This window comes from Saccharibacillus qingshengii, from assembly GCF_013185195.1.
Lineage (GTDB): Bacteria > Bacillota > Bacilli > Paenibacillales > Paenibacillaceae > Saccharibacillus > Saccharibacillus qingshengii.
This window is the reverse complement of sequence record NZ_JAAZWC010000006.1, coordinates 173,015-218,563: the sequence shown is the minus strand read 5'-3', so window position 1 is coordinate 218,563 and position 45,549 is coordinate 173,015. Positions and strand designations below refer to the sequence as shown.

The window sequence follows — 45,549 nt, the reverse complement described above, 5'->3', positions numbered from 1 at the left end:
TTTACCTACACTTGAAGGTAGTTTCTCTGAATATTCTCCACTCATGCTTTTCTCCTTTCTTGTATTTCAGATAACGTCTTATTCCCGAACTTCGCCAATCCTTCCCCTTCCGCGGATTCCTGAACTTCACATAACCCGCACGATTTGGCGTATTCCCGAACTCCCCATCTTTCTCCCGATCAAGACTCCCATCGATCCAAAGGGCTTTGAATACGGCCGATATCGCGCTTGCTCACATGGGTGTAACGTTCGGTCGTTCGCACGCTCTGATGGCCGAGCAGCTCCTGGATATACCGCAGATCGATTCCGTTCTCCAGCAGGTGGGTCGCAAAAGAATGCCGCAGCGAATGAATGCTCACCTGCTTGGCGATGCCCGCCTGGGCCAATGCTTTTTCGAATACCTTCTGAGCGGAGCGCTCGGTCAGGTGCCTGCCTTCCCGCTGCCCGGGAAACAACCATTCTTCCGGATGTTCTTCCTGCACGTAGCGTTCCAAGGCAGCGACTGCCGCTTCGGAGAGCAGCGTTTGACGGTCTTTGCGCCCTTTTCCCTGTCTCACCTTCACGACATTCCGCTCTCGATCGCAGTCTTGCGGTCGCAGGCGTACGACTTCGCTCACCCGCAGACCGGAGGTATACGTCAGATACAGCATGGCTCGGTGCTTGGGATTGTCCAAGCTTTTCAGCAGCCGGGCGACTTCCCCAAGAGACAGGATATCCGGCAGTTTGTTTTCTTTTTTGGGACGAATATAACTGTTGGCTGCCGACCGTTTGAGCACATGGCGAAAATAAAACTTGAGCGCACTGATCGCCTGATTGACATAAGCGTGCGAGAGACCTTTATCCAGCAGCGCCAGCGCATACTTCTGCACAGCCGCGTCATTGATCTCCGTTTCCGATTCAGCCATGCCGGCGAAGAAGCGCCGGGTTTGTGAAACGTAGGCTTTGATCGTCCGGCTGCTGTATCCTCTCGCTCTAAGCGCATCCCGCAGTTCGGCGCAGCGCTTCGTATTCCACCAAATCGATTCTCCGGGGTCCAGTACCTTCTGCTCCTGCTCATCATGCTGCATAGCTTTGACGGCTAGCTCGGGATCTTCCCGTGTGAGAGATTCGTCGCAGTTGAACCGACTATCCGGGTAGGCTTCAAACAGCTTCCCGATAGCCGAGAGCGTATAAGGAATCGTCCAGACTTTCTCTTCCGGCTGCCATTTTCTCCCCGGAACCGATCGGATCCCTGTCAGCTCGTCCGGCCCGTACCGCTGCAGCTTCACCCCGAGTACCCGTTCATCCCGATACAACAGCTCAATCTTCATTCAGCTTGCCCCCTCAGTTTATCATTCGCTGGAAAATTTGGAAATGTGAATTTATGCATCAAAAAAGGACCTCAAGAGGGTATCCATCTTAAGGTCCCGATGCTTTCGGAACGTGTAGCATTCTGAATCCTGTCACTCTTTTACCGCCAAGGCTTTCGGGTTTCACCCCGCACGGCGAACCTGCCGCGCTTCTTCCGGCGTCGCATAAGCGCGTCCCGCCTGGATCTCTTTTTTTAAATACGATTCGAATACAAAAGTCCCGATCGGCAGCACGGACGCGACAAGCGCCCAGAACAACTTGGTCATGCCCCATTTGAGCGCGATGAACGCGTGGAACGATGCCAGAATGTAGAGCACGAACAGCGCGCCGTGCGCCGCTCCCACGATCGTCACGGCCATATCGACGCCTGCGGCGTACTTCAGCGGCATCGCCACGAGAAGCAGCAGCAGAAACGAGACCCCTTCCATATACCCGATCACTTTGAATCTTCCGAGCACGGTCTTCAGCATGTCAGCCTCCTTCGAATGGTGAAGGCGTTTGCGTAAACGGCGGTAAAGCTTCACCGATACGCTTGCGCAAACGTCCTAAAAGGTTGGTTCCTTCTCCATTCTAACGGATGTTCCGCCTACTTCTCAAATTTGAAACGATCCATATGTCGAGGTAGAAATATGGCGTTTATGACTCGGCGTCGTTCACCCGTCCGTATTCACAAGCAGCACGCCTGCGGCGAGAGTCCATACGATTCCTGTTCCGGCTGCCGCAACTATGGCGATTTGCAGCTTTTTACTGTTCATGTTGGGTACCGCCTCCCGCCTGATTACGAATAGGTCTGCTGAATAAACGCGCTTTGTCCTTGTTACGTTCGGCGGTCCGGCCTTTTTTTACCGATCGTTTAATCCTTTGCCCTCCATAATCCGCGGCGCGTGCTTGTCGATTCTCGCTTCCCGGGTCTTGGACTGCTTGGGTTCGGCAAAATGCAGCAGATACGCGCGTTGGCGGCCCGGGGTTAGCGCTTCGAACGCCGTCTTCAGCTCGGGAGTGCCGTCGAAGCGAACTTGAAGTTCCAGGGAAATCGCGTACTCTTCGCTTGGCTTCCGCTCGACCTTGAGGCCGGCCCGCTCGATCTCGATCGCTTCGCGAATATACGCCCGAATCCGCTCTTCCTGCTGCTCGATCTCTTCCAGATTACGAAAACGCAGCTGGCGGCCCGCCTGCACTTTCTGCGTCTGCTGGATCAGCATGAGCTCGTTATCCTGCAGCAGGGCGCCTTTGATGAACAGCAGCGCGCAGTATTCCTTGAACCCGTGGATCAACACGACATTGCCGCCTTCGATCGTGTAGCAGGGCTGCCCCCACTTCAGTTCTTCTTTCATTTCGCTGTCCAGCGCCAGACTTCTCAGCTTCACGAACTCTTCGCGCCAAGCTTCGGAACGTTCCAGAAAAGCGTCGACTTTGGGATGGGTTTGCGGATCGCTCATGCGTGATCATCCTCCGTTTTATACCGAATAACAGCTGCTTCCATTATACAGGATCTCTTCTCTCCTCCGCCGCGTGTTCCTGCAAAAATGGTTCCTCGTCCGAGTGACGGAAAAGGGTTGTCTCTCGCAGGAGGTTCGTTTATGATGGCGGAGTCAAAAGCTTTACCCGATGGCGGAAGCGGATCGGAATTTTTGACGAAGCGAGGGGATCTAATCTATGCGATTATGGAAAAGAAAACACACGGAACACCCCGACCCCCTGCAGCGAATCCGGGAAAAGCTCGCGCAGGCTGCCCGCCAGGATAACCTTCTCCAGATCTTCGGCGCAAGCCGCCACAAGTATATCCTGCACGAGCCTATCTCCCCCGCGGCGGTCGAAGCCTTCGAGCAAAAGCATGGGATTGCGCTGCCTCAAGAATTGACGGATTTCCTGACGGCAGTCGGCAGCGGAGGAGCCGGTCCGTATCATGGCCTGTACACGCTTGAACAGATGGAGCAGAAATCGGCCCGACTGGCGGAACCCTGTATCCTGCGCCCGGATTTTACCGAGGAAGAATGGTGGGAGCTGGAAGCATTATACGAAAAGCAGGCGGAAGAAGCCAACGAAGGATGCGAAGCGGGCGGAGAACGGATGTTTCAGGGAACGCTGTGTATCGGGACGCAGGGCTGGACGCACGATACGGTGCTGATTCTCAACGGACCGTACCGCGGCAGGATTGTGTATATAGACCGCGATGAACAGAGACCTTTTTTTGCGTACGAGAAGAACTTCCTGAATTGGTACGAACGCTGGCTCGACGAACTGATCGCAGGGCGCAGCGTCGAACGCTTCGGCAGGCTGCCCGGCGGCAGCGAACAGGAACTACTGGCGTTGTTCGACGAAACGGACGATGACCAGCTGCGGCTTGAAGCCCTTCGCGGACTGTTCAAGATCCCGGCGCTCGGACCGGGTACGACGGCGCGGCTGCGCCATATTTTTCGGGAAACGGAGCCGTACACGCCGCTTGCCCTTGTGACGCTGCAGCATCTCGCCAAGGCCGATTACCCTTATGTGGAGAATGATCTGCTGGATGTTCTGCACAACAGTCCGCGTTCGGAAGAGCGCCAGGTGGCGGCTCGGCTGCTCCAGACCTACATGCCGACCGAGACGCTGCGAAAAAAAGTTCCCGATCTGACAAAGCTGCTGCACCAAGAGAACGATCACGGCGTGGTTCACTCTCTGCTGATGCTGATCCAAGCAGCGGGAGCGATCGATAGCGACGCGCTTCTGGAGCGGCGCAGCCCGATCAAGCCCGATTGAGCCAGGCAGAAGCGGCCGCAGCCGTCGATACCGATACCGGTGCCCAGGGATTGTCTTTGCTGAAGCGCAGGCCCACGGGGAGCCCGAACCTTGTGACCCGAAGCCAAGCGAAGATGGTCCCGATGTGGCGGATTTATTCAGAATGACGTTGCAAGAAAATAATTTTCTATTATAATTGGTTATATATAAAAATATTTTTCATGAAAAGCGGCCTATTTATCCGTTCGAGTGCCGCTTGCCGAAGGAGTGCTGTCATGTCCGCTACGCTGCTGCTGATTCAAGAAGGCCTGGACCGCTTCTCTCCCCAGGAGAAACGGTTGGCCGATTATATTCTGGAACAACCCGAACAGGTTCAGCGTCTCGGAATTACGGAGCTTGCCGCCGCCTGCGGAATCAGTCCGGCGACCGTGACCCGTTTTTGCAAATCGCTGCGTTTCAAAGGATTCCCCGATTTCAAAATGCGCCTGGTCGGCGAACTGTCGCGTCCGTCCGAAGCGGCGACGTATCAGGATATCGTCGCCGGACGGCCGCTGCAGGAAATCGCGCGCGCGATCGAAGCCAACCATCTCTCCTCGATCACCGACACGACCCGGCTGCTCGATCCCGAAGCGCTGGAACGGGCGGTTGCGGCGCTCGGCGGTGCCCGGCGGATCGACCTGTACGGGATGGGCACGTCGTCGATCGTCGCGCAGGATTTCTACCAGAAGCTGATCCGGATCGGCAAAAGCTGTACCGCGTTCGCCGATTCGCATATGCAGATTACCTCGGCGTCCACGCTGGGAGAAGGCGACGTGGCACTGGCCATTTCGTACTCCGGGGAGACGCCGGAGACGATCGCCGCACTTCGCTGCGCCAAAGACGCCGGAGCGCTCACCTTGTCGCTGACCCGCTACGGCACCAGCCCCCTGCCCGGTCTTGCGGATATTCCGCTGTTCACTTCGTCGCTGGAAGAAGGCGTGCGGCGCGGCGCGATGGCGTCCCGGATCGCCCAGCTGCACGTGATCGACATTCTGTTCACGGGCATGCTCAGCGAAGGTTTCGACGAATACGTCCCCATGCTGGAGCAGTCTTATCACAACGTCCGTCAGTATCTGAACCCATCCGGAGGTGCCAAATCATGAATTTGTTGACGTTCCGTACCGAAGAAGATCTGAACCGCGCAGGAGCCGGCTTGATCGCAAGTCTGCTGCAGGCAAGTCCCAAAGCCGTACTCGGCCTGGCCACCGGCAGTACGCCGATCGGCATCTACGGCGAGCTGGTCAAGCTGCATGACAGCGGCAGCGTGAGCTTCGCCAAAGCCCGCTCCTACAATCTCGACGAATACGTCGGGCTGTCCGGCGGCCATCCGGCTAGCTACCGCTGCTTCATGAACACGCATCTGTTCGACAAGATCGATATCGATCCCGCGAATACGCATGTACCGAACGGACTTGCCGTCGATCTGCAGCAGGAATGCGCCTATTACGACGCCATGATCGAAGACGACGGCATCGACCTCCAGCTGCTCGGACTTGGCCACAACGGGCATATCGGGTTCAACGAACCGGACGACGAACTGATTCCCGGCACGCATGCAGCCATGCTGCAGCAGCAGACGATCGAAGCGAACGCGCGCTTCTTTGATTCGATCGACGAGGTACCGAAGCAGGCGATCACCATGGGCGTCGCGGGTATCATGAAGGCGCGCCAGATCATGCTTGTCGTGCGCGGCGCGTCCAAAGCGGACATTGCCAAGCGCGCGCTGACCGGCCCGATCACGACCCGGTGTCCGGCTTCGCTGCTGCAGCTGCATCCGAATCTGGTCGTGCTGCTGGACGAGGCGGCGGGAGCGTGGACGAAATGAGCGGCGAACGACATGCTGACGACGAAAAAGTCGAACAGCTGGAACTGAATATCCAGCTGCCCGGCAGCGGCGATTCCGATCAGGCCGCTCCCCCCGAAGGAGTTTCTCCCGCGGCGATCCGCTTCGTGAACGCGCGGATCGTGACGCCGGGCGGCGTAATTGCCCGCGGCAGCTGCGTCGTGTCCGGTGGCCGCATCGTGTCGGTCCGGTCGGACGATGCGGCGGGTATCGGCGCGGAAGATAGCGCCGGGAAGAGCGTCGACATCCAGGTCGTCGACGCGAACCAAGGCTGGCTGCTGCCGGGCTTCGTGGACGTACACGTCCATGGAGGCATGGGCGCGGACTTCATGGACGCCGGGAAACCCGGCGTGCTGGAGACGATCGCCCGGTTCCACGGCTCGCACGGTTCGACGTCGATGCTGGCGACGACCATGACGGCGACGCACGACATGATCGACGACGTGCTCGAAGCCGTCTGGACCTACAGGCAGCGCAGCAAGATGCCGGGCGCGGCATCCGGCGCGAGCATCGAAGGGGTGCACCTCGAAGGGCCGTTTATCAGCCCGCAGTGGCCGGGGGCGCAGAACCCGGACCATATTGCCCTGCCGCGCACGGATTGGCTGGAAGACTGGGAAGCCCGCTATCCAGGTCTGATCCGCCAGCTGACGCTGGCGCCCGAGCGCGAAGGCGCTCTGGAGACGATCGCGTGGCTGCGCGCGAACGGCATTACGGCGGCGCTCGGGCACACCGACGCCATTTATGAAGAAGTGCTGGCGGCCGTAGGCGCCGGGCTGAACCATGCCGTGCACACGTTCAATGCGATGACGCCGCTGCACCATCGCAAGCCGGGCACGGCCGGTGCCGTACTGGGCACCGATGCGATTACGGCCGAAGTTATCGCGGACGGCATCCATGTCCATCCCGGCGCGATCGCGCTGCTCGCGAAGGTGAAAACCAAAGGCAATCTGGTGCTGGTCACCGATGCCATGTCCGCTGCCGGTCTTGGCGACGGCGATTACTTCCTCGGCGATCTGCCGGTCAAGGTCGAAGGCGGCGTGGCTCTCACGCAGGGCGGCGCGCTGGCAGGCAGCCGACTGACGATGGACGAAGGATTCCGCTTCCTCGTCCGCCAGGTGGGCCTGAGCATCGAGCGCGCTTCGCACGCGGCCAGCGCCGCACCGGCCCGGCAGGCCGGCATCTACGGCGAGACCGGCTCGATCGAGCCGGGCAAACGCGCCGATCTCGTGCTGCTGGACGAGGAACTGGAACTGCGCGGCGTGTGGGCCGCGGGACACAAGATCGGCTGAACAGGCGCCTCACAGACAGGAAAAGGCCGGACATTTTGTCCGGCCTCAACGTGTCGAGAAAGGTCTGCTTTCGAGTGAAGCGAGGAGGCGAAGGGAGAAATTCAGTGTAGGAGCGCCAGCGTTCGCCTTTGAAATCGGGAAAATTCCATTGAAATTTGATCGTTTTTTCCGATTTCAACACGCGACCGAAACGAATTTCTCCCGCAGCCGACAAGCTTTTCACACGAATGGGACTTTCTCGACAGCCTGAGGCCGGACATTTTGTCCGGCCTTTTTGTATGGAGCGTTCGCCTATAGACGGACGGCCTCTATCCGATCAGAAAGCGTGCCGCGTCACCGTAAACTGGAACACGACGCCAAACGGATCGCGCACCGCCCCGTAGCCGCTGCTGAACGAGTTGGCCGCAAGCGGCGCCAGGATCACGGTTCGTCCGTCGGCGGTGAGCCGGTCGTAAACGTGCCGGATCGAATCGGGATCTCGCGACTGGATACAGAGCGAGAACTCATTGCCCCGGCTCCAAGGGCGGGTCGAATCCTGCTCTTCTTCGGCGATCATGATCTTGTTGGCTCCGATCCGCAGCACGGAATGGGTAATCCAATTCTCCTGTCCCGCTTCGAATCGGAAGCTTGTATCCCGGCCCGCCATATCCGCATAACTGACTTTGAGCAGCACTTCGGCGCCCAGCGTCTGTTCATAAAAAGCAATCGCTTCCGCCGCCCGCCCATTCAGCGACAGAAACGGAATGACTTCCGTTTGAACGTCGGCGCTTGGGGTTTCGGAGCTGCGGCTGTTTTCGTTTTTTTCCATAATCGATTCCTCCTCGGATGTAGGTTACACTTAGAGCATAAACGGAAAAGGTGTCAGTTTATGAAACCTATCCGTAAAAAGAATCCCTACATTAAAAGGAGATTTCCCTTATGAGCAAAGCCGAACGCCTGAACCGCATGCAGCGCTACGCCTACCGTCGCCGCCAATTCACCCTGCGCGAGCTGATGGTCGAGTTCGGGATTTCCCGGAGCACGGCGCTGCGCGATATTCAATCGCTGGAAGAGCTGGGACTGCCGCTGTTTGCGCAGCACGGACGATTCGGCGGCTACCGGCTGCTGGATACCGCTTCGCTGCCGCCCGTATCGTTTACGAACGGCGAAGTGCTGTCGCTGTATATGGCCATGCAGGCGCTGCGCGGAAGGTCGGGCGAAGCTTTTCGCGTATCGTTCGCTTCGATCCGGGCCAAGTTTCTGGATGTGGTGTCCGAGGAACAGCGCAGACAGATCGAACGCTTCGAGCACCGGATCGCGTTCGATCCGCACGAATCCGCCGAGCCCGGCGATTATCTGGAAGAGCTGCTGCACGCCGCCGTCCGCGGCGAAGTGCTGGCGATCCGTTATGCTTCGCCCCGGGAGCCGCAGCAGGAGACGATGGATCCCGGAAGCCGTACTCCGAATCAGAAGCAGGCGGCGGATTCGGATCAGGCGATCGACGAACCAAGCCGTACGGAACGCGCGGAACCTTGGATCGAACGGCAGAACGCTTTTTCCGCCGCCGGAGAAGAACCTCCCGCTCCTCTGCCGCCCCACCGGCATTCCGCTTCCGATTCCGCCATCCGTCGTATCCAGCCGTTTGCCGTATACGCGGCGGACGGATTCTGGTACTGCCGGGCGTTTGATCTGGACAAAAACGGCTACCGCGTCTTCCGCTGCGACCGCATCCTCTCGGCGGAGCCGAGCGAGGACGAACCGATCGCGGAGCTGCAATCGTTCGATCTCCGCGATGCGCAGAGTCTGCGCCGTCCGTCGGACGATGCGATCGCGTTCCGCTGCCGGGTACAGCCGGAAGCCGCTGCCCGCCTGCGCCGACGTCTCTACCCCTCCATGACACTGACCGAAGAAAGCAGCGGCTTGATCCTCTCCGGTACTTACGAACCGCCGGAAACCAACTTTATCGTGACGTATCTGGCCGGATTCGGATCTTCGCTCAAGATTCTTGAACCGGCTCTGCTCCGCGAACGGCTCCGTGACCATTATCTGCGCTTGATCGACGAGCTGTGAGCGAAGACACCGGTATCGCTGCGCTCTAACGGATCGACAGAACCGTTAGAGCGCGATTTCGCACGTTTCTATATTTCTAACGGATTCAGACGACGCTTAGCCGAGGAAACCGGGTGATTTCTGCGGCTGTCGGCTGTCTTTTTCCTGCTAAGCGTCACCTTGATCCGTTAAAAAGCGGAACGCTTCTCAAATCCCCTTCTAACGGATATGGGATCCGTTAGAGAAATTCGGTGAGTCGGCGAGAGCAGCGAAGAAGCGCCGACCTCTACCGCACCTGGTTCTGGTTCTGGTTCTGCTCTGTTCCTGCTCCTGCTCCCGCTCTCCCCCATTCGCAGCAAAAAAGGCCGCCGGCACAATGCCGGCAGCCTTTTCAACACGATCCGAATGCTTGTCTCTTGGCGGACGCACCGGATTTTCTCTACGCCTCTAAATCTTGTCTTTCTCTTCCACCGCCATCGACCGGATATAGAACGCACCCAGCACCGAGCACAGCAGGAACGAGAAGAAAGCGATCGCCGCGGCCTGCTCGCGTTCCTGGAACACGCTGAACACCTGCTGCATGGAGACGCCCAGCATCTGCGGGGAATTGGCTCCGATCAGGAACGGTGCGGTGAACGAGCCGATCACGCCCATGAACACGAACGTGACGGCGACCAGGAACGTTTTGTACGACAGCGGGAAAATGAATTTCGTGAACAGCGTCAGGCGGCCTACGCCGACGTCTTTGGCGCTCTCGATCACGGATGACGGAATAGCGGACAAGGCGGAGCTGAGCAGCATCGTCGTAAACGGAATATTGAACCACAGATTCGCGATGATGATCCCTTTTTCGTCAAAAATGATCCGGGGCAGCTCCACGCCGATCACTTCCAGCATCCGCGACAGCCAGCCGTGGTTGCCGAGCAGATTGATCAGGCCGTAAGTTGCGATCACGCCGGGAATAAACAGCGGAATCATGTAGGTTCGGCGGATCAGGTCGACCACGGGTCCCTGGTTGAAGCGCATGTAGATCGCCAAGCTGTAGCTGACCAGCAGCACCAGCATGCAGGTAATAGCGGTTACGCGCAGCGTGAACAGGATATTGCCGCGCATGCCTTTGTCGGTGAACAGATACGCATAGCGGCTCAAGTCGTATCCGCCCGAGTCGTTGGTGAGGCTCATGATGAACGACTGGAAAATCGGAATAATGACGGTGAGGAGCAGGATGGCGAAGGAGGGGAGCACCATCGCCAGACCCAGCATCGACTGCCGGGTTTCTTTGCTCCATGTTTTTCCGGCCGCTTTGCGCGTACTCACGGCGTTCATTGCGCGGCGACGTCGCTCTGCCAGCGTTTGTTGATTTCCGTGCCGAGATCCCCGATGTTGAACGTGCGGAAGCCTTCGGAGACTCCGGCGAACTTATCCTGCATCTCCTGCGACATGTTGGACAGCTCGATTCCCGGGAAGCCGTTCATCTTGTCGACCACCACGGCCTGCGCTTCCGGCGAGAGTACGAAATCGATAAACGTGTAGATCGCTTCTTTCTTGTCCGATTCCTGGTTGACCATCAGGTAGGTCGGACCGCCGTTGAAGCCCGGCGTGATCTGCTGCATTTTGACCGTATCGGGGAGCAGCCCTTCGTTCAACTGCTGCAGCACCATGTCGGACCAGGCCGGAATCAGCGAGACTTCGCCGTTCATGAGCAAATCGAGCGTTCCCTGGTTCTTTTTCGGATAGATGCCCTGGCCGTAGACGTAAGGTCCGATTTCTTGGAGCGTCTTGAAGCCGGTCTCCCACTTCGCCATGATCGCGGGATCGGAATTGTGGATGTCTTCTTCCGGCAGATCCTTGTACACCATCGTCTGGACGAACGAACTGCCGGAACCTCCCGTGGACGGGTCGTTGTAGGCGAACTGTTCGGGATTGGCTTTGATCCAGTCCAGCAGCTCGTCCAATGTGGTCGGAGGCTGGGCGACTTTGCTGCTGTCGTAGGCCAGCACAACGGCGGAAGAACGGTACGGAGCCGCATACGTGTCGATGTCTTTCAGCACGTCGGGATTGACGTTGGCAAGATTCGGAACCTCTTTCTCGCTGAGCTGCGCCCAGACGCCGTCTTTGGTCCCCTGGGAGACATACGCGATACTGTCTTCGTACAGATCGATATCGCCCGAGCCTTTGCCCGCCTGTTTGGCGGCCATGATCCGGTCATACGTCGGTTCAGCGCCGGTACCGGACGGAATATAGACCATTTTCACATCGATTTCCGGATGCTCTTTCTCGAACATCGGCTCCAGCGAATCCCACAGATCTTTGACGTTCTGCGAACCGGTAAAGTAGAAATTGAACGAAGTTTTCTCGCCCGATGCCGCGGCGCCGCTCGCTTCGGCGGAGGCGCTTGCGTTCTCGCCGCCGCCCCCGTTTCCGCATCCGGCCAGCAAAGACATCGACACGCCCGCAACCGACAACAACGTGAACCAGGACCTCTTTTTCGTACGCATGAATAGGTTCCTCCTTAGTTTGCTTTCGCTTCGTCGACCGGGAACCCGGTCATTTGGGTAATCGAGACGCCAACTTCCTGACCCGGCTGCAGCCGCTGTACAACTTCCTTGCTCTGAAAAGCCCGAATGATGCCGAACTCCGCCAGCTCGACGGTGACTTCGGCGTAATGGCCCAGAATCATCACCTGTTTGACCTTTCCCGTCAGCGTTCCTTCCGTATCCGTCCGCTCGCGAAGCTGTACGTCTTCGGGCCGGACCGCCGCCGTCACTCTGCCGCGCAGATTCTTGACGTTCGGCAGCGCCAGACTTCCGAGGCGGATCTTCGCTCCGTCGGCCACCCCCTCCATGAAATTCATCTTGCCGATAAAACCGGCGACATATAGAGAAGCGGGCTCATCGTAAATCTGCTGCGGCTGGGCAATTTGTTCGATGCGCCCGTGATTCATCACGATAATGCGATCCGACAGCGACAGGGCTTCTTCCTGGTCGTGCGTGACGAAGACCATGGTCAGTCCCGTCTTCATCTGGATCTCCCGCAGCTCTTCGCGCATCTCGTGCCGCAGTTTGGCGTCCAGCGCCGAGAACGGCTCGTCGAGCAGCAGTACCGCCGGATTAAGCAGCAGCGACCGGGCCAACGCGACCCGCTGCTGCTGGCCGCCCGACAGTTCCGCGGGCACCTTTTTCTCGAAACCGGACAGCCGGACCAGCTTGAGCGCTTCGTCTACCGAGGCCCGGATCTCCGCTTTGGACTTTTTGCGGATCTTGAGACCGAACGCCAGATTCTCGTAGACCGACATATGCGACCACAAGTTGTAACTTTGGAACACCATCGAAGTCGGGCGTTTCTCGGGCGGAAGCTGGATCACGCTCCGGCCTTCGATCAGGATATCGCCGGAATCCGGCTCGAGAAATCCTCCGATGCTGCGCAGTACGGTCGTCTTGCCGCAGCCCGAAGGCCCAAGCAGCGTGACCAGTTCGCCTTTTTGAATATCGATATTGATCCCGCTGACGCCGTCACCGGTCTTGTAACGCTTGGACAATTCCCGTACGGACAACTGCATGCCTGTTCCTCCATTTCGCAATCTATTTCATTTGAAAACCGCTTGCCAGTACATCCGCGCTGACCAGCCGCTGCGCCGCGACCAGCAGAATGATCGTCGGCAGGGTCAGGATAATCGAGAACACGGCGCCGGCGCTGCTCGGAAAGTCGGAGATGATCGAATACATGACGATCGGCATCGTTTTGTAATCGGGAATGCCGACGAGGAACGTGCCCTGCGCTTCGTCGAGCGAGTTCAAGAACGTGAAGATCGAAGCCACGACGATTCCCGGCATCGCCATCGGCAGCGTAATGCTGCGAAACACCTTGAACGGGCTTGCTCCCACGTCGCGTGCCGACTCTTCCTGCGCCCGGTGCACATTGCGGAAAGCGGCGGTCGGAATCCAGGTCATGAACATCAGCACGTTAATCATGTGGATCAGCACAACGCCGAGCAGCGTGTTCATCAATCCGATCTTGTAGAACAGAACCGCGATCGAGACGTACAGCCCCATTTTGGGAAAAGCATTCGTCAGCAGAAACGAGAACAGGAACATCCGCTTCAGCGGGAACTGCAGTCTGGCGAACGCATAAGCGGCCGGGATACAGACGACAATGGACAGCACCGTGACAAGCGTCGCGATCAGGAACGACAGCGAGATCGACGAGACGATATCGTCTTTGGCCAATACGAACGTCCACCATTTGAATCCCCACTGCTGCGGCAGGACATTCGGGTAATTCCATTTTTCGCTGAAAGCCAGGACCAGCAGATTGACCAGCGGACCGGCGAAGAAGATCGCGAATACGGTCAGCAGCGCAAACTCGATGATTCGTCTTCGCCCTACGTGTTTCCAATACCAGAGCATGCCTCGTCTTCCTTTCTTGTGGTCGATTGACGGACAATCACTTCGCTTGCGTATTCGTTCAGCCGCGGCACATCCCCTTCTCCGCCGATCAGCCTGTCCAGAATCTTCACCGCGTCGCGTCCGATCCCGGCCGCGTCCACGCTGACCGTCGTCAGCGGCGGATGGTACATGGCGGCCAGTTCAATATTGTCGTAACCCATAACGGCAGCGTCTTCGGGGACGCGCACGCCGTGTTCCAGCAGCACCTTCATCGCGCCGAGCGCCAGCATATCGTTGGTGCTGAATACCGCCGTGCAGCCCTGCGCGCGAAACGCCCCGTAATGCTCTGTCATCAGACGGACGCCGGAATCGAAGCCCGACTCGGGGGATTCGACGACGGTGATTCCGTGTGCTGGGTCGGAAAGCGTCCGCGGCGAACGGTGGACAGGCAGCCCAAGCTGCTTGATCCGGTCGAGAAAACCTGCCAGCCGCAGCGAATGGCTGCGGTGTTCGCCCGGTCCCGCAAGAATGAACAGTCTGCGGTGGCCCCGTTCATACAGATGTTCGGCCGCCCTCGCTCCTCCGGCTTCATCGTTGCTCACCAGATGTACCACGTCCGGATCTTCCGTCGAGCCGTTCACCATGACATAGGGAATCTTGAAATTCTTGACGTAATCGATCACGTTCTTCTGCAGGCGGCTGATCAGAATCAGTCCGTCGACCCGCTGCTCCAGCATGTAATCGGTAGAGCGCAGCGACATTTCCCGGTCCGTCTTGAGAAAAATCGAGTAGCCCAGCTCTTCCGCGGCCATCAGAATCTCGTCGATGATACGGCCGTACAGGGTATGCGACACAATCGGCAGCTTGTCGCGGAACACGATCACGCCGATATTGTAGGTTCGCCGGGCGACCATCGCCCGGGCAACCGCGCTCGGCTTGTAGCGAAGTTCATCCACCGCCCGCAGCACACGCTCGCGGACTTCGGGACTGGCATAACCGTTGCCGGAAATGACCCGGGACGCGGTCGACTTGGAGACGCCGGCCAACTGCGCCAGCTCGCGCAGACTATGGTTCAGCTTGGTATTCAATCCGCTTCCGCCTCCGCCGTTTCCGATTCGCCCCGAACCGCGATCAGCTTATCGGGGTCGCGGGTCGTGATCGAATCGACGCCCCACTGCGCCAGGCGGCGCATATCTTCCGCTTCCGCCACCGTCCAGACGTACACGTCCAGTCCTTCGCTCCGCGCGGTATCCAGCAGTTCCGGCTGGACCGCCTGATACGGCACATTCAGCCCGAAGCAGCCGGCCGCTCTCGCTTCCCGGCAGGCCTGCCGAACAGCGTCTTCATACCGCAGACTGCGGAAGCTGTCGATATTCACGTTCAGCAGTTTCCGCAGCTTCGGCCCGATCCGGTTGGCCCGGATCGCCCGGTCGTATTCGCAGCCGCTGAGAAAGACCCGGTCTTCCATCTCCATCTGCTTCACCAGGGCAAATACCGGCTCCAGCGCTCCGTCCGTCTTGATATCGAGGTTCATGACTTTCCCCGCGGTACGCACCCAGGCCAGCACATCCGCAAGCAGCAGAAACGAAGTCGGCGAATCGGCTTCCAGTTCATCCAGCGTCAGCTCCGCAAGACTTCCCCGGCGTCCGCCCCTCAGCGGAACCTCGTCGTCGTGGGCCAGCACCAGCGTCCCGTCCCCGGTTACGCGAATATCGTCTTCGTACACATCGACCCCAAGCTTCAGCGCGGCGCACAGCGATTCGAGCGAGTGGGCGGGATGTTCCATGCAGCCCGTATGGGCGGTGATTAACGGAAAAGACTTCATCGACTGCCGCCTCCTTCTTTCTCCGAATCGAAGTAAACCGCATTGGTAAAAGCAATCCGCGTATACGCGCCTCGCACCGTTCCCCACAGTTCGGCGCGAAGCCAGATCCGAGGCGCGGCCGTGTCCGATCCCGGAAGCTCCGCTTCCCGTTCAAACCACAGGGAGCTCGCGTCTTCTTCATGTTCATGCTCATGTTCATGTTCCACCGGACGATTTCCCGCAAACGGCAGATCCAGATTCACTTCCTCGCCCAGATTGGAGCACAGTTTCAGTCTGAACATCTGCCCCGGAAGCGACCACAACCCGCTCCTAACCGTAAAGTCCAGCGACAGCTTGACCCGGACCGCCTCGTTCGTTTCCGGCACGGTGCCGCCTGTGCCCGGAAGAGCGGCCGGCACCGCCGAACCGACCGGCCAGGTCTTGCCGCCGGCTTCCAGCGTCATCGTCAGCAGCGGGCCGATCGTGACGCAGGCCCGCCCCTGCCCAAGCGCCCGGATCAGCCGGGCTTCGCGAAGCGATGCTTCGGCTTCCGTGCCTGCCTCCTGATCTCCGCTTGCCCCGGCTTCTTCTTCCGCTTCGCCGGACCGATCTTCGATCTCCAGATAAGTCACGGAGATCGGTTCGTCCGTGTCTTCCTGCGCATGCCAGTCCCGGCCCGAGACGGCTGCGATCCGATAGCCTTCGTTCAGCTTGGCCGTCCACAGCTTGAACGCTCTCCGGTTATCCGTCTGGATCGAAGGAAACGTCCCGGACCAGACTTCGATATAATCGACCGCGTTCCAGTCGCCGACTTCGTATTCCCAGAAGCAGCCGGTGCAGGCGGGACTTCCGATCCGAAACGGATGGGCCAATCCCGCAATCCCGCCGAGCCGATGCACTTCGGCAATGCCGCGGTCGATATCGCTTCGCCCGGCCTGCCGCCAATCGGCGAATTCGCTCATTCCGATCGTGACCATGTGGCCGTAGAAAGTCGTCCACTCCATCCCGGGAATGATCGTCAGTCCGAACTCGCGCTCGATCTCTTCTTTGCCGTCCAGGCCGGACATCGTATTGTGGTCGGTCAGCGCGATAGCGCCGAAGCCGAGCTTGACCGCCCCTTCGGCCAATTCCCGCAGCGTCTGTCTTCCGTCGCTGTGCAGGGTATGCGTATGCAGTTCGCAGGCGATCCAGGTCATGCCGATCCCTCCTTTTCCGCTGCCTGGATCCGCAGGCGGTAATCGCAGGTCGGCGTCACGATGCAGTGCAGACTGAGCGTTGCGATCCAGGCGCCCGCTTCGAGTTCCCCGCTCATCAGTCCGGGCGAGGCCGATTCCCGGGAGAGAAACAGTTCCTGCACCGGGTCGTGACGATGGCAGGCTCCCCGGTAGCCGTTCGGATCGTCCAGCGACAGCGTAATGAGATTCTTCAGAGGCAGATGCCGGTCGGCGCGGGCGATCGCCTGCTCCCGCTGCTCCGGCAGGATGTACAGCTCATAGCTTTCTTGCAGCAGATTCAGCGCCGCTTCCCGGTCTTCCAGAATCTTGGGTGCGTATTCGAGCCGGATCTGCAGCCGGTCTACGTTTGCTTGCAGTTCAAAAGGAATACGGATATGCGTCCGGGATTGTTCCGGTACCGCGCTTCCCTGGAGATCGAGCAGTTCCATAAGGTTGTACCGCCTTCCGGATCGTTTCTTGTGGGACCGTTCCCACATCACTTCCTCATCCTAAAGGGAAACAATCAGACTGGTATCAGCCTCGTGTTAATCTTCTGTAAATGGAAAAAAGGCCGATCTTCTATTAAAAGAAGACCGGCCTTGTGCGTTCAATTGTCAAACCCATACCCGATCCGCAGCTCTCTTCACAACAAAAAGACCCGTCTTTTGAAGGACAGGTCCTGCGCAGAAACGCTTTTACTTCGTTTCCACCAGATTGCGTGCGATTTCGGACTTCTTCATATCGTGCTCGACCTGTTCGTCGATATCGTAAGGATGATACATTTCGTTCTCGATCATATAATCGGCAATTTTCTGATGGGTCTTGATTGCCGTATCCAGCTGGGATTTCAGCACTTTGCGCACTTTCGGCGAAGCCGCTTCGGTGAGCGCTACCGCATACGAGCGCACCGCCGTTTTGGCGGACAGCAGCATATCCGTCGCGATCGCCATATCGTCCATCGGCGTTACGGCTTTGACCAGCGTTTCTTTTGTCATCGATTTTGGCGTAGTCATCGGTAATCCCTCCTCAGCTGATTAAAAGTGCTTTCAGTTCGTCGACGGCCTGTACGGAATTCTCGATATCTTCTTCCATCAGCGCTTTCAACTTGTCATCTTGCACCAATCCCGACATCGCTACCGCTTTTGTGACGCAGGATGTTTTGAGAATCAACAATTCATGGATCTCGAGTTTCTCATGCAGAGCCAGTTCCTTCGTTGCCATCTCGATGCACCTCCAAGGGGTTTGAATACGTTTCGAATCTCTTTTTCGAATTGTGCCGCCTGTCTGGTCTTGCATCTTGCTTCTCTGAATTTGTACCCGCTCTTTGGCAAAATAAACAAAAAATAAATTAAACTTTCCCAGTTCTGGATTTCGGTTTAGAGCTCTCGGTTTTGGGCTAAATATATCGTTTGCGCAGCTGTTAGGCTGTATAAAAAAGCCCTTCCACCTTTATCCAAAGGTGAAAAGACTTTTAGGTTGTTCCCCGGAAACGATAGGAAGGGAGGGGTGATGTCGTGCAGGAGCGAAGCGTTCGCCTTTGAAATCGGGAAACTCCCACTTTAACCTCATCAAAGTTTCCCGACTTCAACACGCGACCGAAACGATATCTCCCCGCACGCCCGCCCATGTTTCCCTAGCCGAAACACAACCGAAACGGTTTATTTTACCGATCCAACCATGCCCGCTACAAAGTGCTTCTGCATCAGGAAGAATACGAGCGCCGTAGGAACCGTAGAGATGACAATCGCCATCATGATCATGCCGTAGTCCGGCGCGTAGCCCGAACCAAGGTTCGAGATGAGCAGCGGAATCGTCTGATTCTCGGGCGATTGCAGAATGACGAGCGGCCACATGTAGTTGTTCCAGCTCGACATGAACGTAATGATCGCGGCAGCCGCGTACGTCGTTTTCATTGTCGGCAGGTAAATGCGGAAGAACAATCCAAGCTCGGACAATCCGTCCATCCGTCCGGCTTCCAGCAGTTCCCGAGGGAACATTTTGGTGCTTTGCCGGAAGAAGAAGATCAGGAACGCCGTCGTGAACGTCGGGATGACGACCGCCGCAGGCGTATCGATCCCGAACGTCGGGAAGAAATTGGTGATCTTACCGAACATGCGGTAGAGCGGTACCATCAGGGCGGCGAACGGAATCATCATCGACAGCAGCAGGATCGAGAAGACGATGTCTTTCGCTTTGCTGCGGTAGATTTCGAAGCCGTAACCGGCCAGCGACGCGATCAGCATCGCCAGAATGGTCGTCGTGATCGAGATTTTGGCCGAGTTGCCCATCGCGTTCCAAATATCGACGCTCGCTGTCAGATTGCGCAGGTTATCGAGCATATGCGAACCCGGCAGCAGGCGTCCTTTCGTAACGTCGACCGACAGGTTGGTGGCGCTGACGATCATCCAGAAGAACGGGAAGATCGAGACGAACGCCGCGAGGCTGAGGAACAGATACATCGAGGCTCTTTTCGCCTTAAGCATTGCGATCACCTGCCACTTTGAATTGGAGGAACGACAGAATAATAACCATGATTACGATGGAATACGACACGGTTGCCGCGTAACCGAAGTCGGCCGAATATTCGAACGACAGATTGTAGATGTACTGCGAAATGGTGGTCGTCGCGTTACCCGGACCGCCTTTTGTAATGTTCATGACTTCGTCGAACAATTGGAGCGTACCGATTGTCGAAGTAATCGACGTGAACAAGATGATCGGCTTCAGCAGAGGAATCGTGATGCTGAAGAACTGACGAATCGCCGAAGCGCCGTCGATCCGTGCCGCTTCATAGATCGATTGGTCGATATTTTGCAGACCCGACAGGTAGAAGATCATGTTGTAACCCGTCCAGCGCCACGTGATCGCGATAATAATCGTGACTTTGGCCCAGAACGGATCGGAGATCCACTGAATCGGCGCGTTGATGAGATGGATATTCAGCAGCATGGCATTGACCAGGCCGTCCGGCGCGAACAGGTACTTGAAAACGATCGAATACGCAACGAGCGACGTAATCGCCGGCAAGAAGATCGCGGTACGGAAGAAGCCTTTGAATTTCAGTTTGCGGTCATTCAGCAGAACCGAGAAGAACATGGCCAGAATGATCATGATCGGAACCTGGAAGAGCAGATAGATAAAGGTGTTGGCAACGGCAGTCAGGAACATTTTATCCGTGAACAGCCGTTGGTAGTTACCGAGGCCGTTAAATTTCATGTTGATGCCTGTTCCCGTTTGGAACGACAGGATCAGAGCCTGGATCATCGGATAGAAGTAAAAGGCAGCGATCAGAATTACGGCCGCGGCTACGAAGAGCCAACCGACCAGACCCGCTTTGAAACGACGACTGCGGCTTGATTGAAAGACGTTGCTGTTTTTGCCCGGACCGGCTGCGGAATTTGCGGTCTTCATCCGGCATTCCTCCTTGGATTCACATAACGAGATATGGCGGAAGAAGCCCCGCGCCCGTGTTGTGCATTCAAACAGGGTTTGAATGCATAACGCGCAGGCGGGAGTTCGCCGCTTGCTTTTGATTGTGTACGAGTCAGGTCAAACAAGAATGCCCGGCAAAATTCCGTGTCCGCAAAGGGGCGGGAACGAATTGCCGAAAGTCTGCCGGGCGCGGAAAGCGGTAAGGGAGAGACGCGGCGCTTCGCGTTCGCGCTCTCCTTACCGACTGCCTGCTGCTTCTTATTTCAGTTGAGCTTCAGCTTGCGTTTGCGTATCGTTCATAACCGCGTCAACGTCTTTGCTGCCGTTCAGGTAGTTCTGAACTTCTGCGGACAAGATATCTTCAATAGCGTAAGTGTGCAGACCGAAGTTGACTTTAGGAACTTCCGTTGTCCATTTCGCGAAGTCGGAGTAGATCTTCTGATCGCCGAAGAACTCGTCAGGCTGCTCGTAAGCTGTACCGCCGGAAGCTGCTTTGAGTGTGCCCAGTACGCCGATCTTGCTGAGCAGGTCTTGATACAGTTCAGCGTCGGAACCGAAAGTCTCTGCCATGAAGTCAGCTGCGGCGTCTTTGCCGTCCACGTTCATCACGTACCACGAGCTGCCGCCGGAGTTGGATGCGTTGATGGAGTTCGCCGTATCTTTCAGGCGGGGAATCGGAACGACTGCCCATTTGCCGGATTGCGAAGCTTCGGCTTTGACCGAAGGCGTGATCCAGTTGCCTGTAGGAACGGAAGCAACGTCACCGCTGTTGAATGCGGCTACGAATTGGCTCCAGTCGGAGTTCAATTTTACGATGTCGGCGTCAAACATGGCTTTGTAGGTTTCGAGAGCTTCTTTGAAAGCCGCGTTGCCTGCGATGTTCGGCGTTACGCCGTCTTCTTTCAGATACCACGAGCCTGCCGATTGCAGCATGACGCGCAGTGTACCGAGATCGTTCGGATCTTGAGTCAGCATCGCTTTGCCTGTTGCCGCTTTGACTTTTTTACCGATTTCGATGAATTGATCCCAATCGATATTCGTTACGTCTTCCACCGTGTAACCGGCTTGTTCCAGGTAGTCCGTACGAACGTAGAAGCCGGTTACGCCGGAGTCGAACGGAATGCCGTATTGTTTGCCGTCAAGGCTTGTAGGACCTGCTTTGTAGTCGGCGAAGTCTTCGGCTTTGATCTTGTCGGACATGTCGCGGAAAGCGTCCGGATACGATTGCAGGAAGTTTTGCGCACGGTAGTCTTCGATCAGTACGACGTTAGGCAGACCTTTTGTCGTACCCGAGTTCAGGCCCGTGTTCAGTTTCTGAACGATATCCGCCTGCGCGTTTTCCACGATGTTGATCGTGACGTCCGGGTGATCTTTGGCATATTTTTCTTTCGCCAAGTTCAGTGCGGCAATGTTGAAGTTCGGGTCCCATGCCCAGATAGTGATTTCTTTTTTCTCTGTATCGCCACCACCACTGCCGTTCGTCGCAGCTGTCGTGCCGCCTCCGCCGCCCGAGCAGGCAGAAAGCATCAATGCCGATGCCGCCAAAGGCAGCAAAATCTTTTTCCAGTTTTTCATCTTTTCATCTCCCCATAGCTGATAGTGATTGGACTCCCTAACCTTGTCAATTCTTAATCGGAGGTTTACGTTCGATTGAAAAGCACGCGCTTTAGGTGTGTTTCAGTTGGGCGTAACCTTACCGTTATCGTTGACGAGGTAATGATTCTGTGAAAATCGGTGATGTAAGCGGTTGCTTTACGAGAATAATCTTAGCATCGCAGCAAGCCATGAGGTTAGGAATATCTTTGCACGGAATAGGGAAATCATTGCATGCCGCAAAAATGGTAGCGTTATCATTGGTAAAAAATTTGGATATACGTAAAATTTAATGTTTTCCCATAAACAGGCTTCGCGAAAAAAATACGTTAAACCGCTGCGGCGCATGAAAAAGCGGATACGTTTTCAGGAGGCGGCCTTCTGTTTGCACAGGCCTGCTCTCCTTAGACGTACCGCGATTGGCAGCTCCGCAGACGATCTTCAAGACTCTTCCGTGATCAGCGGCAGCGTGATTTTGATTTTGGTGCCTTGGCCTTTTAGGCTGTCGATCGATACGCCGTACTCGTCGCCGTAGAGAAGCAGGATGCGGTTGTGCACGTTGCGTACGCCGATGCCGGTGAAGAGTTGGCGTTTGCTTTTTGAATTCGGGAGCACCGTTCCGCCTTCGGCTTTGCTCCATTCGCCCACATCGTCCATACCGTCGCCGTTGTCGCTGACTTCGCAAACCAATTGGCCATCCGCTTGCGAGACGAGCACGTAGATCATACCGCTCTGCTTCTCGTTGAACGCATGGAAAAACGCATTTTCGATAAACGGTTGGATGATCAGTTTAGGCACCCGGTAGTTCATGCAATCGGGCGCGGCGAATACGTTCACTCGAATCCGATCGCCGTAACGGGCATGGTTGATGAACACGTAGTTGCGCATGTTCTCCAGCTCCTGCTCGATCGTGATGGTCTCGCTGACGTTGCTGATCGTGTTTTGCAGCAGCGAAATCAAGGCGTTGATCGTTTCCGCGGCGGCTTCCTTATCTCCTTTTTGCACCAATATCTTGATCGAAGCCAGCGTGTTGTACAAAAAGTGCGGATTGATCTGCCGCTGCAGCGCCGCCAGTTCCGCATTGCGGCGTTCCTTCTGCGTCTCCAGCAGTCTCGCGATGTAATTGTTCAACTCGTCGAGCATATAGTTGTACGCGCGGCTCAGCTCCTGGACTTCGTAGCCGGCCGACGCCGTAACCCGCACATAATTGTCGAAGTCTTTTTCCGTGACGGTCGACATCTGACGAACCAGCACGGTTAACGATCGCGTCTGGCGGCGGGTGATAAGGAATACGAGCAGCAGCGCCGCGCCGACGATCAATCCGCCGACCAGCACCAGATCGCGCAAATTAACGATCTTCCCTCCTGCGTAGTCGCGATCGATCAGATTGACCAGATAAAAATCGTATTCCGGGATATAACTGGACAGCAAAATGGAACTCCGACCGAATACGTCGGCGTTCCGGCTTACCACTTCTTCTTTTTCCGCGGAAGGTTCGGCATAACCCAGCAGCTGCTTCGATACGGTACCGATCCACTCCGTCCGATTGCTGGACACGATCCGTCCCGAAGCGTCCAAAATCACGACATCGTTGCCTGCGCTCGTGAAATTGCCGTAGAAACGCCGGAATTCGTCTTCGCGGATCGAAATGTATAAATCTCCGTAGATAAACCCGGTCGTGCGTTCCATCAGCGCTTTGGAAGCGACGATATACGGAACGGCCTTGCCGCCTTCGCCGCGTTCCATGTCGTACTGATAAATCAGCCGCTTCGGCTCCGCTTTCGTACGTTGGGACAGCGGATGGCCGATCAACCGGTCTTCGGGCACGGGCCAGTAATTGCGATCCGTCGAATAGTTCCTTCCGTTCACGCCAACCGCCGTTACGCCGACGCTGTACGCGTCGACGTTGGATTTGACCCTTCTCATCTGCTGATTCATGCCGAAATACGTCCCCGCCATCCGGCTGGAATCGGATTCGCCTCCGCTTAAGTAAGTCTTAATCGTGCCGTTTTGCGCCGCGTAAGCCGAAGCATTGACGACGGAATCGTTAAAAGACTCCATGCCGGTGCGGATCTGGTTCAACACTTTGGAATTGGTAATCCCGAACGTCTCGGTGAACAGGCGCTCGGACATGCGAATGGTCACAAGCGACGTGACGACGCAGACCGTTACCGTGGCGACGACCATGACAAGAAACAGTTTGACGAACAAACGCTGGGCATGGAACAGGCTCCAGTATGCTCTCATGATAAAGCCTCCTTCAGTTGATGCCGCGGCCGGAATTTTCTGACTTCCCGGTCATCTTGAGTCAGCGCCCGATCATATATTGACGGCGGTATTGACTCGGCGAGAGGCCGGTCTGTTTCTTGAATACTTTGGTAAAATAGCCCGGGTCCGAATACCCGACCCGTCCGCTGATCTCCGAAATGCTGATCTCGCCTTCGCGCAGCAGCTCTTCCGCCCGCGAGACGCGGATCTTGTTCAGGTATTCGCTGAATCCTTCCTTGTTGTGCGACGTGAAGTAGCTCGACAGGTAGGACGGATTGAAATGGAAATGCCGGCCCAGACCCGTAAGGCTGAGCGGCTCGGCATAATGTTCATCGATATAGGCGAGCAGTTTCTTCATATTGGCTCCGCCGGACTGTCCCGCATGTTCGGCGATCTTCGCTTCCGCCCTGCCCAGGAATTGTTCCAGCAGCGCAGCGGCCGATGGCGCGCTGTCCGCTTCTTCGATTTCGCGGAAAAATCCGTATTTGGCTTCGTTCAGATCCGAAGCGTCGTATTCCATATTGCCGAGCAGCGTGATCAGATTGAACACGATATTGCCGAGAAAAGACTTCAGTCCGACCGGCGTGGACCGGTAATCGGCAGCCATCCGCGCCGTGTACTGGCGCAGGTCACGGAACGCTTCGGTAAAATGCTCGCGCTTGATCTCTTCCGTAAACAGGCGGAGGTCAAACGCAGGCAGCGGTTCGGCGGGAAGCGGCAGTTCTTCGGGCAGCATCAGCGTCCGCTCGGGGAAGTAGAACCGGGTCTCCAGCAGCTCGCCGAGCTGCCGGTAAGCCGTACTCAACTCGCCGAGCGAAGCGAAAGCCGCTCCGGCGGCCCAGGCATAGCCCGCGGCGGCCGGGCTATGCGCGGCATCGGCGGCATCCGGCGCAGATCCGCCGGACACCGGTTCGCTTCCCGCTTCGGCGGCGCCGGGCCCAGCCGAAGGCGCACCACCGGACGAAGCGGCGGCGTACTGGCGCAGCGCGGCCAGAAGAGCCGCGCGCCGGCCGCTGCCGAGGCCGAAAAGCGCGGCTTCGCTGCCCGCCGCGGCGCCGGAGGCCGCGGCGGGCAGCCCGTACACGCGCGCCGGCCCGAGGGCGGCCGCGTGCGGCGCGCCCGGCGACAGCGCCTGCCGCAGCCGCTCGGCGAGCGGCTGCCCGTTCTCGCCGGCGCGCAAGCCGCCGGCGTAGGCCCGGACGGCCGTGCGCAGCCGGCCGATCAGCACGAACTCGTCGTGCGGGAACAGCTCCGCCAGCACGGCGGGCGAAGCGGATTCGTCGGCGCCGTAGCCGGACGCCAGCTTCTCCAGCACCGTCTCGGCATCCGGCCCTTCGCCGCTGCCTTCGCCCGTGTAGCGGATCGAAGCGATCCGCCGGGCCGTATTCTGCAGCACGCGCAGCAGCTCCTGCGTCTCAAGCTTCGGCTTGAGGATGTAATCCGCCACGCCGTTTTGGAACGTCGAACGCACGTAATCGAATTCCCCGTAGCTGCTGAGAACCACCACCTGGATCTCCGGGTAATTTTTTTTGATCAGCCGGGTAAATTCTTCTCCTTCCATAATCGGCATTACGATGTCCGTCAGCACGATATGGGGCCGAACGCGTTCGATCGCTTCAAGTCCTTCCCTGCCGTTGGAAGCTTCCCCCACTATGCGGAAACCGTACTGCTCCCAATCCAAATAATGTTTGATGCCCTGGCGTACCAGCACCTCGTCATCCACGATCAGAATCCTGCATACCTGCTCCATTCCCGAGCCCCCTTTGTCTATCTGCTTGGTAACGTTTACAACATCGTATCATAAACATTCGGTGAATCTCCAGATAAACGAAACAAGCCGCCGTTCGGAAAAACTTTCCCGAAGGGCGGCCTGCGTAGTTTCGGTGTTCTCCGATCCGGGCCGTACAGCCGCTCTACCGGTTCTGCAAACCTGCTCTCATCCCCATCCGTTCCGTCAATTTCAGTTGGATATAGGGTTTGACGAATGTCGAAGCCAGCACCAGATACGACAGGGCCAGCAGCAGCGCATACATCCGGAATGTTCCGTCCTTGCCTCCGTACAGTACGCTCAGCCTTTCCATGGGCCCGCTGTAGACCGGACGCCCTTCGGCTTCGTTATAGGAAAACCAATAATCGTAATAGATGCTGACCATCGCCTGGACGTACAGCACGACGACTCCCGCGACAAAGTTAAGCAGAGGAATAAACGACAGGATACTGCTGGCGAACCCGATCGCAAGACCAACCAGAATCAGCACGAACAGCGTCGGGAAAAAATGCCGCAGCCCCGTCTTCACAATGGTGGAGAGGTTCATCCGTCCGCTGCGCGCGAGTGTGGGCAGGAAGAACAGACCGGCGGACAGCACGCGGATCACGATCCCGGCGATCGCTCCGTAAGCAAACAGCTGGAATACCCCCGCCAGCACCGCTCCCCATTCTCCCGTCGTAATCTCGCTGCCCGCGCCGGCCATCGATTGAAGCCCGTAGACCAGAATCAGGAACAAATCATACAGCTGGCCGTACAGCAGTACGATCGTAATCAGCGCCGGAAGCGCGAACAGCAGCAGATGATATTTCAGAAAGTCCCAGTATTTCGGCATGGAAGCGTAGTTCTCCCTGCCCGGGTCGTACCCGTATGCCGATCGATCGTCCATTTCGCTTCGTCTCCTCTATTTTGACCGTTTGTGCAGGTCCGCCTGCTTCTCAAGGATAGTCGTCGCCTATTATAGCATGCAGACCGGAATCCGGTGTTTCGGCCAGACGCTTTTTTACGACGCGATTCCAATTTTCTTCAAAATGGTGCAGATCGAAGTCGAGGGATTGTCCATTTCACTTCTTCTTCAGCCCGATTTCCCACAAGCGTTTTTCTTTCCCGTATCTTCCAGACGTACGCTCGCATCGTTCCAGCGTCTCCCACTCTTCTTCGGAGAAATACTTTATGATCTCTTTCTCGTCAAAAAAACGCCGCCGGATTCCTTCGCTCTCGTACAGATACGGGTCGTCTGCCGATTCCCTGTCGCGGTTGCCCTCCCGCTCGCCCATGGCGTTTACCCGGCAGAGCAGCAGGCCGCCCGGGCGCAGCGACCTGTGAAGCTCCCCGATAATCCGGCGCGTCGTGCTGTCGGTAAAATAGTGCAAACTCAAATCCGCTACCACCGCCTGAAGCGTTCCCGTTTCAAAAGGCAGTTCTTCCGCCATGTCCAACCGCAGCGTCCCGATTCCCGGTTCTTCCTGCCGCAGCCTCTCCAGCGCCCGCTCCGACAAGTCGCAGGCCCGCACATCGAACCCGGCCGCATGCAGCACCCGGGCATTATGCCCGAGTCCGCAGCCCAGATCGACCACCTGCCCGCGGGCCGGATCGAGCAGCGGCTCATAACGTTTCAGCCAGCCATCGTGATCTGCCCGGAACGACGGATCGGCGTAAGCTTTGTTCCAATATTGCGTATCGCGTTCGGTCTTCCCCATCTGCTTCCTCATCCTTCTCTCTTCTAATCTCTTCACATCCGGGCTTGTTACCGAATCTCCCGCAAAGCGGCCAGTACCCGCTCTACCCGCTCCTCCGTACCGGAGTTACCCTCGAGCCGCAGAATCGGGCATTCCAGATCCGCCATCCAGCGCTCATGCTGCTCCAGACTGCGCACTTCCTCGCCGGGATGGTCGTACAGCGCCGCCCATTCCAGAAAAGCCTGCGACTGCGCATACAGACGTCCTCCCGGCAGCGCATCTTCGCCGTACCGCTTCAGTTCGCGCGCTCTCAGACGGGCCAGCCTCTCTTCGGGAGGCACATGCAGGAAGACCACCAAGTCGAAGTCAGGCTTAAAACCGTCCCCCCAGCCGCACACGGCACCGGTCAGTATCCAGCGGTCATGCCGCTTCATTTCTTCGCCCAGCAGGCGCGCCCGCTCTTCCGGGGGATAGGCCGCATCAAATTTATGTATCCAGAAATAGTCGTCGCCGTCCAGCACCGTATGCGGCAGACGTTCGCCAAGCGCGCGTCCGAGCGTGGTCGCACCGGAACCCGACGCGCCGAAGAGATGCAGCCGGCGATAAGGAATATCTATAGGTTTCATGCCAAGTCCTCCTCCTGATGCGGTCTGCCGGCGGAAACCGGAAACACAAGCAGCAAAATAACGGCGGCAATCGCCGCCCAGCCCACGAACATCAAGTACGTATTCAGATGAAAAAAGTGACTGTTCATATGCATGGAGCCCGGCCCCGAAGTGACGGCATCCGCAAAGCTCCGGGCATCGCGCATCCCCTCTGCCGTCATCGCTTCGATAATACGTTCACGCAGCCCGGAGTATCGAATCCGCTGAAGTTCGAACCCCGCCGCCTGATGCGCGATCAGGCCGATCAGCAGCGCCGCCAAGACGATCGGACGAAAACGGCGCGGCCGGGCCCAGGCATACAGCTGGCCGATCAGTACGATGACCAGCGCGCCAAGCGGAAAAACCAGGATCAGACCAGGATTGCCGTTGCCCGAATGCGATCCCGGAGCAGCGGATGCGGCATTGCCCAACCAGAAGATCGCTCCGATCAGCAGCAGATTGGCGATCAGAACGCCCGGATGTTTCATCCGGGTCCCCAGCGCGGCCGTAATGACCCCGCAGACGAACAGCGCCATGACGCCCAATAGGATAAAGATGAGCATAAGTCCTCCTTTTTGCACGCCGATGGGGACGTGCTTTTCGCATGTTCCCATCCGATTCCCCGTGGAGTTCCGGCTGTGCCATAATAAGATTCAGACGAACAGCAAAGGAGCGAAACGAATAAAATGGAGCATATCCGCAAAAACAATGTCGAACGCTTTGCCGGATTCGGCGAACTGTACGATCGCAGCCGTCCTTCCGCCCCGGAAGAAGTCGTGCGCATTCTGGAAACCTATCTGCAGGAAACGCCGCGCCGCGTAGCCGATGTCGGCTGCGGAACGGGATTGTCGACGTTTCTGTGGCTGGACCGGGCACAGCAAATCGTCGGGATTGAACCGGGTGCCGGTATGCGCGGTATTGCCGAAGCGAAATGGGAAGCGGCAGGCAGGCCTGGCCAGCTCGAATTCCGCGAAGGTTATTCCGATGCGCTTGATCTCGAAGACGGATGGGCCGATGTGGTTACCTGCTCGCAGTCGTTCCACTGGATGAACCCGCAGCCGTCGCTGGCGGAATTCGCCCGCGTGCTGCGCCCGGGCGGCGTCTTCGCCGCTTACGATTGCGACTGGCCGCCGGTATTGAACGCGGACATCGAAGCGGCGTACGCGGAATTCGCCGCTCTGGCCGACCGCCGCGCGGCGGAGCTGGCGCCGGAAGAACAGCAAGCGCACAAGTGGCCCAAAGAAGACCATCTGCGGCAGATCCGGGAGTCCGGCCTGTTCCGTTATACGCGGGAGGTCTTATTCCACAACCGGGAAGTCTGCGATGCGGAGCGCTATACGAATATCGCGCTCAGCCAGGGCGGGATGCAGAGCGCGATCAAGCGCGGCGCGGAAGACGTCGCAGCCCAGGCAGAAGCTTTCGGCCGGGCCGTAGATACGTTTTTCGCAGGAAAAGAGCGGGATGTGCTGTTCAGCTACCGGATGCGTCTGGGCGTCAAATAATCGGGGGCCGCAGCCCGTTACGACTGGGATAATCCGTACTTGGCGAAGACCGCCTGCCGCAGTTTGATATGAATCGGGCGCTGTTCCGGGTCGGGACTGAATTTGCCATTGTTCATATTGATTATACTGTACGCTCCGATTCCGTTTCCCGGTAGCCGCTCATCGTCAGGACGGCTTTTTTCCCGGTTCCGGCTGCTTAATCGTTTCCGTCTGCCCGGTCTGCCCATCGGTTCTTTGATACGTACCCGGCTCATCCTCCTTAAGAAATTGCAGGGCGCCCAGTACAATCAATACGACGATGACGGTAATCAGCAGCCCCCATAGAAGTTTGCGCTCGTTATTTTTCATTTGCGTATGCTCCTTTCATGATGTGTATACGGCCGGTTACAGATTATGCCGTTCTTTCAAATACCGATGCAGATCGGAGTCGGGATTCTCGAGGATCCGCCGCTTCAGGGTTTGTTCCCAGTCCGGTCCCAGCTTGTCCATCTCGAAGCGCCCGTGCTCATCCGGCTCGATCTGCCGCAGCAGTTCATCCAGATCGGCGTGAAGCGCCTCCAGGTCCGCAGCTGCACGCTGCCTGGCTTCGCCTTGCAGGACCGAAGGGTTTTCCCGCCATTTGGAAGTCAATTCTTGTTCCAGGTACCTGTCGAAGTCGATCGTCGCTGCCAACCAGGAATAGAGGTTCTCCGGCGCAGCCAGCGTCCATAACCTGCCTCGGGCTTCGCTTAAGAGAATTCGAACATCGTCCACTTCATAGAGAAGGTCGACAGCGTCCGCGCCTCCTTCAAGGGTGCGCGCGGCTTCATACAGCTCCGACCTTGCGCTTTGCAGCGTGGACAGGACTGCCCCCGTCTGCTGATAAACGACCCTCTTCGCTTGTTTCTTCTCGTCAATCCATGTCAAGGTCAGGACGGTGCTCCCTATCAGCAGTACGATGATGATCCAGGCTCTGATTGGGAACGGGGTCTCCGGTTTGAGCTGCATGTTAAGCTCCCTCTCTGCATTTTTCTTTTTCTGTGATTTCTTCTATATATAAACGCCGCCAATTCCGCAAAAGTTGGACAAAAAACCAAAAAAGCATGACCCTCTGTTCGACAAAGCGCGAAATACGCTTTGCCAAATCGGGCCATGCTTGCAGGTGCTTTATTCGGATTTCAGGAAGAACCGGGGGTCTCGTACCCTTTCAACTCTTAATCACAGGTTTACGTTTCCCTGAAACGCACACGCTTCTAGTACCTTGACCGAACCAAATCTGAGGTTTGCGTTCATCGGAAACACGCACGGTTCAAGCGGGTTTTCGAGGGGCGTAACCTAACATCGTTATCGGTCAAAGTACTAGTGCGATTCAGGGGAGCGTATTCCTACCTTTAGTGTTGACAAGGTACTCGTTACACAATCCCGTACTTCTTCAGCAGCTCGCCGACCACGGTGCCCGATACTTTTCTCAGTGCTCCCTGTTCCAGCAGCTTAAGCAGCATGGGCTGTTTGAGTTCGGTGAGCTTCTTGCCGTCCATCATCTTCGAGGTCGAATCCAGCAGGACGCGGATATCGTATTCGGACGCGAACACTTCCGGCACGCCGCGGTCTACGCCAAGCAGCGTATACACCGATTCCATCGCCGTGCGCACCGAATACTCGGTCGTGAATACCGTATCACGCTCGGTATCGGCGAACTGCCCGATGAAGGCGAAGTTTACGCAGCCGTCCGGAACGACTTTGGGCCGGTCGCCCGCCGTGCGGGGCATGAAGAACGCCGTGATATAAGGCATCATGCACGGAATGCAGTTGGCGGAATTCGCGGCCATTTCCGGGATATCCGCTTCCGGCACGCCCATATGGTACAGCCATTCGGCCGTGATCTCTTCCCCGGTACAGGCGCTGATCGGCTTCTTGATATAATCGCCCGGCACGTCCGTGTAGAGGGCATAGAACCAGACAACCAGCTGGTCTTTGGGCTGTTTCTTGAAATGGGGCTGACGGTTCAGTGTCCAGCTCAGCATCCAGCTCGAATCTTTGACGCTGACGATCCCGCCGGTAACCACTTTGCCGCTGAACGGATCGCGTTGGCAGATCTGCTCGATATAAGGCGGAATCCGGTCATCCAGCGTCGTGATCGTCGCCGATTCCCATTTGGTCTCGTCGATATTCGTGCAGAACTTGTCCGGGCGGCCGAACGATTCGTCCTGGGCCGCAATGCTGCGCCACAGCTCCCAGCAGCCGCCCGGCTCCGTCTTGAGTACCGCCGGATGACGATGATCGCCAAGCGACGAATTCTCCGTACAGCTGCCGTTGGTCACGAAGACCAGGTCGTCTTCCGTCAGATCGATACTTTCGGGCTGTCCGCCGCGCATACATTCGATCTTCGCCGCGACTTTGCGCGTGCCGTGCTGCTCGAAGACCACGTTGGTGACGCGGGTATCGTAGACGAACTGCACGCCGTGTTCTTCCAGATACTTCAGCATCGGCTGGACAAGCGACTCGAACTGGTTGTATTGGGTGAACTTGAGCGCCGAGAAGTCCGGCAGTCCGCCGATATGGTGGATAAACCGCTGGATATACAGCTTCATCTCAAGCGCGCTGTGCCAATCTTCGAACGCGAACATGGTACGCCAGTACAGCCAGAAGTTCGAAGCGAAGAATTCTTCCGTAAACACATCCGTGATCTTCAGATCGTACAGATCTTCGTCGCGGGTCAGGAACAGCTTGACGATCTCCATGGACGCTTTTTCGCTGAGCGTGAATTTGCCGTCCGTGTGCGCATCTTCGCCCCGGTTGACCGTAGCGCGCATCAGCGAATAGTTCGGGTCTTTTTTGTTCAGCCAATAGAATTCATCCAGCACCGACGCATTTTCGACTTCAAGCGACGGAATGGAATGGAACAGATCCCACAGACATTCGAAGTGGTCTTCCATCTCGCGGCCGCCGCGGATGACGAACCCTTTGCCTGCTTCTTCGCTGCCGTCGAGCGCGCCGCCCGGCATCTTCAACTCTTCCAGGATATGAATATGCGAGCCTTTCATCTGTCCGTCGCGAATCAGGAAGCAGGCTGCCGCCAACGAGGCCAGTCCCGCTCCGACGAGGTACGCCGACTTGCCGTCCACGCCTTCCGGTTTCACCGGTCTTGCGAACGCTTCGTAATTGCCGCTGCTGTAGTACATGAGTATTCCCTCCACATTTCCAGGATTTTGAACGCACTCTGAAGCTGATTTCAGCATAGGCTTCTTATCGAACAGCAAACATAGACAATCCCCGTCTCATGTCGGAAGTTTGGACACAAGGCGGGGATTGTCTATATTCGGGGTATTTCCCGCCTGTTTGCCTGTCTGAATCGCCCGGAAAACGGGCATCCTACCAAAGGTAGCGGAAAAACAACCGGCGGTTGCGCGTTTTTCATTTCCTTCCCCGGGGAATCCGGTTAAGCTGATGGCGTCGACGAAACTCCAAGAAAGAAGGTGCCTTCATGTTCACCCCGATCGAGATCGGAAACAAAATCGCGGAAGCCCGCAAAGCCAAAAATTTGTCCCAGGCCCTGTTGGCCCGCCAGCTGTCGCTTAGTCCCCAGGCAGTCGGAAAATGGGAGCGCGGTGAGTCGCTGCCCGATATTCTCACGCTGGACCGCCTCGCCCAAATTCTGGATCTGGACCTGAACCATTTCTCCCAGCATTTCCGGCAGACTGCTGCGGAGCCTCCTTCGACCGCGGAACCGGCAAAGCCGCAGGATTCCCTCCCGGAAACTGCCGCGCCGGCCTGGAACATGTCGGAAGGAAGCTGGGTGGATGCGGACTTCTCGGGTCTGGAAGGGCTGCACGAACAGTTCGGTTCTTCCTTTATCCGGCGTTCGCTGTTTGTCGGGGCCCATCTTCCGGATCTGCTGCTCAAAAGCAATTATGTGGAAGAATGCGACTTCTCGAACGCGGAACTCGGCGGCAGCCGCTTCGAGCATACGCACATGACGAACAGCTTGTTTTTGAACGCTTCCCTGACGAGAACGGTCTTTGCCGGAAGCCATCTGGCAGGCTGCGATTTGTCGGGCGCCAACCTGACGGAAACAGGCTTCGAATCTTCACAGCTGCAGAACTGTACGCTGACCGGCGTCGTCTGGACACGCACCCGGTTTCACGGCACCCATCTTACCGGACTTGTGCTGGAAGGCATGTTCGAAGGCTGTTCGTTCGAGAACTGCGCCTTCTCCGACGTCACCTTCCGCAATGCGACGCTTACGCGAACCTTTTTCAAGAACAAAACCCTCAAGAAAGTCCGATTTATCGACTGCAAGGCAGACCGGTTGACGTATTCGTTCCTGAAAAGCGGCAAAGCGGATCTGAGCGGAATCACTCTGATCGACCCCTGAAGGAGGAATTTCCATGTCTATTCACGAAACGGCCATCTCCGTGCAGAACCTGCACAAGTCTTATCCGAATCTGCCTGTGCTGACCGGCGTCGATTTCGAAGTGCGCCGGGGCTCGATCTTCGCGCTGCTCGGCTCCAATGGTTCCGGCAAGACCACCACCATCAAGATTCTCTCTACGCTGCTTCGTCCGGACAGCGGAAGCGTGTCCGTCAACGGATTCGATCCGGCTTCGCAGCCCGATGCGGTGCGCCGATCGATCAGCCTGACGGGACAGTTCGCGGCGGTCGACGGCGTATTGACCGGACGCGAAAATCTGATCCTGATCGCCAAGCTGCGACGGTTGAAGCAGCCGCGCCAATCGGCGGACGAGCTGCTGGAACGTTTCGGGCTTACGGAAGCCTCGGGGAGGCGGGCGGCTTCCTACTCGGGCGGTATGCGGCGCAGACTTGATATCGCCATGAGTCTGATCGGGCAGCCGGATATCCTGTTTCTGGACGAACCGACGACGGGGCTCGATCCCGAAGCGAGAATCGAGGTCCGGAAGGTCGTCAAGCAGCTCGCGGATACCGGCACAACGGTCCTGCTGACCACGCAGGTTCTGGAAGAAGCCGAGCAGCTTGCCGACCGGATCGCCATTTTGCATCAGGGACGCATCATTGCCAACGGCTCGCTCGACGAATTGAAGCGGATGTTCCCGCCCGCCCGAACGGAATATATCGAAAAACAGCCGACGCTCGAAGAGATTTTCCTCTCGATCGTCGGCTCCAAGGAGGCGAAGTAAATGCAAACCGTAAAAAGCGGATTTCTCGGCGATACCGGCGTACTGCTGGGACGTTCCATGCGCCATACGTTCCGCAGCCTGGACACCATCCTCACCGTAACCGTCATGCCGATCGCGTTCATGCTCTTGTTCGTCTATGTATTCGGCGGTGCTATCCATACCGGGACGGGCCATTACGTCAATTATTTGATGCCCGGCATCCTGCTGATCGCGATCGGAACCGGCATCTCGTACACGGCTTACCGCCTGTTTATCGACAAGCAGGAAGGGCTGTTCGAACGGTTCCGTTCGATGCCGATCGCTCCGTCTTCCCTGCTGTGGGCGCATGTGCTGACTTCGCTCGTATCCAATGCCATTTCGCTCGTCGTTATCGTAGCTGCGGGGCTGCTGATCGGCTTCCGCTCGCCGGCAGGCGTACCGGCCTGGCTCGCCGCAATCGGCATTCTCGCTCTCTTCACGCTGGCGCTGACCTGGATCGCCGTCATCGCCGGACTGTCCGCCGGATCGGTGGACGGAGCGAGCGCTTTCTCCTATCCGATTATCCTGCTGCCGTTCGTCAGTTCCGCTTTTGTGCCGACGGAATCGATGCCTGGACCGGTGCGTGCTTTTGCCGAACACCAGCCGGTCACCGCTATCGTCGAAGCGCTGCGCTCCCTGCTTGGCGGGCAGCCGGTCGGAGCGGAGATCTGGACCGCGCTCGCCTGGTGCCTGGGGATTCTGGTCGTCGCGTACGCCCTCGCAATGCGAGTCTACAAACGCCGGATGCAAGCGGTACGCTGATCCGTTCAGCCGGACGGCGGACGCGTCCCTCCCGGGTGCGCACCGCTCTCGAATCGTTCCAGCGCACCGGCGAAGTCTCCCTGGATCAATACGCTCAGGCGCTTTACGATCGCCTTCGGCTCTTCGCGCATCCCGCGGCCGATCCAATCGAGGATCAATCCGACGAACGCAAACTTGTAGAAATGGGCGATAAACGCTTTGTCGTCTTCGCGCACGCTGCGGCCGGCCGCTTTTTCCTCGATCACGCCGATCAGCAGCGCATGCGTCTCCTGATGCAGATAGCGCTCGAGATGTTCGCGGTTCACGGAATGATACGTATTCAGCACAAAGTTCCGGTTGCTCTGGATATATTCAAAAATATGCAAGAAACCCTGCTGCCAGGTTTCGTACGTCTTGTTTCCGTTTAACGCTTTGGAAGCTTCGTGCGTGTAGATCCAGTCGATCAGATCGTAGATGTCTTTGAAATGGTAATAAAAAGTCTGTCGGTTGACTTCGCAGTCTTCGGCAATATCGATGACCGTGATCTTGTCGAGCGTTTTTTGCGACAGCAGCTTTTTGAGCGAGGCAGCCAGCGCCCGCTTCGTCATTTGCGTCATAAGATCCCTCCGTTCCTCAAAAAAGACATCCGATCCGCCGCTTATACGATCCCCAGCCCGCTGAGCGCCGTCCATAAGCCGGAAACGAGAATCAGCCAGAGCGAGACCTGCTTGAACCGCGCTTCGTCGAACCGGCTGACCGCTCTTGCGCCGGCCCAGGCACCAAGCCCCATAGCCGGAAGCGTCCACAGCAGAAAATGGCCCGTTCCCGAATCCAGCAGCCCGCCCGCCGCGAACGAGAGAACGCTGACGATATTCAAGACGACGCCGTTCAAAGCCAGATTGGCGCGAAAAGCCTGCTTGCTCATCCCCTGATTGGACAGGATCAGCGCAAGCGGCGGGCCGCTGACCGAGATACTGCCGTTCAGCAGGCCGCTGAGCAGCCCCGCCGTCACAAAAGCCGTCCGTTCGCTGCGAATGGGCACCGAACGCCCGAGCAGCATCAGGGCGGCGAACACCGTAATCAGGATACCGGTAGCGGATTTCAGTACGGACGGACTGACGACGAGCAGCAGATACGTGCCGAACGGCGCCGCGACCATGCCAGCCAGGATAAGCAGCCAGACCTGCCTGACGTTCACGTCGCGGCGATTCGGAATGACGACCGTCAGACAGACGAGCAGACTCAAGATGACGATGATCGGCACCGCCTGATGCAGCGGGAGAAACAAACTGAGCAGCGGCAGCGCAATCAGCGCGAAACCGAAACTGGTGAGGCTCTGGGTGAAGCTTGCGGCAAATATAATCAGCATGGCCCCTGCAATAACGCCCACTCCGGTCATGATCGTCCTTCTTTCTGTATGCTTCTTCTTCGTGCTCCCGATACGCTTCCTGATGTTTCCATCATAGCTCATTTGCCGGGGAACAAGAAAGACGCAAAGCCCGGCCCTACCTTTAGGGGGCCGGGCTTGTTCGTGCGTATTTGGGTAATGTTCGGATAAAGCTTACTCGTACAGGAGGTCTGTCATGGTTCATCATTTTAACGAAATTTTTATTCAGATTCTGATCCTGCTCGCGATTGCGCTGGCGGTGATCGGCATCGCCCAGAAACTGAATCGGCCTTATTCGATCGCTCTCGTCTTGGTCGGACTGCTGCTCGGCATGATCCATATCCCCGTGCTCGAGCAGGCCGAAACGTATATTACGCAGAGCAATGTATTTCAGGCCATTGTGATCTCGCTGTTTCTGCCGATCCTGCTCGGCGACGCTTCGCTCAAACTGCCGTTCTCGCACCTGCGCGAACATTCCAAACCGGTTCTTGCGCTTGCGCTTGGCGGGACGCTGATTTCCTTCGGGCTGATCGCGCTGGGAGGTTATTATCTGCTGGGGCTGCCGCTTGTCGTCGCCTGTACGTTCGCCGCGCTGATGAGCGCCACCGATCCGATCAGCGTGATCTCGATCTTCAAGTCGCTCGGCGTACCGAAGAAACTGACGACAGTGATCGAAGGCGAATCGCTGCTGAATGACGGTATCGCCGTCGTTCTGTTCCAGATTTCTTCCATTTACCTGCTGTCTTATATGGAAATGGGCTGGGGAGGCGTAGGCAGCGGCCTGCTGCTGTTCCTGCAGTTTGCGGTCGGCGGTACGATCGTCGGATTGATCCTGGGCTTTGTCTTCTCCCGCATCATCGTTTATTACGATGACTATCCGTTCGAAACGGCCTTGTCGGCCGTTCTCTTCTTCGGATGTTATTTTATCGCGGAGCATATGCATGTCTCGGGCGTGATCGCTGTCGTGGTCGGCGGATTGGTCTTCGGCAACTACGGACGTAAAGTCGGGATGTCCGAGACCACCCATACCAATATCGATACGTTTTGGGATACGATTGCCCTCATCGCCAACTCATTGATCTTCCTGATGATCGGATTGGAAATTCGCAATATCGATTTCGGCGGACGCTGGCCGGTCCTGCTCCTCGCGATCCTGATTGTGCTGATTGCGCGTTCGGCAGCTGTCTATCTCAGCTTGGCCGGGGTCAAAGGATTCGAAAACAAGTTCAAGCATATTCTGAACTGGGGCGGCCTCAAAGGCAGTCTGTCGATTGCACTCGCTCTCAGTCTGCCGATCGAATTCGAAGGCCGTGAAGACATCCTGGTACTGGCATTCAGCGTGGTGCTGTTCTCGCTGCTGATCCAGGGCTTGTCGATCGAGAAGCTTATTCTGAAGCTCGGAGCCGCACCGCGCCCGATACACAACGATCAAACGTCCGAGAAAGACGCTTGATCCCAACGAATCCCATTCGAAGCCTGCCAAGGAAAAAGCGCCCCGGTCTTCCCAGGACGCTCAAGGTACTGCTCAGAAGCCGGGTCTCTGTGTGCGCAGAGGCCCGGCTTCTTTTGTCTGTTTCCTTGGCAGATCGATTCATCCAAAATGGTTCCGCCGGTTCCCCAAGCAAATAGCTGCGCAGGAACCGTTATTTATATGGGCAGCTTGTGAATGCGTGAAATAGCTGCAACCGAACCGCTATTTCACGAAAAAGGGCTGCCCTCGGCGCTCGACGCGATCTTTAACGGCTCTCCTGCAGTTATTTCGGGAAAACGTTCAAGAAGAGGCATTCATTTCCCAGGCGGAATCTCCGGCGACTCCGCTTTCTGCAAATCTTCCGGCTTCACCGCGTACGCCCACTCGCTGCCTTCCTGAACAACCCAGACGAGCGTATCGACGTCGGGGTCTTTTTTGCCGGTAAAGCTCCGGGTCTTGTCCGCACCGTCTTCCGTCGTCACAAGCTTCAGCGTAAAGTCGGTCTCCGTCGAAACGAGTGTCGAGGCCTTCACCGGCAGACGGTCGCTGACGATATACTTCAGCGATCCGGATACGGTAGTCGCCTCTACGTCTTCGATCGTTTTGCCGTCCAGCGTCCAAGCCGGGGAAGCGCCGGCCGCAGCCGAATTATTCAACGTCCAGGATGCCGATCCGCGCTTGTAGGCCAGCTCTTTCAAGTCGGCGTCGTCCCATTGGAACGGGGACGTATCGACCCATGTCGTGATGCTCGGCAGCAGCGACGATGCGGCGTTGGCATCGAGCCGGATCACCGCACCTCCGCCGAGCCGGGCGTAATTCCCGCTTCCGGTCGGCAGCGAATCGCCGATGGCAATCGTCAAGGCGGCGCCGTTCTCCTGCGTCAGCGTGATGCCTTTTTTCGTCAGGTCGAGTCCGTACTTGGCCGGATCTGCGGGAGCTTCTTCCACGACGCCGCCCTGCTCGGCCGATGTCAGCGTATCGAGCCAGGCGTCGACGGCATAGTGATTCACCGGATATTTGTCCGGTTCGGTAAATGCCCATTCGCCGCCGCTTTTCGCCAACTGATAGGTCAGATCGCCGTTGGCAATCCGGATACCGGCGATCTTGGACGTTTCTACATCGGTCAGCTTGGCGGCCGGAGGCTCCGTTTCCGCGCCGAACCATTTTTGCGAGATCGCATAACCCAGACCGCCGGCGAAGAGCAGTACCAGAATCAGCGTCGGGATATATTTTCTCATACACGTCTCCTTCTCCACCAGAGCAGCACGCCGGCCAGAACGAATACCAGAGGGAACACAACCATCGTGGCGATCAGAATGTAGCGGGCCTGCGGAGCGGTCAGATAAGCCGTCTCGTACTGCTGCTGTTCGCGGGCACGGATCGTCAGATCGTTCTGATTGCCGCTCAGGTAATTGAGGCTGTTCAGCGCAAAGTCTTTGTTGCCCTGCTCGCCGATCTGGTCGTCGGTCAGGAAATAAGACGTGCCCATCACGACGACTTTGGGCTTGCCTTCCGCGTCGTCCACGGCATAACCGAGATGCAGCGGTCCGCTCAGATCGGTGCCTTCCGCATATTCGCTCTGGGATTGCAGCAGCCCGGCGAGATCCGTTTCCCCGTAGCTTTCGGCGGAGGTGCTGAGCAGCGGCGAGACGGTTAGGCCTTCCGGCGCTTTCTCGGCTGCGCTCAGTGCAACGGACAGGTACGTCATCGGATAGACCTTGCCGCTCTGCAGTTTTTCCGTAATGGCATGCGATTCATAGCCCGGTACGACGGTCAGCGGATCGTAAAGCTGCGTATTGTTTTTGTCTACCGCGATCGCATGCTCGTCGACTACTCCGTATTTTTTCATCAGCGCATCGATATTCGTCCAATCCGTCTTCATATCGGGGTTAAAGCCGAGCGACAGAAACAGCTTCCCGTCTCCGTCCAAGTAAGTCTCGATCAGCTTCAGCTCTTCGGCGCTCAGATCGGTCTCGGGCGCCACGATCATGAGCAGGTCGGCGTCTTTCGGAATCCGGCCCGCCTGATACAGCTGCAGCGGTTCGATCTCGGTATTGTCGGCTTTGAGACCGGCGGTCAGCTGCGTCAGATGCGAGGCATCGAACTCGCCGTGACCCGCCAGCAGATAGGCTTTGTGCGTTTCGGTCGAGATCAGCGAGTTCAATCCTCCGGTCAGCTTGGATTCGCCGAGGAAGGTATAGGAACTGCTGTCGCCCGAGCCGAACATTTCTTGAAAAGGAATACTCTGCGTCTTCTCGCCGTAGGTCAGCACGATCGAACTCGACGATAGATTGTATTGACGGGCCAGTTCCGGCTGCTGCACCAGACTGTAGGTATGCACGTCGAGTTTGCCGCTTTTTTTGGCGTATTCCTGCACCAGGTCGGTAATCTCGCGCGTCACCAGTTCGCCGTCCGTATCCGGGTTCGTGAAGACCTCCAGCTTGACCTTGCCCGGCAGTCTGTCCAGCACGGAGTGGGTCTGCTCGGACAGGGTGTACTGTTTGTTGGCGGTCAGATCGAGCTGGAATTCCGATGCCTTCGTCAAAGCGACGGTCAGCAGCACGAACAAGCCGATCGACACGAGCGCCACGACAAGCGTATTCGCATGGTGCAGCAGACGCCGCGATTGGTTTGGGGATGATCCGGTTTGTTTGTTCATTGTTCTACCTCCACCGTTTCCGTTCGATCACCTGGATACTGAGCACGACGAACAGCACCGCCAGCGACACGTAAAAGATCACGTCCGGACCGTTCACGACGCCTTTGGTCAGATTCGAAATACGGTCCGGCAGCGAAAAAGGCTCGATCCAGGCGGACAGCTTCTCGCTCTGGGACGTCATCGAACCGGCCAGCCAGAACATCAGCAGCAGCACGAAACCCGCCACGGCCGATACCATCTGATGCTGCGACAGCGACGAAGCGAAGAGTCCGATCGCCATCATCGAAGCCCCCATCAGAAATACGCCAAGTACGGACAGCCACAGCGTCATCAGATTCAGATTTCCGAACAGCGACATGATCGCCGGATAGACCAGGTTGCATACCAGCAGCATCGTCAGTACCCCGAGCGAAGCCAGATATTTGCCCAACACGACTTCCGTCACGCTGGCCGGGGAGGTGAGCAGCAGCTCGTCCGTGCCCTGGCGAAACTCCTCGGAGATCAGCCGCATGGTCAGAATAGGAATCACGATCAGCAGCATGAACAGCATGTCGCTCAGAATCAGCCGGTAATCGAGGATGCTCGGCTGAAAAGTCACGAAATCCACATAGAACATGAAGCTGGACATCAGAATATAAATGGCGAATGCGAAATACGAAGTAGGCGTCAAAAAATACAGCCGAAGTTCTTTGCCCGAAATGGCCAGAATACGATTCATGCGCGCTCCTCCCCGCTCTGCGTATCCGTTTCAACCCGGACGCTGCCGTCCGTACCCAGGCCGTCCTTGCCGACAAGGCCGTCCGCTTGGTCTTCGGTTGTCAGCTTCAGGAATACGTCTTCCAGGGTCAGATTTTCTTTGTGCAGTTCCAGAATCGGCAGATCGGCCTCGGCCAGCAGCCGGAACAGATCCAGCCGGAAATCTTCCTGCCCGTCCGCGGTCAGGAGGGCGCGTACCACTTCGGACGACGAAGCGAAGAGATCAACGCTCTGCGGCAGCGCGGCGACCGGCTCTATTTCTGCGGCCGTCTCCGTTTCCGCGAGCAGTTCATGCGAAGGTGCCGCCGGGTCGGTGCCGTTCTCGACCGACGTTCGTTCGACAGCCAACTGTTGGTGAGTCGACTGTTTACTCTCTAACGATTCGGTTTCCGACGTTTGTCCTTTCGGTTCAGGAACGGAACGGATCTCGGCCGTGATTCCGCGCGATCCGGCCCATCCGCTCAGCACGGATTCGATCCGCTCGCGCTGTCCGTAGACTTCCAGCGTTACCGCGAAGCGGTTCTCCATCCGGGCTCCGATCTCGTCCGGCGCTCCGTCCATCACCAGTTCGCCGCGGTTGATAATCAGCACCCGGTCGCACAGTGCGCCCACTTCCTGCAAAATATGCGTGCTGAGCAGCACCGTATGGTTCTCGCCCAGCTCCCGGATCAGGCTGCGAATCTCGATAATCTGGCTCGGATCAAGGCCCGACGTCGGTTCGTCGAGCACGAGCAGATCGGGCTTGTGAATAATCGCCTGGGCCAATCCCAACCGCTGTTTGTACCCTTTGGACAGATGCCGGATCGACTGCCGTTCCCGCCCGCCGAGGCCGAGCCTTGCGACCATTTCCGCCGTCCGAAGCTTCTGCTCCCGCGCCGGAACGCCGCGCAGCTTCGCGACGAACTTCAAATACGCTTCGACGGTCAGATCCGGATACAGCGGCGGCGTTTCCGGCAGATAGCCGATCTTGGACCTCGCTTTCCTCGCTTGTTCGTGGACGGACAGGCCATCGACCGTGATCGTTCCTTCCGTCGGATACAGATAACCGGTAATCATGCGCATCGTGGTCGTTTTGCCCGCACCGTTCGGCCCGAGAAAACCGACGATCTCGCCGCGCCGCATCGAAAAATCGATCTCCCGCACGCCCCGTCCGCCGTCATACCTTTTGCTTACCCGCTTCACTTCGAGCACTGCGCTTCATCCCTTCTTCGTTCTTTATGTAGAGCCTAGGCCTGCAAGCAGGCGTCCAAACTTTTCTCACTATAGGCCGGAAAACATAAAAGAAACTTAAATGGACTTTAATCGCGGCTCAAAAAAATGTGTCTAAATTGTGAACGGATAGATTCCGCTGCTCCTCGTTGAATCGATCTTTTTGTGGACAAAAAAGGACCTCCCGGTAAAGGGAGGTCCTCAACGTGTCGAGAAAGGTCTGCTGCCAAGTGAAGCGAGGAGGCGGAGGGAGAAATTCAGTGAAGGAACGATAGTGTTCGCCTTTGTGGTACAAGTTCATCCAAAATCAGGATATGAACTTGCACCGTTAATCGGGAAAATTCCGCTAAAACCCAATCCTTTTTCCCGATTTCAACACGCGACCGGAACGAATTTCTCCCGCAGCCGACGAGCTTCTACAACGAATAGGACTTTCTCGACAGCCTGAGGACCTCCCGGTAAAGGGAGGTCCTCAGGCTGTCCGGAAAATCCTATTCGCTAGAGAAATGCAGGCGCAAGCCGGCTTAGATCCGCAGCTCGTCCGGGGCATCTTCCGGCTCGCGTTCGATCGTCTCCATCGCGTCTTCCGGCTTCCTGGATTTGAACGCCGCGATGATCTCTTCCAGATCTTCGCGGTCGAGCAGCACCACGCCGTTGTAGGCGGCGAGTTTGCGGCAGGCGGCCGTATATCGGCCGGACGTCAGCACGACCGCGCGCTGCGCCCCGTATACGCGCATCGAGCCGTAGACCTCCTGCACCGCCGACAAACCTACCGGATTGCTCATCGCGTAACGTTTGGCCTGAAGCACGGTTCTCGCCCCGTAACGATCTTCAAACACCAGATCCGCGCCGAAATCTCCGCTTGCGGTCGTCTTGTGTACTTCGCGGTAGCCGAGTTCGCCGAACAGCCGATGCAGATAGCGCTCGAAGTCCGATCCGTCCAGCATGCCGTCGATATCCTTGAGCGTGATCCGGCGCGGATCGAGCTGGCGAAGAATCCGGCGCCGGCGCAGAGCGGCCAGCCGAAACGCGAGCAGAAACAGAAGAAGCAGCGCGCCCAGCGCGATCCACGGAAGCGGACCGCCCGGCAGCGCGGCGGATAGTTGGTCCCAGGTGTTCATACCGTCCGCTCATTCCTCCGCTTCCGGATTTTCTTGCCCGCTTCGCTCCGCCGACTCGCAGCACGAAGCTTCGCCGATCTTCAGACGCTGCAGGATCGGTTCGCCCGCAAAGCGCACATCTCCCGTGTACCCGATCCCGCGCAGGATAAAGGTCAGCACATCTTCGATTTGAGTCTCCGTATCCGGAAACTCTTCCGCCATGATCGGGGTCAGTCCGCTCCGGTTATCCCCGAACAGCACGCTCCCGAGCAGCTGCACCATCGTCATGTCGAGCGAACGGAAATGAAAATCGCCCTGCTCCCGTCCTTTTTCCAGAAAGCCGCGAATCAGCTTCCAGGCCGGCGTTACCCGCTGCTGGACAAGCGCCGTACGGGGCGTCTGCCGGACCATCTCCTGATGAATAATGCGCGAAATTTCCGGGTCGGCGCTGCGAAACAGCACAATCTCCCGCACCATCGTGCAGACGCCTTCAACCGGATCCAGCTGCATCTCTTCCAGAATCCGGCTTGCTTCGCCGATCGGAATAAACGCATCCAGCACCGCTTCGTACACATGCTCCTTGCCTCCGTAATAGTAGGAGACGAGCGACAGATTGGCGCAGGCTTCCGCGCAGATCTCCCGCACGGTCGTCGCTTCGAAGCCTTTTTGTGCCGTCAGCTTTTTGGCCGCCCGTACGATTCTTGCTTTTACATGTTCTTCTTCCATGCCCATGCCCGCCCTTTCTCCCGTTAGAAATCGTCTGCGTAACGGCGCGCGGAATATACCGAAGTCCAGCGCTCCGACGCTTCGATCCCGGTCGATTGACGCTTCAAAAAAAGGCCGCCGCATCCGCGGCGGCCTGGCATGCTTCGTTCTTGTGTTCCGTACGCTCAGATCTCAATCATACCATTATGCTTCGGCTGCCGCTACAACCGGAGGTACCGGAGCCTTGTCGCGGCGAAGCGCCGTCGAACCGATAATCAGCACCAGAGCGGCGGCCAGGATCAGCAGCAGCGCAGCGGCGTCTCCGCCGGCGCTTGGTCCGCCGAACAGCGTATTCATCAGTCCGTCGACCGCATAGGTAGCCGGGAAGATACTGCCGATGCTCTGATAGAAGTCCGGCAGAAGCTCGCGCGGCATCATTGCACCGGACGAGACGAGCTGCACCGACAGCACCAGAATGTTGAACAGCATGCCCGCCATTCCGAACAGGAACAGGAACATCTGGGCGACGAACATGAAGGTCAGCAGGAACAGGGCCTGGAAGCCCCAGAGTGCGAGGAAGCCGTGTGCCATCTGTCCGCCGAACGCCGCGACGAGCGACGTACCGACGAGCGAGACGATTACCGATGCGGCGGCCGTTACGATCAGGCGGACCGCCATCCGCTGCCAGCGGCCGAAGCGGGCGCCAAGCGCCATCGACGAGACCTGGAAGTTCTGTCCCATGATCATCGCCCCGACGTACGAAGCCAGCACCATCATCATCGGCACCATCTGGTTATTCATTCCTTCAACGACAT

45 protein-coding genes (1 of these 45 running past the window's edge) are annotated in these 45,549 nt (G+C 57.4%); 10 read left to right on the top strand and 35 right to left on the bottom strand.

Annotated elements, in window-relative coordinates:
• Positions 1-179: 179 nt before the first annotated feature.
• The 3 genes from xerA to HRQ60_RS07855 form a co-directional block, all read right to left on the bottom strand.
• Entirely contained in the window at positions 180-1,310 is a 1,131-nt protein-coding gene (gene xerA, locus HRQ60_RS07865) for a site-specific tyrosine recombinase/integron integrase (protein ID WP_172195103.1), read from the bottom strand.
• A gap of 162 nt (positions 1,311-1,472) precedes the next feature.
• Positions 1,473-1,820 (bottom strand): DUF3817 domain-containing protein, encoded by a 348-nt coding sequence (locus HRQ60_RS07860; protein ID WP_172195102.1) that lies wholly within the window; start codon positions 1,818-1,820, stop codon positions 1,473-1,475.
• 372 nt (positions 1,821-2,192) lie between these two features.
• Positions 2,193-2,789: a YdeI/OmpD-associated family protein gene (locus tag HRQ60_RS07855; protein ID WP_172195101.1), complete on the bottom strand. Its 597-nt coding sequence runs from the start codon at positions 2,787-2,789 to the stop codon at positions 2,193-2,195.
• Positions 2,790-3,006: 217 nt separating this feature from the next.
• Between HRQ60_RS07855 and HRQ60_RS07850 the strand changes: the two genes are divergently transcribed.
• From HRQ60_RS07850 to nagA, 4 genes are all read left to right on the top strand, one after another.
• Complete coding sequence (locus HRQ60_RS07850) at positions 3,007-4,089, top strand: SMI1/KNR4 family protein (RefSeq protein WP_172195100.1); 1,083 nt, start codon at positions 3,007-3,009, stop codon at positions 4,087-4,089.
• A 254-nt stretch (positions 4,090-4,343) separates the two neighbouring features.
• Positions 4,344-5,210, top strand: a complete 867-nt coding sequence (locus tag HRQ60_RS07845; protein ID WP_172195099.1) for a MurR/RpiR family transcriptional regulator — start codon at positions 4,344-4,346, stop codon at positions 5,208-5,210.
• Positions 5,207-5,932 carry a glucosamine-6-phosphate deaminase gene (gene nagB, locus HRQ60_RS07840; RefSeq protein ID WP_172195098.1) on the top strand — a complete coding sequence of 242 codons (726 nt, stop codon included), beginning with the start codon at positions 5,207-5,209 and terminating at the stop codon, positions 5,930-5,932. The genes HRQ60_RS07845 and nagB overlap by 4 nt, the downstream gene beginning before the upstream one ends.
• Positions 5,929-7,239 carry an N-acetylglucosamine-6-phosphate deacetylase gene (gene nagA / locus HRQ60_RS07835; protein WP_172195097.1) on the top strand — a complete coding sequence of 437 codons (1,311 nt, stop codon included), beginning with the start codon at positions 5,929-5,931 and terminating at the stop codon, positions 7,237-7,239. The genes nagB and nagA overlap by 4 nt, the downstream gene beginning before the upstream one ends.
• A gap of 316 nt (positions 7,240-7,555) precedes the next feature.
• On the opposite strand, the gene HRQ60_RS07830 is transcribed toward nagA, so the two are convergent.
• Positions 7,556-8,047, bottom strand: a complete 492-nt coding sequence (locus HRQ60_RS07830; RefSeq protein WP_172195096.1) for a VOC family protein — start codon at positions 8,045-8,047, stop codon at positions 7,556-7,558.
• A 110-nt stretch (positions 8,048-8,157) separates the two neighbouring features.
• Here HRQ60_RS07830 and HRQ60_RS07825 point away from each other — a divergent pair, with 110 nt between their 5' ends.
• Positions 8,158-9,288: a helix-turn-helix transcriptional regulator gene (locus HRQ60_RS07825; RefSeq protein ID WP_172195095.1), complete on the top strand. Its 1,131-nt coding sequence runs from the start codon at positions 8,158-8,160 to the stop codon at positions 9,286-9,288.
• A 426-nt stretch (positions 9,289-9,714) separates the two neighbouring features.
• Here the strand turns inward: HRQ60_RS07825 and HRQ60_RS07820 are convergent, their stop codons facing one another.
• The 19 genes from HRQ60_RS07820 to HRQ60_RS07725 form a co-directional block, all read right to left on the bottom strand.
• Positions 9,715-10,593, bottom strand: a complete 879-nt coding sequence (locus HRQ60_RS07820; RefSeq protein WP_246281213.1) for an ABC transporter permease — start codon at positions 10,591-10,593, stop codon at positions 9,715-9,717.
• Entirely contained in the window at positions 10,590-11,765 is a 1,176-nt protein-coding gene (locus HRQ60_RS07815; RefSeq protein ID WP_172195094.1) for an extracellular solute-binding protein, read from the bottom strand. Before HRQ60_RS07815 ends, HRQ60_RS07820 begins: the two co-directional genes overlap by 4 nt.
• Positions 11,766-11,779: 14 nt before the next feature.
• Positions 11,780-12,826, bottom strand: a complete 1,047-nt coding sequence (locus HRQ60_RS07810; RefSeq protein ID WP_172195093.1) for an ABC transporter ATP-binding protein — start codon at positions 12,824-12,826, stop codon at positions 11,780-11,782.
• A gap of 22 nt (positions 12,827-12,848) precedes the next feature.
• Entirely contained in the window at positions 12,849-13,673 is an 825-nt protein-coding gene (locus HRQ60_RS07805) for an ABC transporter permease (protein WP_172195092.1), read from the bottom strand.
• Complete coding sequence (locus tag HRQ60_RS07800) at positions 13,649-14,740, bottom strand: LacI family DNA-binding transcriptional regulator (RefSeq protein ID WP_172195091.1); 1,092 nt, start codon at positions 14,738-14,740, stop codon at positions 13,649-13,651. The genes HRQ60_RS07805 and HRQ60_RS07800 overlap by 25 nt, the downstream gene beginning before the upstream one ends.
• The gene (locus tag HRQ60_RS07795) at positions 14,737-15,477 is read right to left on the bottom strand and encodes a glycerophosphodiester phosphodiesterase (RefSeq protein ID WP_172195090.1); all 741 of its coding nucleotides are present in this window, start codon (positions 15,475-15,477) and stop codon (positions 14,737-14,739) included. The genes HRQ60_RS07800 and HRQ60_RS07795 overlap by 4 nt, the downstream gene beginning before the upstream one ends.
• Positions 15,474-16,652, bottom strand: coding sequence for a CehA/McbA family metallohydrolase (locus HRQ60_RS07790; protein ID WP_172195089.1), 1,179 nt, complete (start codon positions 16,650-16,652; stop codon positions 15,474-15,476). The genes HRQ60_RS07795 and HRQ60_RS07790 overlap by 4 nt, the downstream gene beginning before the upstream one ends.
• Positions 16,649-17,119 (bottom strand): hypothetical protein, encoded by a 471-nt coding sequence (locus tag HRQ60_RS07785; RefSeq protein WP_172195088.1) that lies wholly within the window; start codon positions 17,117-17,119, stop codon positions 16,649-16,651. Before HRQ60_RS07785 ends, HRQ60_RS07790 begins: the two co-directional genes overlap by 4 nt.
• A gap of 246 nt (positions 17,120-17,365) precedes the next feature.
• Positions 17,366-17,683, bottom strand: coding sequence for a spore coat protein (locus HRQ60_RS07780; RefSeq protein WP_172195087.1), 318 nt, complete (start codon positions 17,681-17,683; stop codon positions 17,366-17,368).
• 13 nt (positions 17,684-17,696) lie between these two features.
• Positions 17,697-17,891, bottom strand: a complete 195-nt coding sequence (locus tag HRQ60_RS07775) for a spore coat protein (RefSeq protein WP_172195086.1) — start codon at positions 17,889-17,891, stop codon at positions 17,697-17,699.
• Positions 17,892-18,328: 437 nt separating this feature from the next.
• Complete coding sequence (locus HRQ60_RS07770; protein WP_172195085.1) at positions 18,329-19,153, bottom strand: carbohydrate ABC transporter permease; 825 nt, start codon at positions 19,151-19,153, stop codon at positions 18,329-18,331.
• Positions 19,146-20,081, bottom strand: a complete 936-nt coding sequence (locus HRQ60_RS07765; RefSeq protein WP_172195084.1) for a carbohydrate ABC transporter permease — start codon at positions 20,079-20,081, stop codon at positions 19,146-19,148. The genes HRQ60_RS07770 and HRQ60_RS07765 overlap by 8 nt, the downstream gene beginning before the upstream one ends.
• Before the next feature lie 279 nt (positions 20,082-20,360).
• Positions 20,361-21,677, bottom strand: a complete 1,317-nt coding sequence (locus HRQ60_RS07760) for an ABC transporter substrate-binding protein (RefSeq protein WP_172195083.1) — start codon at positions 21,675-21,677, stop codon at positions 20,361-20,363.
• A gap of 459 nt (positions 21,678-22,136) precedes the next feature.
• Positions 22,137-23,942: a sensor histidine kinase gene (locus tag HRQ60_RS07755; RefSeq protein WP_172195082.1), complete on the bottom strand. Its 1,806-nt coding sequence runs from the start codon at positions 23,940-23,942 to the stop codon at positions 22,137-22,139.
• Positions 23,943-24,003: 61 nt separating this feature from the next.
• Positions 24,004-25,713, bottom strand: a complete 1,710-nt coding sequence (locus HRQ60_RS23605; RefSeq protein WP_246281211.1) for a response regulator transcription factor — start codon at positions 25,711-25,713, stop codon at positions 24,004-24,006.
• 163 nt (positions 25,714-25,876) lie between these two features.
• On the bottom strand, positions 25,877-26,617 hold the full coding sequence (locus HRQ60_RS07740; protein WP_172195081.1) for a hypothetical protein: 741 nt from the start codon (positions 26,615-26,617) through the stop codon (positions 25,877-25,879).
• Between the two features lie 175 nt (positions 26,618-26,792).
• On the bottom strand, positions 26,793-27,428 hold the full coding sequence (locus HRQ60_RS07735; protein WP_172195080.1) for a class I SAM-dependent methyltransferase: 636 nt from the start codon (positions 27,426-27,428) through the stop codon (positions 26,793-26,795).
• A 47-nt stretch (positions 27,429-27,475) separates the two neighbouring features.
• Entirely contained in the window at positions 27,476-28,033 is a 558-nt protein-coding gene (locus tag HRQ60_RS07730) for an AAA family ATPase (RefSeq protein ID WP_172195079.1), read from the bottom strand.
• Complete coding sequence (locus tag HRQ60_RS07725; RefSeq protein WP_172195078.1) at positions 28,030-28,614, bottom strand: hypothetical protein; 585 nt, start codon at positions 28,612-28,614, stop codon at positions 28,030-28,032. The genes HRQ60_RS07730 and HRQ60_RS07725 overlap by 4 nt, the downstream gene beginning before the upstream one ends.
• A gap of 123 nt (positions 28,615-28,737) precedes the next feature.
• Between HRQ60_RS07725 and HRQ60_RS07720 the strand changes: the two genes are divergently transcribed.
• Complete coding sequence (locus HRQ60_RS07720) at positions 28,738-29,553, top strand: class I SAM-dependent methyltransferase (RefSeq protein ID WP_172195077.1); 816 nt, start codon at positions 28,738-28,740, stop codon at positions 29,551-29,553.
• A gap of 165 nt (positions 29,554-29,718) precedes the next feature.
• Here HRQ60_RS07720 and HRQ60_RS07715 read toward each other — a convergent pair whose 3' ends face one another.
• The 3 genes from HRQ60_RS07715 to HRQ60_RS07705 form a co-directional block, all read right to left on the bottom strand.
• Positions 29,719-29,901, bottom strand: coding sequence for a hypothetical protein (locus HRQ60_RS07715; RefSeq protein WP_172195076.1), 183 nt, complete (start codon positions 29,899-29,901; stop codon positions 29,719-29,721).
• A 36-nt stretch (positions 29,902-29,937) separates the two neighbouring features.
• Positions 29,938-30,540 (bottom strand): hypothetical protein, encoded by a 603-nt coding sequence (locus HRQ60_RS07710; RefSeq protein WP_172195075.1) that lies wholly within the window; start codon positions 30,538-30,540, stop codon positions 29,938-29,940.
• A 404-nt stretch (positions 30,541-30,944) separates the two neighbouring features.
• Complete coding sequence (locus HRQ60_RS07705) at positions 30,945-32,714, bottom strand: oleate hydratase (RefSeq protein WP_172195074.1); 1,770 nt, start codon at positions 32,712-32,714, stop codon at positions 30,945-30,947.
• A 302-nt stretch (positions 32,715-33,016) separates the two neighbouring features.
• On the opposite strand from HRQ60_RS07705, the gene HRQ60_RS07700 reads away from it, so the two are divergent.
• From HRQ60_RS07700 to HRQ60_RS07690, 3 genes are read left to right on the top strand one after another with little or no spacing between them, the layout of a single operon-like run.
• A complete protein-coding gene (locus HRQ60_RS07700; protein ID WP_172195073.1) occupies positions 33,017-33,907 on the top strand; it encodes a pentapeptide repeat-containing protein in 891 nt (296 codons plus the stop codon).
• Between the two features lie 13 nt (positions 33,908-33,920).
• The gene (locus tag HRQ60_RS07695) at positions 33,921-34,688 is read left to right on the top strand and encodes an ABC transporter ATP-binding protein (RefSeq protein WP_172195072.1); all 768 of its coding nucleotides are present in this window, start codon (positions 33,921-33,923) and stop codon (positions 34,686-34,688) included.
• Positions 34,689-35,468 (top strand): ABC transporter permease, encoded by a 780-nt coding sequence (locus tag HRQ60_RS07690; RefSeq protein WP_172195071.1) that lies wholly within the window; start codon positions 34,689-34,691, stop codon positions 35,466-35,468.
• Positions 35,469-35,473: 5 nt separating this feature from the next.
• Here HRQ60_RS07690 and HRQ60_RS07685 read toward each other — a convergent pair whose 3' ends face one another.
• Entirely contained in the window at positions 35,474-36,064 is a 591-nt protein-coding gene (locus HRQ60_RS07685) for a TetR/AcrR family transcriptional regulator (protein ID WP_172195070.1), read from the bottom strand.
• A gap of 41 nt (positions 36,065-36,105) precedes the next feature.
• Positions 36,106-36,846 (bottom strand): sulfite exporter TauE/SafE family protein, encoded by a 741-nt coding sequence (locus HRQ60_RS07680; RefSeq protein WP_172195069.1) that lies wholly within the window; start codon positions 36,844-36,846, stop codon positions 36,106-36,108.
• 184 nt (positions 36,847-37,030) lie between these two features.
• Here HRQ60_RS07680 and HRQ60_RS07675 point away from each other — a divergent pair, with 184 nt between their 5' ends.
• A complete protein-coding gene (locus HRQ60_RS07675) occupies positions 37,031-38,287 on the top strand; it encodes a cation:proton antiporter (protein WP_172195068.1) in 1,257 nt (418 codons plus the stop codon).
• 332 nt (positions 38,288-38,619) lie between these two features.
• Here HRQ60_RS07675 and HRQ60_RS07670 read toward each other — a convergent pair whose 3' ends face one another.
• The 7 genes from HRQ60_RS07670 to HRQ60_RS07640 form a co-directional block, all read right to left on the bottom strand.
• The gene (locus tag HRQ60_RS07670) at positions 38,620-39,543 is read right to left on the bottom strand and encodes a DUF4340 domain-containing protein (protein WP_172195067.1); all 924 of its coding nucleotides are present in this window, start codon (positions 39,541-39,543) and stop codon (positions 38,620-38,622) included.
• Positions 39,540-40,964 carry a GldG family protein gene (locus HRQ60_RS07665; RefSeq protein WP_172195066.1) on the bottom strand — a complete coding sequence of 475 codons (1,425 nt, stop codon included), beginning with the start codon at positions 40,962-40,964 and terminating at the stop codon, positions 39,540-39,542. The genes HRQ60_RS07670 and HRQ60_RS07665 overlap by 4 nt, the downstream gene beginning before the upstream one ends.
• Positions 40,965-40,968: 4 nt before the next feature.
• On the bottom strand, positions 40,969-41,682 hold the full coding sequence (locus HRQ60_RS07660) for an ABC transporter permease subunit (protein WP_172195065.1): 714 nt from the start codon (positions 41,680-41,682) through the stop codon (positions 40,969-40,971).
• Positions 41,679-42,911, bottom strand: coding sequence for an ATP-binding cassette domain-containing protein (locus HRQ60_RS07655; RefSeq protein ID WP_172195064.1), 1,233 nt, complete (start codon positions 42,909-42,911; stop codon positions 41,679-41,681). The genes HRQ60_RS07660 and HRQ60_RS07655 overlap by 4 nt, the downstream gene beginning before the upstream one ends.
• 542 nt (positions 42,912-43,453) lie before the next feature.
• Positions 43,454-44,050 (bottom strand): restriction endonuclease, encoded by a 597-nt coding sequence (locus tag HRQ60_RS07650; RefSeq protein ID WP_172195063.1) that lies wholly within the window; start codon positions 44,048-44,050, stop codon positions 43,454-43,456.
• 9 nt (positions 44,051-44,059) lie between these two features.
• Complete coding sequence (locus HRQ60_RS07645; RefSeq protein WP_172195062.1) at positions 44,060-44,761, bottom strand: TetR family transcriptional regulator; 702 nt, start codon at positions 44,759-44,761, stop codon at positions 44,060-44,062.
• Positions 44,762-44,938: 177 nt separating this feature from the next.
• On the bottom strand, positions 44,939-45,549 hold the 3' portion of the coding sequence (locus HRQ60_RS07640) for a YhgE/Pip domain-containing protein (protein ID WP_172195061.1). Its footprint extends 547 nt past the window's final position; the window shows 611 of its 1,158 coding nt (coding positions 548-1,158); the start codon falls outside the window, past its right edge — the gene reads right to left on this strand; its stop codon occupies positions 44,939-44,941.

What these genes read in the sequence shown, in the direction of transcription:
- xerA (WP_172195103.1), bottom strand. Translation starts at nt 1,310, where the DNA reads ATGAAGATTGAGCTGTTGTATCGGGATGAACGGGTACTCGGGGTGAAG.
- HRQ60_RS07860 (WP_172195102.1), bottom strand. Translation starts at nt 1,820, where the DNA reads ATGCTGAAGACCGTGCTCGGAAGATTCAAAGTGATCGGGTATATGGAA.
- HRQ60_RS07855 (WP_172195101.1), bottom strand. Translation starts at nt 2,789, where the DNA reads ATGAGCGATCCGCAAACCCATCCCAAAGTCGACGCTTTTCTGGAACGT.
- HRQ60_RS07850 (WP_172195100.1), top strand. Translation starts at nt 3,007, where the DNA reads ATGCGATTATGGAAAAGAAAACACACGGAACACCCCGACCCCCTGCAG.
- HRQ60_RS07845 (WP_172195099.1), top strand. Translation starts at nt 4,344, where the DNA reads ATGTCCGCTACGCTGCTGCTGATTCAAGAAGGCCTGGACCGCTTCTCT.
- nagB (WP_172195098.1), top strand. Translation starts at nt 5,207, where the DNA reads ATGAATTTGTTGACGTTCCGTACCGAAGAAGATCTGAACCGCGCAGGA.
- nagA (WP_172195097.1), top strand. Translation starts at nt 5,929, where the DNA reads ATGAGCGGCGAACGACATGCTGACGACGAAAAAGTCGAACAGCTGGAA.
- HRQ60_RS07830 (WP_172195096.1), bottom strand. Translation starts at nt 8,047, where the DNA reads ATGGAAAAAAACGAAAACAGCCGCAGCTCCGAAACCCCAAGCGCCGAC.
- HRQ60_RS07825 (WP_172195095.1), top strand. Translation starts at nt 8,158, where the DNA reads ATGAGCAAAGCCGAACGCCTGAACCGCATGCAGCGCTACGCCTACCGT.
- HRQ60_RS07820 (WP_246281213.1), bottom strand. Translation starts at nt 10,593, where the DNA reads ATGAACGCCGTGAGTACGCGCAAAGCGGCCGGAAAAACATGGAGCAAA.
- HRQ60_RS07815 (WP_172195094.1), bottom strand. Translation starts at nt 11,765, where the DNA reads ATGCGTACGAAAAAGAGGTCCTGGTTCACGTTGTTGTCGGTTGCGGGC.
- HRQ60_RS07810 (WP_172195093.1), bottom strand. Translation starts at nt 12,826, where the DNA reads ATGCAGTTGTCCGTACGGGAATTGTCCAAGCGTTACAAGACCGGTGAC.
- HRQ60_RS07805 (WP_172195092.1), bottom strand. Translation starts at nt 13,673, where the DNA reads ATGCTCTGGTATTGGAAACACGTAGGGCGAAGACGAATCATCGAGTTT.
- HRQ60_RS07795 (WP_172195090.1), bottom strand. Translation starts at nt 15,477, where the DNA reads ATGAAGTCTTTTCCGTTAATCACCGCCCATACGGGCTGCATGGAACAT.
- HRQ60_RS07790 (WP_172195089.1), bottom strand. Translation starts at nt 16,652, where the DNA reads ATGACCTGGATCGCCTGCGAACTGCATACGCATACCCTGCACAGCGAC.
- HRQ60_RS07785 (WP_172195088.1), bottom strand. Translation starts at nt 17,119, where the DNA reads ATGGAACTGCTCGATCTCCAGGGAAGCGCGGTACCGGAACAATCCCGG.
- HRQ60_RS07780 (WP_172195087.1), bottom strand. Translation starts at nt 17,683, where the DNA reads ATGACTACGCCAAAATCGATGACAAAAGAAACGCTGGTCAAAGCCGTA.
- HRQ60_RS07775 (WP_172195086.1), bottom strand. Translation starts at nt 17,891, where the DNA reads ATGGCAACGAAGGAACTGGCTCTGCATGAGAAACTCGAGATCCATGAA.
- HRQ60_RS07770 (WP_172195085.1), bottom strand. Translation starts at nt 19,153, where the DNA reads ATGCTTAAGGCGAAAAGAGCCTCGATGTATCTGTTCCTCAGCCTCGCG.
- HRQ60_RS07765 (WP_172195084.1), bottom strand. Translation starts at nt 20,081, where the DNA reads ATGAAGACCGCAAATTCCGCAGCCGGTCCGGGCAAAAACAGCAACGTC.
- HRQ60_RS07760 (WP_172195083.1), bottom strand. Translation starts at nt 21,677, where the DNA reads ATGAAAAACTGGAAAAAGATTTTGCTGCCTTTGGCGGCATCGGCATTG.
- HRQ60_RS07755 (WP_172195082.1), bottom strand. Translation starts at nt 23,942, where the DNA reads ATGAGAGCATACTGGAGCCTGTTCCATGCCCAGCGTTTGTTCGTCAAA.
- HRQ60_RS23605 (WP_246281211.1), bottom strand. Translation starts at nt 25,713, where the DNA reads ATGGAGCAGGTATGCAGGATTCTGATCGTGGATGACGAGGTGCTGGTA.
- HRQ60_RS07740 (WP_172195081.1), bottom strand. Translation starts at nt 26,617, where the DNA reads ATGGACGATCGATCGGCATACGGGTACGACCCGGGCAGGGAGAACTAC.
- HRQ60_RS07735 (WP_172195080.1), bottom strand. Translation starts at nt 27,428, where the DNA reads ATGGGGAAGACCGAACGCGATACGCAATATTGGAACAAAGCTTACGCC.
- HRQ60_RS07730 (WP_172195079.1), bottom strand. Translation starts at nt 28,033, where the DNA reads ATGAAACCTATAGATATTCCTTATCGCCGGCTGCATCTCTTCGGCGCG.
- HRQ60_RS07725 (WP_172195078.1), bottom strand. Translation starts at nt 28,614, where the DNA reads ATGCTCATCTTTATCCTATTGGGCGTCATGGCGCTGTTCGTCTGCGGG.
- HRQ60_RS07720 (WP_172195077.1), top strand. Translation starts at nt 28,738, where the DNA reads ATGGAGCATATCCGCAAAAACAATGTCGAACGCTTTGCCGGATTCGGC.
- HRQ60_RS07715 (WP_172195076.1), bottom strand. Translation starts at nt 29,901, where the DNA reads ATGAAAAATAACGAGCGCAAACTTCTATGGGGGCTGCTGATTACCGTC.
- HRQ60_RS07710 (WP_172195075.1), bottom strand. Translation starts at nt 30,540, where the DNA reads ATGCAGCTCAAACCGGAGACCCCGTTCCCAATCAGAGCCTGGATCATC.
- HRQ60_RS07705 (WP_172195074.1), bottom strand. Translation starts at nt 32,714, where the DNA reads ATGTACTACAGCAGCGGCAATTACGAAGCGTTCGCAAGACCGGTGAAA.
- HRQ60_RS07700 (WP_172195073.1), top strand. Translation starts at nt 33,017, where the DNA reads ATGTTCACCCCGATCGAGATCGGAAACAAAATCGCGGAAGCCCGCAAA.
- HRQ60_RS07695 (WP_172195072.1), top strand. Translation starts at nt 33,921, where the DNA reads ATGTCTATTCACGAAACGGCCATCTCCGTGCAGAACCTGCACAAGTCT.
- HRQ60_RS07690 (WP_172195071.1), top strand. Translation starts at nt 34,689, where the DNA reads ATGCAAACCGTAAAAAGCGGATTTCTCGGCGATACCGGCGTACTGCTG.
- HRQ60_RS07685 (WP_172195070.1), bottom strand. Translation starts at nt 36,064, where the DNA reads ATGACGCAAATGACGAAGCGGGCGCTGGCTGCCTCGCTCAAAAAGCTG.
- HRQ60_RS07680 (WP_172195069.1), bottom strand. Translation starts at nt 36,846, where the DNA reads ATGACCGGAGTGGGCGTTATTGCAGGGGCCATGCTGATTATATTTGCC.
- HRQ60_RS07675 (WP_172195068.1), top strand. Translation starts at nt 37,031, where the DNA reads ATGGTTCATCATTTTAACGAAATTTTTATTCAGATTCTGATCCTGCTC.
- HRQ60_RS07670 (WP_172195067.1), bottom strand. Translation starts at nt 39,543, where the DNA reads ATGAGAAAATATATCCCGACGCTGATTCTGGTACTGCTCTTCGCCGGC.
- HRQ60_RS07665 (WP_172195066.1), bottom strand. Translation starts at nt 40,964, where the DNA reads ATGAACAAACAAACCGGATCATCCCCAAACCAATCGCGGCGTCTGCTG.
- HRQ60_RS07660 (WP_172195065.1), bottom strand. Translation starts at nt 41,682, where the DNA reads ATGAATCGTATTCTGGCCATTTCGGGCAAAGAACTTCGGCTGTATTTT.
- HRQ60_RS07650 (WP_172195063.1), bottom strand. Translation starts at nt 44,050, where the DNA reads ATGAACACCTGGGACCAACTATCCGCCGCGCTGCCGGGCGGTCCGCTT.
- HRQ60_RS07645 (WP_172195062.1), bottom strand. Translation starts at nt 44,761, where the DNA reads ATGGGCATGGAAGAAGAACATGTAAAAGCAAGAATCGTACGGGCGGCC.